The sequence below is a fragment of the Streptomyces sp. NPDC046977 genome (genome assembly GCF_040644455.1).
GTDB lineage: Bacteria > Actinomycetota > Actinomycetes > Streptomycetales > Streptomycetaceae > Actinacidiphila.
On record NZ_JBEYWO010000037.1, the window covers coordinates 1 to 57,671 of the forward strand.

Consider the following 57,671-nt stretch of genomic DNA (forward strand, 5'->3'; position numbering starts at 1 on the left):
CAGCCCGCCACCCTGCGCGTACCTCATGACCGTGGTGTACCGCGACGATCACAACCTGTCAGCACCCCACGACATCACGCATTACAAGTCAGTAGAAGCATGCCTTTTCCACACTCCATAAGTCCAAGTACTCTTTCATATCTTTCCTATAGCCTGAGCACATGGCGACACTGAGACAGCTGGAATATCTGGTGGCCATCGTGGACGAGGGATCGTTCACGCGAGCCGCGGAGAGTTTGAACGTCACCCAGCCGGGCCTCTCGCAGCAGTTCCTGGCGTTGGAGCGCGAGGTCGGAGGACCGCTGCTCGAGCGCCTGCCACGCGGTGTACGGCTCACTTTGGCGGGTCGGTCGATGCTGCCGCACGCCCGTGCGGCACTCGCGGAGGCCGGGCGGGCCACCATTTCCGCCCGTCGCGCCGCTGGCGTATCTACCGGCGAGCTGCACTTGGCCACGCTCTACTCGATCAGCTCGGGCGTGCTGCCGACGGTTCTCGGTCTGTGGCGCCGGCAGCATCCAGGGGTGCGGATCAGACTGTTTGAGCATCGCCACAGCGACGAGCTGGCCCAGGCCATGGCTGCAGGGCAGGCCGATGTCGCCGTGGGGCCTTTGCCGGAGAACTGGGAGGGCACTGCCCGGCACGTTGGCATGGAGGAGTTCGTGGTGGTCACCCACGCCGGTGACCCGGTGGCGGCCACGGACTACGCTCCGGGCGTCCGCCTGGCAGACCTGGCGGAGCGGGAGTGGGTGCACTTCACCCCGGACAGCGGCCTGTCCGACATCCTCGAACGAGCCTGCGTGGCAGCCGGTTTCCGGCCCCGGATCGCGGTCCGCACTGAACAGGCGCCGTCGGCCATCAGCTACGCGGCGGCCGGGTTGGGCCCCACGATGGTGCCCGCCAACGCCCTCCCACCGCGCTTCGGCGGTGCCGTCCTCCGCCCCGACCCGCCCCTGCGTAGACGGCTGACCGGGTATACCCGCACGGCTCCGGACCCGGTGACCGCGAGCTTCCTGGATGCCCTCGGTGAGCACGCCCCTCTGATGCCTCGGCAAGTGGCCCGAAGACTCGGCCTGGTGGACCAATCGATGCGGCGTGCCGGGATGCGGCGGGAGTGACGCCCGTCCGTCCCCGGGGATACGCGGCTCCGAAGCACCGTACTGTCCATTGGACAACGCGATGCGAGGTGTCTATTGCCCAATGGACAACAGTTCGTTCTCCCCATGTCCATGAGGCGCTCCCCGATCTGGACGTGTTCGCCGACCTGGCGGGCAGCCGGGTGGCCGTGGCCACGGCGGAAACCCTCGCTCCGATCCCCGGCCTCCGTGTGGAAGAGCGGAGCGTCCCGCACCCGGATGGGCACACGCTGCCCCCTGCGCGTCTACCTACCGGATGCCCCAGCGTCCAGCCCGCGCCCTGCAGCGATGTGGCTCCACGGTGGAACCTTCGCCATCGGCGCGCCCAACGCGGAGGAGGGCCACTGCCTGCGGCTCTGTGCGGAACTGGGCATCGTCGTGATCGCGCCCGACTATCGGCTCGCGCCGGAGCACCCCTGCCCGGCTGGCTTCGACGATTGCTACACAGCACTGCCGTGGGCGGCCGAGAACGCCACCGAACTCGGCATCGATGCCGCGCGGATCGCACTGGGCGGCCACTCGGCGGGGGCCGCACTTGCCGCCGGCGTCGCTCTGGCTTCCCGTGACCGGGGCGGCCCGGTGCCAGCCTTTCTGTACCTGGGCTATCCGGTGCTCGACGACCGCCAGAACACGCCGTCCTCCCGGATGATCACGGATACCAGGCTCTGGAACCGGTCCGGGCCTTGGACGTGTGGTCCGCATACTTCGCCGACGCCGACGCCGACGCCGACGCCGACGCCGACGCCGACGCCGACGCCGACGCCGACGCCGACGCCGACGCCGACCCGCGAAGCGGCTACGCCGTGCCGGCCCGCGCCCGAGACCTCGGTGGCTCATGATCTGCGGTGTGATCCCGGTCGTGACGAGGCCCTGGTCTTCGGCGCCGCCCTGGCCGCGGCGGAGGTCCCGGTGGAGCTGCACCTCGTCCCGGGCGTGCCGCACATGTTCGATTTCTACCTTCCCGATGCTAACGTCACACGCAGGGCGGTGACCGACTGGACCCGGGCGCTAGCAGACGGCCTACACGTCGGGAACGGCGCGGGCGAGGTGGGCTGAGCGTGAGCCACAGCGAAGACGGGTCCGGCGGGCCGGTGGTGGCCCGGTCAGAGCCCACACCGTCCGGGGGAGCAGCGACGGGCCGGCCACAACAGGCCGCGATACGTTCCGTTTCGTCGCGCATCCCGGAGGTCGCCTTCACGCCGAGGGTTTGACGAGGCGACCACAACGCCAGGTTTCCGTTCCCGTTACGGACTGACGCAGGAACGAAACGCGTTCGAGGCCGTGCTTGTGCGGGGGAAACGGTGACATCGACTCCAAGTCCGCCGACGATTCCGTTGCCCGCCACTTCTCGTTGGGGCCGTTCGGGCAGCACTTCGAACTCGAATGCAGATGGTCGTGGCCTCCGGGACCGAGACATGCAGGTATGACCGACCTACGCGGGCAGCCTCTCAGCGGTGGTCGCTGCGGCTGCCGGGCAGCGCCGCATGTTCGGTCGTCTGCGTTTCGAGTAGGAGGGCATGAATGGAGGCGGTCAGGTCCTCGGTGAAATGCTCGGCGCTCATCTGCGCCAGAGCTCCGGCGCGGATGACGTACCGGCTGAAGGTGACGCCGACGAGCAATGCGGCCAGGAACGGGACTCGGTGCTCCAGCGCGTGCTCGCCGAGCAGGCTGCGGTAGGTCGCGTCGGTGCGCTCCTGCATGGCGACGTACAGCTCGGCGGCGGCGAGTTCGTCGTCCGCCGCGCTCCGCACCAGGGCGACGAAGGTGTCGGTGCCGTCCGGGTGCTCGAGGCGGCGGACGAACTCCCGCGCGATGCGGGCGGCCAGCGGCTCGCCGGACTCCTCGGTGAGGTCTTCGATGGAGCGGGTGCCGGGGACCGCGGCGAGGAACAGGTTCTGCTTGCTGCCGAAATGGCGCAGCACCAGTCCGTGGGTCACCCCTGCACGCTGGGCGATGTCCCGCAGCGTCGCCCGGTTGTAGCCGCGCTCGGTGAAAGTGCGGGCCGCGGCGTCGACGATGGCGCGACGGTGCAACTCCGGGTCGCGGACGCGGCGCGGGCGGGCAGGCGGATTCTGTGCGGCGGGCATAACCGCACCCTACCCACCCGTGGCGTCGGTGATGGCACGACGGTGCAGCTTCGAGGCCCGGACACGGCGAGGTTGGACTGACTCCCAAGGGAGTTTGGCAAGGGAGTCGGTGGCACTTAGTGATCAGGCCATTCCGCTACGAGTTCGCGTTGGGTTGGCTCGGTTGTGAGGGTGCGGCGGTCTTGGGTGAGGGCCAAGAGCGGCGCCCGGAACGTCCTGACGGTTCAGTGCCGGCGCCTGCGGTGTCAGGACGCCGAAGACTGCTCCCGGACGATCCGGCTGACACTGGTCAAGGCGGCGTCGCGCACCTGCTGCCACCGCTCCTTCGACCAGGGCGCCCCGCTGTCGGCAAGTTGCAGTGCCAGGGGCGTCAGGACGCGCACGTGGTGAATGGCCCAGATCACGGCGTACAGGTCGGCATCGGTGATCGCCCGGTCCCCACCGCCCTCCGCCATGGCCTCGAGGGACTCGCGGTAGTGGTCGACCTCGCGCTCGACGGGAGCGGGCCGCTCAAGCTGGCGCCACAAGGTCAGGCGCATGCGGTCCGGATCCGAGGCGTAGTAGTCGAAGACGTCGACCGTGAGCTGCGGGAGGTCGTCCCACGAGGCGGACACGGCCTGCACGCTCAGCTCCAGCCGCTCCGTGACGACCTGGTCGAACAGGTCCTCCTTCTTGCCGAAGTACTCGTAGATGGCCCGCTTGTTCGCCTTGGCGTTGGCGGCGATCCGGTCGATGCGGGCTCCGGCCAAGCCGTAGGCGGCGAACTCGCGGTACGCAGCCTCGAGGATGCGCGCCCTGGTTGCATGTGAGTCGTAGGCCATGCGCGCAGTGTATCCGAATAACTGAACGAACTGGTTCTTGACCAATCGCGGGGGGTCCACGTAGCGTAGAGATCGAACTAGTTTGTTCGGTTTCTTGGCTTCAAGATTGGATTGAAAGCAGCGTGTCAGCGCCCAAATTCACCCTTACCGCCGTTCCCACGGCCACCATCGCGGGTGCCGCACACCCGGCCCATGAGAAGTTCGACGTCGTCAACCCCGCTACCGGCGAGGTGATCGCCGCCGCTCCGAACGCCTCGGCGACCGACGTCGACACTGCGGTCCGGGCCGCCTACGCCGCGTTCGCGAGTTGGCGGAAGGATTCAGCCGCCCGACGTACCGCGCTGCATGCCGCCGCCGATGCGCTCAGCGCGGCCGCGGACGAGATCGCGCCGCTCCTGACCGCCGAGCAGGGCAAGCCGTTGGCCGAGTCCCACCGGGAGGTGGCCACTGCAGTCGCCTACTTTCATTACTACGCCGACATGGAGCTCAAGCGTGAGGTCATCCGCAACGACGAGACGGCTCTGGTGGAGATCGTCCGCCGCCCTGTCGGGCCGGCCGCGATCATCACGCCCTGGAATTTCCCGCTGATCATCGCCTCGGCGAAGATCGCGCCAGCCCTCGCTGCAGGCAATACGGCGGTCGTCAAGCCTTCGCCCTTCACTCCGCTGTCCACGCTCAAGATCGGAGAGGTTCTGCGGGAAGTTTTTCCCCTCGGTGTCCTGAACGTGATCAGCGGTGGCAACGAAGCCGGGGCGACCATGACGGAACATCCCCTGATCCGCAAGATCAGCTTTACAGGCTCCATCGCTACCGGTAAGGCTATCGCTGCCGCGGCTGCCGCCGACCTGAAGCGGACCACCCTGGAACTCGGCGGCAACGACGCGGCGATCATCCTGGACGACGCCGACCCGGCCGCGGTCGCCGCGGGCATCTTCCCACGTGCCTTCCACAACACCGGTCAGGTGTGCGTGGCCCCCAAACGCATCTACGTTCCGGAGTCGATACGTCAGGCAGTCGTCGAGGCCTTCGTCGAGCGGGCCCGCAGCGCTCGATTCGGCGACGGCAGCGACCCGCGGACGCAGTATGGCCCGCTCAACAACCTCCCCCAGCGCGAGCGCGTTGCTGAACTCGTCGACGACGCGGTGCGACACGGCGCGACCGTCGCCACCGGAGGGAAGCGGATCGAGGGCAATGGCTACTTCTACCAGCCCACGATCATTACCGACGTCAGCGACGGCGTACGCATCGTCGACGAGGAGCAGTTCGGACCCGCGCTGCCGATCATCGGCTACCACGATGTGGAAGACGCGCTGAAGCGGGCGAACGCAACCCACTTCGGACTCGGCGGCTCGGTCTGGGGCGCAGACCCCGAGCGGGCCGCGGCTGTAGCCGAACAGATGGAGACGGGCATGACGTGGGTCAACACCCACACCGCCATGACCTTCGACCAGCCGTTCGCCGGTATCAAGTGGAGCGGCGTCGGCATCGAGAACGGCCCCTGGGCCATGGAGGGCTTCACCGAGATGACCATCCTCCACCGCGCCCGCTGACCGTTCCAGCTCCGTTGGCGGCGCGCGTCCGGGACATGCTGTCCCGCCGCATGGGTGAGGTGCAGGCATCCAGGCACAAGCCGTCGGCCGGGCTCTCCACAACTCCGGTGAGTCCTGCCCGGCCGCATACGGCTGGGCGGTGCGGCCCGGTGCCACCACCCCACCTATGGCAGCCTGTGCGCCCTGTCGCCCGAACCGGAAGAAACGCGATATGAACGGCCTGCAACAGGACAGGCGCCACGACGAGCTGACTTCCTGCCCGGCCGCCTGGCGGATCACGGTGGTGCTGGCGCTCGCAGGTCTGCTGACCTCGATGGCCCAGACTGCGCTCGTCCCCCTCGTTCCTCTGCTGCCGCGGCTACTGGATACCTCGCCCTCCCGGGTGGCCTGGGCGGTGACGGCCTCCCTCGTGGCCGGAGCCGTCTCCAACCCGATCACCGGCCGCCTGGGCGACATGCTGGGCAAGCGGTCCGCGTTGCTGGGGAGCTTGGTCTCGCTGTTCGTCGGCTCCGTGCTCTGCGCCGTCGGTGACTCCCTGCCGGTTGTCCTCGCCGGGCGCGCGGCGCAGGGGTGTGCCCTGGGAGCCATTCCTCTGGGCATCAGCATTGTGAAAGAAACATTGCCCGCCGCGCGGATCGGTACGGCCACCGCCGTCCTGAGTTCCATGGTCGGCGTCGGCAGCGCGCTGGCCCTTCCAGGTTCCGCCTTGCTGATCCGTTGTGCCCCCTGGCACCTGCTGTACTGGGTGTTCGCAGCGGCGAGCGTGGCAGCCTTGCTTCTAGTGGCTGCCGTGATTCCGCGCTTCCCCGTGCCGTCGCCGACCGCGCCGATGGACGCTGGCGGCGCGGTGGGCCTCGTGGTGGGGGCGACCGGCCTGCTGCTGGCGCTCTCCGAAGGCGGCGCCTGGGGGTGGACGAGTCCACGCGTCGCCGGCCTGTTCGCCCTATCGGCCGTAGTGCTGGCCTGGTGGGGCCGGTGGGAGTGGCACCGGCCCCACCCGTTGATCGACCTGCGGGCGTCCGCCGGCCGGCGGGTTCTCGTCACGAACGTCTCTGCGGTGCTGGTGGGTTTTGCCACCTACGCTCTCGTCTACTCAACCAGCCAGCTGTTGTGTCTTCCCAGAAGCACCCACTATGGCTTCGGTCTGTCCACTTTGACCGCGAGCCTGTGCCTGACGCCTTCGGGCCTCGTCATGTTGCTGTCCTCTCCGCTCGCTTCATGGCTCTCCATTCGCTTCGGAGCGCGCACCACGTTGGTAACCGGCTCCGCGATCGTGGCGACCGGCTGGCTGCTGGGCTTGCTCATCATGCACGCGGTCTGGCAGTTGGTTACCGTCAGCTGTGTCATCGGGGCGGGCGTGGGACTCGCATACGCTGCGATGCCCATGCTGGTCATGGACGGGGTTCCGGCCGCTCGGACAGCCTCTGCCATCGGGGTCAACACGCTCATGCGATCCCTGGGCACTTCGGCCTCGGGCGCTGTCCTCGGCATGATTCTGACCAGCCGGGTCACCACGTTGCACGGTACTGAGATGCCGTCACACAGTGCCTTCCGCAACGTGTTCCTCTGCGCGCTGTTCGCATCCACGTTTGCCGCAGCCACCGCTCTCCTGCTGCCCGCACGCGGTCACATGGGCACCGGTCCCGCCATCGGAACACGAACCGTCCCGGCTGCAACCTCGATGGACGCGGCCGATCCTTTCGGGAAGACGCGCGACCGGCGATCCCGAGCAGCTGATCGCGGCGAGGCCCCGCACTGCCAGGGGGCGACGTCGGATATGAAATCAACCACCGATAAGGGGAATTGCCTTGAACACGACAACCGGTAAGGCGTGGCGCGCGATCAAGTTCGGCCCGCCGGCGGAGTCGGTGGAGCTCCAGCAACTGACCTGGGAAGCACCTCCGGAGGGACATGTGCTCATCCGCGTGAGTACCGCCGGAGCGGGTTTCCCCGACGTCATGATGACGGCGGGTCAGTACCCGCTGCTCGGCGATCCGCCCTTCGGGCTGGGCGAGGAGGCAGCGGGCGAGGTCGTGGCCGTGTCGACCGGCTCACGGCTGTCCGTGGGAGACCGGGTGACGGGCATCACCGCCTTCCTGCAGGGCTGGGGCGGCTTCGCAGAGTATGCCTACCTGCGGGAGATCTCCACGATCCGCATCCCGCCCACCATGACCGACGAGGAGGCCGGCGGCTTCCCTATCGGGTTCCGCACCGCCTACGCCGCCCTGGTCGATCGCACTCCCATCGAGGCCGGGCAGACACTGCTCGTGCTGGGCGCCGCTGGCAGCACTGGCACCGCGGCAATGCAACTCGGCAAGGCCCTGGGCGCGAAGGTCATCGCAGTGGCCGGCAGCCAGGACAAGCTCGACTTCTGCTCCCGGCACGGCGCCGATCACGTCATCGGCTACCGCGACGAGAACCTGACCGCGCGCCTCACAGAGATCACGGACGGACGGGGTATCGACCTGATCTTTGACCCGGTGGGTGGGGACACCGCAGCCACGGCGCTGAAGAGCATCGCCCGCAACGGACGCATCGCATTGGTCGGTGTCGCCAGCGGAAACCCCGTTCCGCTGAACCCGATGGACATGCTGCTGCGCAACTACAGCGCGGTGGGCGTGCTGGCCACGCCCGGCGATCCCGAGGCCGAGGCGCTGGTGTGGGAACGACTGGCGGAGCTGGCTGGCGCGGGTAAGGTGACCATGCCGGTTGGCCGGGTCTACGACTTCCATGACGTGCCCCGGATGATCACCGAACAATCGACCCCCGGCCCAGGGAAGTCGGTGGTCCGGGTCGCCTCGGCGTGACGTTCCAGCCGAGATGGCCGTGGGTCCGCGAAGTCCAGGTATCGAGACCGACATCCCGACTTCGCGGACCTCACACCAGCCGAAATCCGCCGTCCACTGGCCGTTTGACGTCACCGCCATCCTGCAGGCCACGATCATGTGCCGAGCTGGTCCCGCTGGCGACGCCGCCACCAAGGTCCATACACGCATTCGGCCCTCCACCTGGTCCGGGGGGTCGGTGACGGAGCGCCTGGTGCGGCTGTCGGGCCGTCGCGGCCGCCGGCGGTTGTCAGATTCCGCAGTTGGGTGCGGACCAGTACGGCGACGGGTCGAGGGCCACGTGGGCGTGGTCGTTGTGGTCGGGGTAGCCCGGACCGAGGATGTCCGAGAAGCCGTGCACTCGCGCCTGCTTGGCGAGCGTGCACAGGCTCGGTGAGCCGGTCAGGTCGGCGGCGTCGCCGTACAGGTGGCGGCTTCCGGACGCGCCGCCTACGGCGCTGTTGCAGGCGTAGGAGCGGAAGCCGCTGGAGATGGTGATCGGCACGTCACCGAGGGCGTGCCGCATCGCTTCCAGTTTCCACATCGTCTTCAGGGCGTTCGCCTTGGCGGTGGCGGCCGAGACGGCACCGCCGGACCAGTCGGAGTTGCACTTGTTCAGCTCGGAGTAGGCGAAGTGGATCGGGGTGCAGTCCGCGTCCTGGAGCGCGTAGATCTTGTTGAAGGTCTGTGAGCCCGCCACGCCGTCGGCCGGCAGGCCGTATGCGGACTGGAACTTTTTGACCGCGGCGGTGGTCCGCGCGCCGTAGACGCCGTCGTACGACAGCCGTTCGCCCGAGGTCACCCAGCCAGCGACGCGGATCTGCAGCTGCGTCACATCGGCGCCGGAGGAGCCCTGGGAAAGGGTGCGGCTCCAGGTGTAGCACTCGTCGGCATGAGCGGTGCCCGAGGTGGCGCCCACTCCGACGATCGCACCTGCCATGAGCATGACAATCACGAAGAGCATGTGCCCTGCACGTTTGAGCATGTCGGCCTCCCGACCGTCGGACTCGAATGGTGGGCGACGCCGCCGCACGGACAGCGGGCGCACCCAGGGTGACGCCCCTGTGCTACGCGCGTCAACTGCGCCTGGGGTATGGAATGCGGCAGCCTCTCTACCACGCTGGAGCCGGGTCCCGCGTTTGCACAGATCGATTCGCGGCGCCGTTCTTGCCCAGTGGGGCGAGGATCTCGAAACCGCCTGCACCGCGGACGTCGAAGTGCGGCTGGCGACGGACGGCTGACGCTGGGGCGGACCGGTGTTCACTCTTGCCGAGGTCGGGTCCTGATGAAGCGATGGTCTCGAACCGGTGAGTTTCGTGCGCGCGGGACGTCTAAGGGGATCCTTCGTGCAGTCGCCACACGTCGGGGTGGGCATCTGCCAGGTCGCGGGCGGCGGCCCGGCATGCGGCCACGAAGTCGGCAACGCTGCCCGAGTCGTCGTCCCCGCGCCACATGACGCTCATCCGATGGAACAGTCCTGGAATCGGTATGTGGACCACCTGGGGGTGAGCGGCGAACCGGAATGACGAGGGGACCGCTGACACCCCAAGTCCGGCCGCTACAAGGTCGGCTACGGCGGAAGGCGCAGTCGGGATCACCGTGAGTTCGGTGCCCGAGGCAAGTGCGGCGACTCGCAACCGTTCCCAGCAGTGGCGGCGTTCCTGCAGCGGGAACAGGAAAGGTTCGCCGGCCAGATCGCGCACCGTGACCTCCAGAGAATCTGCCCTGGGGTGTCCCTGCGTGAGCAGCGCGCTGGTGCGTTCCTCCACCAGGATTTCGCTGGCGAAGCCGCCCACATTGGACTCGTCCCAGGTGAGCACCGCGTCGATGCGGCCCTCGGCGAGCGCCGCCGACTCGTCGCCGTCGTCGAGGCCGGTCACCGACACCCGGACGTTGGGGTGGTCCCCACGAAAACGCCGCAGAGCCTCCGCGAGCAGGCTTCCGGGCGGGCCTGGCAGCGGGGCGGAGAGGGTCAGCAACACATCACTTCCCTCGGCCGCCGACCGGGCGGCGTGCAGGATGCGCCGGTTCTGGGCCAGCGCCCGTTCGGCATGGGGGACGATCAGCCGTCCCGTCGCGGTAACGACGGCACCACGAGGCGTGCGCTCGAAGAGCACCACGCCGAGCAGGCGTTCAAGCTGCTGCACCTGTCGGCTGAGCGCGGACTGGGCAATCCGGAGACGATCCGCTGCGTGCCCGAAGTGACCCTCCTCGGCGACGGCGAGGAACGCCCTCAACAACCTGAGTTCGATATCGGGCTCCGGGTGGGCCACCTGTGGGGCTGTTTCAGGCATGTACAAGGCGGAAGCACCTTTGCGGTCGGGCTGCTGGATGCGGCGGGACGATGTCCACTCCCGTAGCGCCGCAGGCGCGACACCCCGTGATGCCGCGGCGACATCGGATGGTGCATGAACGGTCTTGGACTGTGGGGGATTCCCTCTGTTCATATGGTCGGGCGATAGATCGGAAGCGAGGAATGAAGTGACATCCCTGTCTGGCAACATCACCACCCCGGTCCTGACCGACCCCGATACGCAGAGCGTCGTGAACTTCCTGGGCGGCCTGGTGCGGATGCGGGCCCGTGCAGCGGACACCGCGGGAGCATACGCGCTGCTGGAGCACAGCGGCGAGCGGGGCTACATGTCGCCACTGCACCTGCACGAGAACGACGAGGAGACGTTTGTTGTCCTCGAGGGCACACTGCGGGTCGAGGTGGGCAATGAGGTGCGCAGCGTGGGCTCGGGCGCGCTGGCCATGCTGCCCAGGGGCCTGGCACACGGCTTCGTCGTGACCTCGCCCCAGGCACGCTTCCTGACGCTGCATACCCCCGGAGGCGGCTTCGACGAGTTCGTGGCCAAGGTAGGCGTGCCGCTCGTGAACGGTGAGCCGCCGCAGGCCGGCCCGGGTCCCGACCCCGAGGAACTCACCCGTATCGCGGCCGTTCACGGCATCCAGATCGTCGGCCCGCCACTGCTTCCCTGAGGCGCTTCCCTGCTGCGGGCCCGCGAGAGCGACAGGCCCGCCTCCAGGCGGTTCGCGCACGACCGTACGGCTTGACGCGCCCACCCCCGGCACGGCGGGTCCGGCTGGCAACGGTTCGGCGGCGTCTCGGCGAGTTCGATCGACCGGGTGTCGGGTACCGCAGCGGGGTTCTGTTTGCTGCCGAAGTGACGCGCCCGCCGCTGCCCCGGCGCGGCGGGCGATGTCCCGCAGGGCGGCCCGGTTGTCACCGTGCTCGCATGTGGGATGCGCCTGCTAATGACCATTTGGTCATTAGCCTGATCGGGGTCTAGCATCACTAATGACCAGATGGTCATTAGTAGCTTGTGCGCCCCCAACAGGAGAAACCCCATGTCCACATCGCCCCGGGCCGCCGCCCACCGGGACTCCTCCGATCAGCAGGTCGTCATCGTGGGAGCCGGCCCGGCCGGTCTCTGGCTGGCCTACGAACTCGCCGTGGCAGGCGTCACACCTCTCGTACTGGAACGCGCCGAGCGCCGCTCCCCGCACTCCAAGGCGCTGGGCATCCAGCCGCGCACCATCGAGGTGCTGGCCCTGCGCGGCCGGCACCAGGACGTGATCGCCGGCGGCCGCCCCCTGCCGAACTGGCACTTCGGCATGCTCGACTCGCGCGTGGACTTCCGCGGCCTGCCCACCCCCTTCCCCTATCTGCTGGCCCAGCCACAGACGGTCACCGAGGAGCTGCTCGAGGACTACGCCGCCCAGCGGGGCGTCCGCGTCCGCCGCGGCCACGAGGTCGTCTCGCTGACGCAGGACGACGGCCGGTCGGTGACCGTGCACGTGAAGGGCCCCGACGGCGACTACTCGATCGGCGCCGACTACGTGGTCGGTGCGGACGGCTCGCGCAGCGTCGTCCGGCGGGAAGCGGGCATCGACTTCCCGGGCTTCGAGACGTCCGTGTACGGATTCCTCGGCGAGGTGATCCTCGACCGGCCGCCGCTGACCCCCGGATTCACCGCCCTCAACGAAGCCGGTCGCCTCCTGGTCATCCCGCTGCCCGGCGGAAGGTTCCGCGTCACCGGCTACGACCCGCGGAACCAGACCCGCGAGCCGCTGACGCTGGAGGAACTGCGCGACGCCTCGCTGCGGATCGCGGGCACCGACTTCGGCATGCGCGACCCCTCCTGGCTGTCCCGCTTCGGCAATGCGACCCGGCTGGCGTCCACCTACCGCAAGGACCGCGTCCTGCTGGCCGGCGATGCCGCGCACATCCACTGGCCGGCCGGCGGGGTCGGCCTCAACGTCGGCCTCCAGGACGCCGCGAACCTCGGCTGGAAGCTGGCGGCGGTGGTCCAGGGCCGCGCCGACGAGGGATTCCTCGATACCTACCACGCCGAGCGCCACCCCGTCGGCCGGGAACTGGCCGAACACACCCTCGCCCAGACTGCACTCATCGTCGGCCTTACCCCCGAAGTCACCGCCCTGCGCGCCCTGCTGAACGAAGCGATCGCCGGCACCCCCGCCTTCACCGGCCTGCTGGCCGGAAAACTGTCCGGACTCGACACCGCCTACCCGTCCGAGGACGCCGACGCCCACCCGCTCACCGGCACCCGCGCCCACGACCCCGAGGGCGACGGCCTGTTCCCGCTCCTGCACGACGGCCGCGCCGTGCTGCTGATGATGGGGGAGGGGCCGGTGGACGCCGAAGTGACCGCGGGCGCCGCCACGGTTGGCATCGCCGTCCACCCCAGCCAGCTCGCCGAGACCGGCGGCCCCGCCTGGTCCGGCGTCACCGCGGCCCTGATCCGGCCTGACGGGCACGTGTGGTGGGCGACCGGGACGCCGCGCTCGGGCGCGGAGTTCACGGCCGAGGTGCGCAAGGCGCTCGAGTCCCTGCCTGCGGTCTTCTAGCTAGGACCAGGCCCGCCAAGAGATCCGGCACTGACGCGGTGCCGGATCTCTCCGTTGCACACGATCGAAACCCTCGATCCAGCGAAGGGCCGAACGCCTCCGACCGTCACACCGATGCGTTCGGCGGCCCCGAAATCTATCTCCGGGGCGCGTACACAAGAAGCAGGAAAGAATGAGCACACTCATCCCGTTCGCCGAGGCCAACCACGACCCGTCCGGACATCCCCTGGACAATCTTGCCTGGACCGCTCTCACTGGGCCGCACTCTCTGATGGCAGAGAGATACGGAAGGGCCGCGCGTTATCCCGTGGATGTCGCTCCGTTCGCGGCCCTGGAGGACCCGGACGACCCCGGTGCCTGGGCCGACCTGGCCAGCCTCATTGGACCCGGAGCCGTCACATTCCTACCCGGCGTCACCAGGGCTCCCGCGGGGTGGACCGTGGTGCAGGCCATCCCCGGCGTGGAGATGGTGGGTGAGAACGTGCGTGGTACGACGGACCCGGAGGCGAGTCGACTCGGACTCCAGGACACCGCCGACATGCTCGGGCTAGTGGCGCGTGCACAGCCCGGCCCCTTTAAAGAGCGAACGGTCACGCTGGGGGCATACTTCGGCATCTGGTACCAAGGAAGACTGGTCGCAATGGCCGGCGAACGGCTCCGTGGTTCGGGCTGGACCGAGATCAGCGCTGTCTGCACGGATCCGTCCCACCGGGGCCGCGGGCTCGCCGGCCGACTGGTGCGTACGGTGGCCGCGCACATACAGGAACGAGGCGACACCCCCTTCCTGCAAGCCGCTGCTGTCAACTCCGGAGCGATCCGCCTTTACTCGTCGCTGGGCTTCACTATGCGACGGCACACGCAATTCACCGCTGTCAGCACTCCCAGACGGTGAAGGCCGGATGTAAGGGGGTCCTGCGGCCTACCGCCGCGCGGGGCCAGCGTCCACGGGGACGCGGTAGAGAACGTAGGGCTTGCGTCGAAGGTCGACCCCGGAGTTGTAGGCGGGCTGACGATTGAGCTGGTTGGCCATCACGTACAGGTTCCTGTCGTAGCCGATCGAGAGGGTGTCGGGCCAGATCAGCCTGTGGTCGCGGACCAGGGTGCGATACTGCCCGTCGGGGTCACGGACAACGAGTGCGTTGCGTTCGATGTCCCCTCCGTAGACGCGGCCCGCGGCGTCGGCCTCCAGGCCGTCGGACATGCCCTTCCGGCCGAGGTCGCGCACGGTCTTCGCGATCTGGGAGTTGGGCACCCGGCGGTCGGCCAGGCCTGTGGTGGGGACGGAGTATAGGGTGCGGCTGGAGAGCGGGCAGTAGTACAGCGTCTTGCCGTCCTGACTCAGTGCGATCCCGTCCACTCCGATGTTGATGGGGCTGGTGGGGCCGTGTGCCGGGCGGTTGAGCATCCGTTTCCCCTCGATCACGGGCACGAAGTCCGGGACGGGCCGTGTCGAGGGCTGGTTGTCCAGCCGGCGCCATGACGTTCCGGAGGCCAGGTCCACGACGATGAGACCGTTGGGGCCGTCGGGCGAGGCGTCGGTGAGGTATGCGGTGCCCGCCTTTCCGCGGGTGAGGTCGAACCGTACGTCGTTCACGAAGCTGCGTGGTCCGGCCACCTCGCGTGGCAGGACGATCGTCCGGACGATCTTGTCGGTGCGCAGGTCGATCGCGACGAGTTTCGGGCCGCCCATCGGTGCGTAGCCGAATTCGATGCGGCCGGCGTGTCGCGCGTCAGACTTTGTGGCAGGGCTCGTTTCTTGCGGGTCCTGTCCCGTGAAGGAGTCTGATCGATCATGGTGAGACCGCCGGCGGTGCCGCCGGAGGAGAAGGTCCGGATCGTGCTGTCGATCCTGGCCGGTGAGATGACCGCGCCGAGGCCGCGCGGCGGGCGAAGGTGTCCGAGCAGTCGGTCGGGAACTGGCAGCGCCAGTTCCTGGAGTCCGGCCGGGCCGAGCTGGCGGCGGGGAGGTCCGGCCCGAGCAGCCGTGAACAGCAGCTCGAGGCCCAAGTCGCCGACTTGACGCAGGCGCTGGGTGAGGCCCGGGCCGATCGGTTCGGTGGCGAACGCCGCTTTGCGCCGCGCCGCGAGCTGCCGACGGTACGAACGTATCTCCAGTCCCGGATGTTCTGACCGCACGATCCTACGACGCGTCAAAGAGTGGGCTGAGCTGGGAATACCCGGGCAGGTGCACGCCCTCGCGCTGGAGGCGTACGACCGGATGATTGGCCTCGGGCTGAGCGAGATCTCCGTGGACGGCCGCATCACCGAGGCCCCGTGGCCGGGCGCGAGGCCGCTCGCCAGGCTGGTGAGGGCCCGGAGGATCTGTTCCGCCTGCCGGGTGAGGCCGTCCGGCACCGTCAGCTTTTCCTGCCGCTCCATGCCGGTGAGGGGCGCGATGGGCAGATACAGCGAGTCCACGCTGTAGCGGACCGGAAGCAGCTGGGACCGTGTCGGTTCGAAGGCCGCGGCGCGGATCACGAGGTGACGGGCCGTCGCCCCGGAATTCAAGTCGATGTCGCAGCGGAAGTATGGGTCGCTGTCTCCGGTGTAGTGGAGCACGCCCGCGCGCAGTGCGGTCCGGGTGACCGCCGCGATCCCGTGCAGTTCCTGTTCATCGAGGTCTTCCTCCGTCCAACGGAAGATCGGTGCGGCGACGTCCATGAGGTCGGGCCGGAGCATCCAGGTCGCGGCGTAGACCTCGGCGTATCCCTTGACCAGGACACGCGGGGGCTGGGCGGCGATGTAACTGGAGAGAGCGCCGGCATGCGTTGCACCCTCGGACTTGACGGGCCACAGCGCCAGGGCCGCGACGACGCCCGCCGGGATGTCCATGCGGCTGCTGCCGCAACTCCCGTACCAGGCATCGGCGATCGATTCCCCGAGGTCGGCGCCGCTGCGCCGCGTGATGTGAAAGCGGGGTGGGTTGCTGACTCCGGCATGCCGGGCGCACCCGGGATCGGCGCAGTCGGGGCTGTCGGCGGCCGGCGCCTCGTGAACGAGGGCGAGGGCGGGAGTGGGGGTGGGGGCGGACTGCCGGACGGAGGACAGGGCCTCAGTGAGACGGGCAGCGAAATCAGGCTGGGCCATGAGAGAACTGACTTTCGTGCTGTGCTGGTGAATCGCGTCGGGATCAGAGGGCGCGGCAGCTGTCTGCGGCGACCGCGATGTCAGCAGGGACCTGCTGTGATCCGTGTAGCGGGGGCGACCGTGGGCCATACGACGGTGCCGGGCGTGACGTGCGCGCGCTCCCGGCTGAAGTGCCGCCGTGCCGCGAGCTCGGCGGCATCGGCGCGGGCCCCCGTGGTCTCGTAGGACGACAGGCCGCCGGCGTACAGGGCGTTGTAGAGCGCGTCGTAGGCGGCGGCGTTCTCGTCGGGGGTGCGATAGACCGCGAGGAGAGCCATGCGGTGGCCGTGATCGACGAACGCGACGGTCCATGCGTCGAGGCCTGCCGGCGGGTATCCGGCCGCCTGTGCGTCGTCGAGAGCACGCGTGAAGGCCGTAGTGTCGACCGATGTGTACTCGTGCCAGGGCAAGGTGCCGTGTCCGAGAGCGAACTGGCCTGCTGCGTCGGGCGTGCAGCGCTCGACGACCCTCGGCGGGCGGCCGCGGTCGAGGATCTCGGCGGTCCCGTCGGCGAGCCGGATCCTGGGGTCGTCCGGTGTGACGGTTCGGGCCTCATCGGCGATCTGGCGCATCACCTGAGCCGTGAAGCGAGGCCGGACGATTCCGTCGCGCCGGTGGCCGAGGACCTCGGCGTCGTAGGGCCCGAGCTCGTTGTAGGTGACCGAGGAGGGAAACCACTCGGCCACAGGGCCGGAGGACTGGGGGTTCATTCTGGTGGGTCTCTGTCGAGGAGAATCCGCGGGCCTGGGCGCCGCGGCGTGAGGTTTGTGGACGAAAGGCGCGATCCGACGACACGTCGGCCGGAGGCTCTCGCTACAGTTCGCTAACGGTACCTATATATTTCCAATTATGCAAGCAATCTGGTGTCGCCGACCCAGAGAAGCCGGAACGCGGCCTTGAACTGCTCGTGACGGGCCGGCGCATCGGGAAGCGCACGCCGTAGCCGGACCCGGAATTCCGGCCCGTGGGACCGGCCGCGCGGACGGGTTCCGTGCACCAGCTCGTGCACCAGCACGTACTCCAGGAGGAGCGGCGGGAGCTGGAAGACGGCCCAGTGCAGGGTCAGTTCATGGGCGTGCTCCTGGTAGATGCCGCCGTGCCGGCGGCCGATGTCCCGAACCGCGAGTTGCGGCAGCGGGCGACGGGTCCGCAGGCGGGACCAGCGGGCCGGCGCCGCGGTCTCCAGCCAGGCGCGACCGGCCCGGGTGTACCAGTCGATGATCGGCCGCGCGCCCAGCCGCACGATGTCGCCGCGGTAGGCAACGAGCAGTCCTACGCCCACGCCTTGCCGGAGGTGAACTGGGACGGGGGTGTCGACCAGGTAGAGGCGGACCGCAGTGCCCAGCCAGGTGAGCTTGCAGCCGTCCGCGAGGTGCTTGTCGGGATGCAGTGGGCCGCGTTCGGCCATGCGCTGGGCGTGGAGTTCGAGGAGCGAGGCGTTCTGTCGGACGAACCGGATGATCTCACCCGGGGTCGACGTCGGCAGGACGCGGACAACGCGTCGGCCGTCCGGCCGTGTCGTGAGCGCGTGCTGGGTTCGCCGGTGCGACATCACGACATCGAAGGTGCCGGCGTTGAGGGTGCCGTCGGCCTCCAGGGCCGCAGTGATGTCACGGATGAGGGTGTTGGCCTCGGACTCGTCCGGGGCGGCGGTCGGTGTCATGGAGAGGTGTCCTCCGTCAGGCTGGGTGGTGGACGCCGGCGCCGCCGGCCCACCCCGCAGTTGTGCACCGCCGGGCAACGCGTGCGGCGGCCCCGGCGGAAGTCGAAAACTCTCGCCAGGGCCGTGCGGCTGGATGATTATCGGGGATTGGGGATGTTGCCCCAGACGTGAACGGGGCCCTTGGCGGGCCGTACGGGCATGCCCTTGGGGCCGTTGTGATGACCGGCGATGATGCGTTCGGCGTGGGTGCAGCCGTCGGGGTGGGCTCGCGTGTTCAGACACCGGTTGGGACTGCGGTAGGGAGCGACCTCCCAGCGGAAGGCCGTACTCGGCGCCATGCGCGGCTCGCTCGCCTGCTGGTCCTTCTGGGTGGCATCCGGCGAGGGTCGGTGGCGAGGCAGCAGCCGGACGACGTTGACGTCGCCCTCACTCAGTCCTTCTCGGCGGTCGCGCTTGCGCCCCGCCCGGTCGCGGTGGACCACCTCCTTCTCCGTCCACGCCTGCTTGCCTTCCTGGGCCATCAACTGCCACGCGGTGTAGACGATCTGCGCCCAGGCGCCCGTCGTGCCGAGCGGTGTACTGGAATCGGGGAAGCGATCGCCCTTGAGTAGTACCGTTTCGTTGTCCCATATGAGATCCGGCTGCTGACGGTAGAACTCGGCTATGTCGCCCGCCCGTACAGCGCTGTGCTCGTCCATAGGCAGCAGTGCGTCGGGGTCGAGCATGTCGTAGATCCGCCCGGCCGTGTAGAAGGTCAGCCAGATGCCCTGGCGGCCAGGTGGGATCAGCCGCCTGCCGTGCACTGAGTGGGCGAACCACCGAACGGCTCCCTCCAGGACCTGATCCGGGCTCCACAGGGACCAGGAGACACCGACGATCGGAGTCGGCACGCTCATCTCGCAAAGGTGCTCGGGAGCATCCGGTCCGCCGGCTTTGCGGTCGTAGGAGCCGATGGGGTCGGAGAAGACCATCAGGCCACTGGGGGACGGCAAACGGTCCGTGGTGATCTCTTCCGTTGGTGCCGTCTGCCCGACGGCGACAGCCAGCCCGGTCATGTCCTCGTCGGCGAAGTAGAGGCGGGCCTCACGGAGCCGCTGGGACTCCTGCCCACACAGCACAAGCGACGCGGCGGAGTGAGGGTCCGGGGCGCCGGGGAGGTACGGATACAGAGAGAAACTGCCTCCCCGCAGCGACTCGGCCATGTTCAGCAGCCCGAAGCGCGTGCGCTGATGCTCCTCCATGGCTTGGCGCAGCTCGGGAAGGCGCTTGGGCTCAGGGGGAGTCCAGGCGCGAACGACGGGAGAGGGCAGTGAGCCGAGGGTGCGCATGATGCCTCGTCAGTAGCGTGTGCGTGTGCGAGAGAGCGAGGGCGGATAGGCCTCGCCAGATGCACTAAGCTACAGCGATAAATCCAATTAAGCAATGCATGTGTCTGGTGTGATTCTACGGAACACGCCTCTCTGCGAGCTGCCTTGGGGCCCCGTGGATTGCCCAACACAGTGGCGAGCGCGTACATGAGCCCCCGCGGCTGGTGGCTGATGCTGTCACGGGTGATCCAGTCCCGTGCCGCATGGCATCGCTGTCGCGCTTCGGCGATCTGCAGGGCCAGATTCTGAGCGACGTACGCGAGCGCGCGGCCCGCACAGGGCGTCGACGTCCGCTGCTGCTTGCTCTTCCGGCACGCCGGCGTCGGCGCGCCTGCCGATCACCGCGCGGCGCCGGCTCATCGGTCGGTCGCGGAGGGCGCTCAGCCGCCGCGGACGGTGACAGTCATTCTGCTGGCTTTCCGGACGGCGGCGGCAGAGGCCTGTTCGGCTCTCCGCCGCCGGAGGAGCGCAGGGCGTCTGCGGCCACTCAGAACACCGGGATGACCACTCCCTGTGCCTCGTCGCCGAAGACGGCCGCGTTGACCAGCGTGGGAGCCACCCAGCGGACCTTCTTCCAGATCCGGCCGGGCCCGTGGAGGAACGTGTGCGGATGACCGCGGCGGATGTGAGGCAAGACGGAGCCGCCCCGTGCGACCGCGTGCTCACGCAGCCGAGCGACCTTGCGGTTGAACGCTGCGATGGCTGGCCCCAGCCTTCAGCCGACCTGGTAGACCGTCGCTGGGCGCCCGCCCTTGGCCCCGTGGCGTCCGCGCATCGTGGTGGCCGACGGCGTCGGCATCGCATCGGGCCGGTCGCTGCACATATAGAGCATGTGCGAGATGACGAGCACCGCCAGGCGCCGCACGTAGTCGAGGGTGGCCGTGTCCGCCGGTCGGGGCCCGCCCTCGGCCAGTTCGGTCAGACTCACGCTGTCGTCGACCATCTTGCTGACCGTCGTGGTCCCGGCGGCCGCGTTGGCGAACAGCAGCACCGAGCCGAGCCGGCCGTGGGCTGGGCGCACCAGAGCGCTCACCAGGTACATGGGGGTGTCGTCCGTGATCTCGGAGGTGCTGCATACACCGCGCAGAGCCGGGCGGCCGACGACGAGGAAGCCCAGGACTTCAGATGGCGCGCCCTCGCTGTCGGCGACCACGGCCGGTTTCCTGAGCATGAACAGCGGGTCGGGGTGGGGAAGATGCCGCAGAACCTCACCGGGGAACTCCGTGTCGACCTCCATGTCGACCAGGCTCTCCGACAGATCGGGATCAAGGTCATAGGCGACTTTCGTCCTGCGCCACTGCCGCACAGTGGCCACCATCTCGGCTCGGCCGATGAACATCTCGTCCCCGAGACCGCCGCGCGGACGCGGCATGCTGGAGGTATCGCTGTCCTCTCCGAGTGCCATCGGGACCAGGCCCAGCAGTCCGGCCGCGCGCAGCGCCTCGCGGTGGGCCGACTCGATTTGTGTCGTGATCCGGTCCGCCAGGGACGAGGCCGACCGGAAGTCGGTGCGCGTGTAGTGCGTCCGTGGGGCCTCGGGGCCACTGCGGGCGCGCGCCAGGAGCGGGATCAGTTCCGCTTTGGTGTAGTCGCTGGGTGGGGGGAGCAGCTGGGATGAGACGGCGGGGAGGGCGAAGGTCGGATCAGGAGCCGGGCCGGAGGACGAAAACGTGCCTCGGTCGAGGCGCGGGGATGGGAGAGTCACAGGACAACCTTGTCAGGATCGACGCAAAGGGGTGCTGGAGCACCCAGCGAATGCCCAAGGCTACCGCGGTATATCCAATTACGCAATTCACATTACTGTTCGACGCGCGGTCTCGGCTCTCTTCTGGGTGACGGGCGCGGTCGCCTTCGCTATGCCCACGTACGCAGGCATCTCCTCACGAATGTGGGGGCCCCCGTTGCGTCGGCCCGTGCCGGCCACCAAGCCGCACTTTCTGCGCTCGGACCCGTTGTCGAGCACCTTGAGGTAGAAGTGAACGCACTCTACGCAGCGCATCCCGGCCGCGAGCGGGCGCAGCGTCGCCGGGTGGACGCCGGTGTCCAGGACCTTGCGTATGGAGCCGCGGCCTCCGAGCCGGATCCCCGGGTGGCCTGCGTCTGAAGGTTCGAGGCAGTGGGCGTATTCGTCATGTCATTTCCTTACTTCTGCTCTGCGATGTCGTGAGCGGCCTTCCCTGCCTCTCGCCGCGGTCGCGAAGGTGAGGAGTGATGCCGTGGCGGCGATGCCGTATGCCGAATATGTGGCCACCCGGGCCAGGGAGCCGATCGCGACAGCGATGCCAGGAGCCTGCGGCACACGCTGCGAGCTGTGCGCTGGGCCCGCCTGCACCCACTGCTGAGGCGCACCTGGCGGCCCAGCACGCCGCCTGCGAGGAATGCGGGCGAAAGCTCTTCCACATCTCCTCTCGCGTGGGTGCGACAGGCGCTATGTCTGGGGTGATCCCTGGCCCGCATGACGTCTCGCGGTAGTGGAGCCAGGCCTGTTGTACGATCTGCGGCAGGCAAGTCGCGTACGCCTCCCGCCGTCACCCGCGCCCACGCCGCCAGGTGATCGACCGGCCAAGGTCCTCAGGGGCCCGTGTCCCTTCGGTACATCCTCTCGTCCGACGGGAGCGTGGGAGACCGTCAGAAACGAGTACGCGATGCCCAAGAGGCAGACCACGGCCGCGCAGATGACCCGCTTGCGCCAGGCCGAGACGGGCGAGAGATACACGGAAGCGCTGCGGGCTGTGTTATCTCCCCGGGGGTTCGAGTTCGAGCAAGAGGTTTGCTGTCTGCCGATCGAGGTTGTGATCTCGGACGTACGTGCCCAGTTCGACCAGGGCGGAGTGCCAGCACTGCTTGAACAGTTGGAGGAGCTGCGGGAGTCGATCGGGCGGCGCAGTCCCCACCACGACGTCTTCAGCGGTCACGCGGTCGTACTGGCCGTGTACCAGGTGCATGAGTCGCTGCTGTATCGAGTGTCGCAGCAGGGCGTCGCATCGGAGCCTCCGTTGCTGTCCGAGGCGGAGCGGCGGCAGATTGCGCGGGCCGTCCGCGGCTTGGAGGACGCCCTCGCGAGGATGGTCGCCGAGGAGCACCGCGACTGACGTTTCCCGCGTGCCGGCTCTCGGCACAACGGCATCACCAGGCCGGAGCAGCACCCCGCGCGGGAAACAGCCCCAGGTTGCACGCTGTCCGTATGCGCGCGATCTGGAGGCTGCCGGCGTGGGTGTGGCTCAGTCCGCGTCGGCTGCGGACCGCGCGGCCGGGTGCGCAGCGGACCGCTTGACCTGACGCATCACGCGCACGATCACAAAACGCGTCGGCAGGTGAGCTGCCGCCAGGATGAGGACGCGCGGGGGATCGATCAACCCAGCATGCGACCGGGCTAGGGTTGCGCTCGGTGACCGGTTCGAGCTCAAGGCATGGCACGTGGCGGCGCTGTCGCTGGGCCCGCTCGGCCTGAACCAGTAGCCGTCAGGTGCCGGTCAAGTCGCCTGGACCGTCCTGCGCGCTGTCAACACCGGCGTGGGCGCGGGCCTGCTGGTCCATGTCACCCACCGACGTCGCCACGGCCAGGGCAGCCTTGTGGTGGGTCAAGGCGTCGGGCGCGTTGCCGGACTGCAGCGCGGCCTCGCCAAGGCCGTTGAGCGCCAATGCCTGGCCGTGCCGGTCGCCGGACTGGCGGAACAGCTCCAGTGCGCGTTCGTGGTGCTGCACGGCCAGGTCCGAGTCGTCGGACTGGGTATGGACGATGCCGAGCCGGTCCAGGGCATAGGCCATGCCCTGCTGGTTTCCGATCTTCCGGAACAGGTCGAGGCCGTGGCGCAGGTGTTCGGCGGCCAGCCCGAGTTCGCCCAGATGTGTCTCCACGGTGCCGAGATTGGTCAGCGCGAACGCGATGCCGGACTGGTTGTCGGCCTGCCGGTGCAGCTCGAGCGCCTGTCGGATGTGGTGGGCGCAGAGGTCGTAGTCGCCGTTTTGCCGCTCCGCGACGCTGAGGCTGATCAGCGCCCGGGCCTCGCCGGTTCGGTCGCCGAGTCGTCGGAACGCTTCGAGCGCCTGCGCGTGGTTTCGCACGGAGTGGATGAGGTCGCCGAGGCGCGCCTGCGCCGCACCGAGATTGGCCAGCGCCCGGGCCTCACCGATCGAGTCGTGCACCTGCCGGAACAACTCGCAGCTGCGTTCGAAACGCGCTGCGGCCGAGGCGTACTGGGACAGTTGGATGTCCGCGCCGCCGAGACCGAGCAGTGCCTGCGCTTCGCCGGCCAGATCGCCGAGCCGGCGCGCTGCGTCGCGGGCATGCCCGTGCAGGACTGCCGCGTCGGTGGGTAAGCCGCCCGCGAGGTATCGATAGAGGATGACGGAGAGCCGCATGGTGTGTTCCGCCCAGCCGGCTGCGCCAGTTTGGCCGCTGATCGCCACCAGGTTGCACCGTTCGGCATCCAGCCAGCGGCGTGCCGCGCCTGAATCGTCGAGCGCGGGGACGGCGGCGCCGGTCTCCGGCACGGCGAGCCTGCCGTGGCTGTCGGCCGGGTACAGGCGGTTCATGGCGGCCGTGGTGGCGGCGAGGCAGTACCCGAACAGCCGCTGTTGCGCGGCCCGACGGTGAGCGCTGAGCTCGTCGGCGCCGATCAGGCTCGTCGCGTAGGCGCGCAGGAGATCGTGCATGCCGTACCGGTCGGCATCGATGCGGTGCACGAGGTGGACCTGGGCGAGCTGGTTCAAAGCCTTGCGAGCCCGCTCGGGGTCGACGTCGGCCAGCGCGGCGACGGTGTACGCGTCGGTGACCGGGCCGGGGTGCAGGCCGAGCAGGCGGAAAATGTCTGCGACATCCTCGGACAGGTGCCGCAGCGACCAACCGAAGACGGCCCCGACGGTGGTGTACGGATCATCGCCGACCTGGAGCAGACTGAGCCGGTGCTGTTGGTCGGCCAGTTCCGTGACGAGCTCGGCCAGCGTGCTGTCCGGCCGGGTGACCGCGAGCTCGGCGGCGACCCGCAGCGCCAGCGGCAGTCGGGCGCACTGCGTCGCCAGCGTGCCGGCCGCGACGGGGTCGTCGCCGACGCGGGATCCGATGAGCGTGCGCAGGAGGGTGTACGCGTCGGCGGCCGGCAGCAGATCGAGGTCCAACCGCCGAGCCCCATCCTTGACCACCAACCCGGCCAGCCGGTCCCGGCTGGTCACCACGACCGCGCACGATGGTGCTCCGGGCAGTAGCGGCCGGATCTGCTCGGCGGACGCGGCGTTGTCGATGACGATCAGCATCCGGCGGCCGACGACCTCGGTCCGGTAGCGGGCAGCTCGCGCGTCGACGTCGATCGGGATGTCCGCCTGCGCGACATCCAGAGCGAGAAGGAACTGAGCAAGGGCGTCCGCCGCGGTCATCGGCAGGTCGGGGTCGTAACCCCGGAGATCGACATACAGCTGGCCGTCAGGAAACCGGTGGGCAACCCGGTGCGCCCAGTGCAACGCCAGGGCGGTCTTGCCGACGCCCGCGGTGCCCTCGATCGCCGAGATCACCACGGCCTTCGGGGCGGATTCGGCGTCGAACACCCGTCGGTCGAGCTCAGCGAGTTCCGTCTCCCGGCCGGTGAACGCCCGGACGCCGGCAGGCAGCTGCGCCGGCACCAGCCGCCGCGGACGGGCCGGCGGTACCGAGGGCTGCTCGAGTTCGCCCCGTAACAGGGCCTCGTGCAGCCGCTGCAGCTCCTGCCCCGGGTTGATGCCCAGGCTCTCCGCAAGAAGCGTGCGGGTCAGCGCATAGCGATCCAATGCCTCGGCGGTGCGGCCGGAACCGTGTAGGGCCTGCATCAACACCGCCGCCAACGGCTCGACCAGCGGGTGCTCGGCGATGAGGTCGGTCAGCGGACCGACGACGGCTGCGGCGTTGCCTAGCCGCACCTCGGCCTGCGCCAGGCCGATCATCGCGTCGAGGCGCTTGCGGTGCCACACCCAGCGCATCCGGTCGGCCCACGCGCCTTGAAGATCGGACAGTGGCGTGCCCTGCCACAGGTCGAGCGCGTCGTGCAATAGCTGTGCCCGCTCGCCCTCGGCGAGCTCGGGTCGGTTGGCCTGGTCGACAAGGCGCTGGAACCGGTGCACGTCGACCTGTTCCGGGTCGATGTCGAGCTGGTAGCCGCCGGCCGGTCTCAGCACGGTCGGCGGTCTGTGGTCGCTGCCGCCCGCCTTGCGCAACATCCGGCGGATCCGCGAGATATGCACGTACACCGTCTGTGCGGCTGGCGCGGTGCCGTCCCACACGTCGTCGGCGATGCTCTCCAACGGCACCGGTTGGCCGGCCTCCATAGCCAGCACGGCGAGCACTGCGCGTTGCCGGGGCGATCCGGCGTCCAGCAAGCGGTCCGCCGCCCATACCTTCACCGGCCCGAGCAGGCGAATCTGCAGCACCGTTCCCCCTGGGCTACACCGATCTCCGATTCGCGTGACGTGGTTGCCTGCAAGGTTATCGCTAAGGTCAGCCAAATACGGTCACGGTTGATGCGAAAGGTACTCAGGGAGCGTCGTCGGCCGACCGTCCCGGGCGCCGAGGGACCCGGACATGGGGGAGTGTTGGTGGCACGCGGGGATCGGCAGGGACATGGGCGCGACAGCGAGGTGATGGTCGTCTTTCCCGGCCTGGTGCTCGCGATGCTCGTGGCGGCGCTGGACCAGACCGTGGTCGCGACCTCGCTGCCGTCGATCACCTCGGACCTCGGCGGCCTCACCCAACTGTCCTGGGTGGTCACCGCGTATGTGCTGGCGGTCAGCGTTTCGACGCCGCTGTACGGAAAACTGGGCGACATCTTCGGTCGCAAGCGGTTGTTCCAGGTGGCACTGCTGATCTTCCTGTTCGGCTCGATGCTGTGCGGGACGGCCCATTCGATGCTGATGCTCGTGGTCTTCCGTGCCCTGCAAGGGCTCGGCGCGGGCGGCATCGTAGTCAACACTCAGGCCATGGTCGGTGATCTGGTCCCACCGGCGGAACGAGGTCGGTACCAGGGCGTGATGCAGTCCGTCTTCGCGCTCGCCACGGTCTTCGGCCCGCTGCTGGGCGGCGTCGTGGCGCAGGGTCTGGGCTGGCGCTGGGTCTTCTACGTCAACGCGCCGGTCTGCGTGCTCGCGCTGGTGATGGTCACGGCGCGGTTCACCGCGCCGGTGCGCGAACGGCGCAGGCCGCACATCGACTGGTGGGGCGCCGCGCTGCTGTCGACCGGGGTAACCGCGCTCATTCTGGTGACGACCTTGGGCGGCAACGCCTATCGATGGTTGTCGGTGCCGGTGTTCGGCCTCGCCGCCGCAGCGGTCGTGCTCCTCGCCGCCTTCATCCTGGTGGAACGGCGAACCGTGGAGCCCATCGTGCCGTTGCGGCTGTTCCGCAACGAGGTGATCCGGCTGGTGACCCCGCTGGCTTTCCTCGTGGGGTTCACCACGCTGGGCGCCACGGTGTTTGTGCCCCTGTTCCAGCAGACGGTCGACGGTGTGTCGCCCACGATGTCGGGCCTGCGCATGGCGCCGCTGTGGTTCGCGTGGGCGCTGTCGTCGTCGCTGTCCGGGCGGTTCATCACCCGGACGGGAAAGTACCGCCGGCTGCCGATTACCGGCACCGCTCTGCTGGTTCTGGGCATGCTCACCTTGTCCCGGCTGGGCATCGCCGACACCTACGCCTTCCAGGCGATCGCGCTGGCCGCCATCGGCCTGGGCCTGGGGATGATCAGTTCGGTGATGGTGCTGGCGGCGCAGAACGCCGCGGACCCGAAGGACCTCGGTGTCGCGACCTCGACGACGACGTTCAGCCGCACGATCGGCGGTTCCATCGGGGTCTCGGTGTTCGGGGCGATCTTCGCCGCGTCGCTGCACCAGGCGCTGCCGGACGGCCAGCAACTCGACAGCCTCACCGTCAGCGCACGCTCGGCCTATCTGACCGATTTCGAGTCCGCGCTGCACCACGTCTTCCTCAGTGGCGCCGGGCTGGCCGCCGTCGCGTTCGTCATGGCGCTCAACGTGAGGGAACTCGCACTGCGGCGGCGTCGGAAGGGAACCGAGGAGCCCGGGACCGAGCCCGGTGACTCCATGACCTTCGGAGCCGAGGAGCCGGCGACGGAGTAGAACAAGTGAATCATTTGTGCAATCGGAAGGGGTGCAGCAAATGATGGAAAGTTCGGAAACGGCGGTCGCGTCCGACCTCGTCGACTCGATCGTGCTGGTGTTCAGGGCCGTCCTTGACGCGGACCTCGCCGCGGACGTCGACGCGGAAACGGATTTCTTCCTGGCCGGCGGCAATTCAATCCTGGCCGCCCGCGCAGTCGCCCGGATCGTTATCCCAGCGGAGGCTTTCCCTCCGCCTCCGACGCTCCTCGTGAGAGGCGCCGGCGGATCTCCGAATAGATCGTCTCCCGATACCACATGGGCTCGAATACCTCAGGGCGCTTCCGGTCTTTTGGAACGCGATCTGGGGCTGCAATCTGTTCGCGGAGCAGATATGCCTGCATCGTGCGCCGCTGTGCAGGTTTTCCGCTGAGCGCATTGCCGCGGATGACGCCGTATTCGCTGATTCCCAGCAGGTCCTTGGGATGCCCCTCGGGGAGGGGCTTCACGAACAGGGGTTTACTTCCGGCGTAGGCCGTCCACACCCGGGGCCTGTTCGCGCGCACCCACGTGTCCACCGCCGTCGTGTCCCAGCGCCCCTTCGACACGGGAGGAGGGAAGGCGGTCGCTACGACTTTGCCCTTCGCGTCGTGCCGCTCCCTGGCCTTGGTCCACACATCCACGGCCTGGTAGCTCATGTTGAAGCGCTTGGCCATCTCCGAACGGTTCTCGGTGGCCGGCGAAGGAAGGGCAGCTGCCGCTGGCTTGGCCGTCAGTGAGCCAGGAACCCTGGCCGATGGGACCGCTTCCGACTCGGTGGGCGGCCAGTACTGCGGCCGCATCGCCTGCACCCAGGCGTCGACACGGTCGACGTCGCGCAGCCCATCGTCGTCTGCAGTCGGAAAGTTGACCAGTTTGATCCAGGCAGCAACGTCCTTCGGTGATACGCCGTACCGAGCACTGATTCCCGCGTCGTCGATGCGGCGACTTGTCATGGACGGTCCTTGATGAGAGGGCGGGTGGTCGTCGAACTTACTGGTCGGCGCCCTGCGGGCCACCGCCGGCCGCGGCCTTCGCTGCAGCACTGCGGCGGCCGAGCGGCCGGAGCAGGTACGGCAACGCGGTCTCGGACGACCACATCGGCTCATCGACCACAGGTGACTTACCGTCGTTCGGGAGCCGATCGGGCCGCGCCAGTACGCCACGCGAGATGTACGCCCGCAGAGTGGACTCAGCGGTGGGCTTGTCTCGGCCTTGCTCGCGCGCGTCGAGTTCGGCGATCACCTTAAGGGTGAGGGGGCCTGGGTTCGTCTTGAGGTACCGCTTCAGGGACTCGCTCGGCTCGCGGAGCTCGTGTGCGGCCGGCGTAACGGGAGCCGCCTTCCCTCGCGACGCTTGCCGCGGTGTGGCGAGGAAGGGCAGGGCGGCCTCCGGGGTCCACATCTGCTCGTCGACCGCGGGCTCCTTGCCATCGCCCGGAACACGGTCGGGCCGTGCCAGCTTGCCCTGCGAGATGTAGACACGCAGGGTCGACAGCGCCGTCGCCTTCGGCCGGCCCTGTTCCCGGCCGTCGAGCTCGGCGATCTTCTCCAGGGTCAGCAGGCCCGGGTGCTCCGCGAAGTACCGCTTCAGGGACTCGCTCGGCTCCACCTCGGCAGCCTCGTCCGTGGCGGCCGGCGCCGGGCTGCGTCGACTCGCCGGTCGGCAGAGGTACGGCAGGGCGGTCTCGGGCTCCCACATCCGCTCGTCGACCGCGGGCTCCTTGCCGTCGCCCGGAACACGGTCGGGGCGCGCCAGTTTGCCCTGCGAGATGTAGATCTTGAGCGTGGTGAGCGCGGTCGGCTTACGCCCGTGCTCCTGGCCGTCGAGCTCGGCGATCTTTTCAAGGCTGAGCAGGCCCGGGTTCTTCGCGAAGTACTGCTTCAAGAGGTCGCTGGGCTCACGCTGTTCGTCGCTACCGCTCTTCCGTCGGACGTTGCGCCGACGGGTGATGTAGGCGTAGGCCGTCTCCCGGAACCACATATCCTCCTTCACTTCCGGCTTGCCCCCATCGTCGGGGCGCCGATCGGGCCGGGCGAGGTCGCCCTTGGAGATGTAGGTGCGCAGGGTCGCGATTGGCGTGGCCTCGCGAGAGAGGAAGCGGCCCTCAAGCTGTCCGATCAGCCTGAGCGGCAGGAGGTCCTTCGCATCGCCGGCAGGCAGCGCGGTGGCCTTCTCCTTCTGCCTGGGGTGAGCCGCGACCCAGGCCTCCGGCTTGTGTTCCAGGAGCCACTCGTCGACGGCTGTCTCGTCGTACAGCTGGGTCTTGCCCCAACCCTTGTCGAGGAAGTCGGGAAACGTCGGCTCGAGCGACCAGGAGGCCGCGGTGGAGCTGCCCACCTGGTATCGCTTAGCGATCCTCTCGAGTGTGGTCTGCTTGATCTTTGAGTTTGCGGGAATCATCGTCTGCTCCAGGGCCTGCGTGGCCTGATCGTCTCCTGCCGGCGGAGTGAGGTGCCGACGGGTGATGCTGCTTACGTGGCCAGCGGCCCCTTCCCACGTTCCGCCGGTAGACCGGAATGACGCAGGGAGAGACCAGGCTCACAACGTACAGCGATACATGCAATTAAGCAATTCACGGGTGTGTCGGGGTTGACCCGCCATGCGGGACGGCGTGCGAGCGGGCCCGGGAGCGCATGCTCCCGGGCCCGCCCCAGGTGTCGTGCCGACGCGGCGCGGTCCTGTGCCGGCCAGCGCGGTTCGTTTGAAGTGGAAGGTCAGGAAGCGAGGTCAAGGGCGGCTTCGGCGGCGCGCCTCCGCTTCTCCGCGAGCTTCTTGTCCAGCGCTCGCTGCAAGCTGGAGAAGGTCTCGCTGCCCTGCCGTTTGAGCAGCATCGGGATCCGGTTGGCTGGGATTCCGACCATGTGCGAGTCGCTCAGCACGGACAGAAGGTCCGATTCCGTCTGATCGAAGTAACCTGATTCCTCCAGCTCCGCGACACTGGGAAATACGTCGGCGTGGCGATCGATTTCCAGATCGAGCAGCTTGTCCTCCTTTCCGCCCAGACTGTAACACCACAGAAAATTCTTTGGCGGATTCGGCTCGACCGGCCGTCGGAATCGGGTTACAGACTTCGTGTAGCAGTAGAACCAGATGTTCTCAGGCGCATTCCGCATGATTCGCAGCCACGCCTCAAGATATTCATCGAGAAAAAATCGCCGGAATCGTGCAGCCTGATCCATTTTCCCTGGTACCGCTTGTGGCGGAGCTCCTCCGTCATCTGGGCTTCCCAGTCGGCGAGAGCGTGCTGCACCATCCACATGTTGCGCTCGTGTGCCGCCAGCACGACCGGCCACCGGTAGGTGCCAACCCGGGCATAGCACAGCTTCGCGCACGCCCCGGCCTCAGGGCAGGCGTTGTATGTCGTGCCGTCCTGGAAGCGACCTCCCCACGCCGGCAACGGCCAGTTGAAGATCCCTTCGGCTCGCAGTTGCCGGTTCTGGGTCAGGAGCCACCGGCGCGGCTTCGGCGTGTTCGCGCGGGATTCGTCGGTCGTCGTGTTGGCGCTCATGTCGTGCTTTCCGTTTGATAACAATCGCCGTCATTGGCGGGGCAGTTGGCATGGGGCGCGGCGCAGGCGTGCACCCCGAGCGTGGTGATGCCGCCCGGCGTCATCAGTGCCAGGTACGCAAGGCCGAGGTCCAGTTGGGTGCCGGTCTCGGCGGTGTGCTTCGTCTTCTGGAACTGGAGGGCGTCGCCACGGCTGCCGATGGCGGTGGCCGCTTTCGCCCGGAGCGGATCCAAGGCGTGGACCGGCATGCGGCACACCTCGAGCATGGCGATCGGTAGCGCGAACAACAGGTGCTCGGTGAGCCCGTCGTGGAAGACCTGCTCCTTCTCGGTGAGCCGGCGGGGAGCCGGCACCGGGACGACGGTGATGTGCTGTTCGGCCTGCGGGAACGGGGAGGACGAGCGGGGCATCGGTACTTCTATCTGGTTCAGTGCGCGGTGCACGGGTCCCCGTACACCGCGGGTCGGGCTGTTGTTCGTGGGCCCGGCTACTCGCGCGGGAGCGGACAGCTGCCGCGATGGGCGCGTGACGTGCGGTAGTGCGGGGATTCAGCGAGGTTCGGCGCGCTGTTGAGCCAGTCCCCGTAGTCGGCCAAGCTGCCGATGGACACCGTGGGCACGGGCGCCGCGCACTGCGGGCATGGAGCGATGACGCTCAGGGCGAACCGCCGGTCGCTGTCGTACGCCGCGAGGAACTCGCGGGGGTCCGGTCCTTCCGAAATCCGTAGCCGAACGGCCTGGCCAATGGAGCCTTCACCCAGGAGGTGGAGATCGTCCGCGCTGCTGGTGACCGCGACCCACTGTCTCAACCGGAGCGCCTGGCGCAGCATTCTCCTCGCCCGCTCGGCGGTTGCGAAGGTGGCGTAGAGAGACGACCCGCTGCCGGCATGGCCCGCTCGACCACCTCTCGACCGCTGACTGGCAGCGTGGATCGCTGCTTGGTCGAGCCGGGCGAGGCTGCGCGTGCTCATGATGAACTGCAAGGTCAACTCCGCTGGGCGTGAGGTTGGTTGAGGGGGCGGGCCCGGGCGGCTGGGGGAGGCGCGCCCGGGCCCGGAGCCTCCGCCGCGCTGGGAGGGGGAGGCGGAGGCTGAGCCGCACAGGGCGGCTCCTTCGCAGTGGTACGTGGGGCGACGGTCGAACACGATCCGCCGCGACACCTCGACTCTACAACCGTAAATCCATTTAAGCAATACGTGGTCGACGTTCGATGGCGCCGCGCACGCGATGGCGGGGCATGGATGGTCGATGTCGCTAGTTGCGTAATTGGAAATGATGCTGTAGAGTTGAGAAATCGACGCCGGGGAAGTTCACCGGCGAGCAGTACAGAAGGGTGGCGAACGCATTGTTCCCCACTGAGCAGAAGCCCGTCTTCGTCTACGGCACACTCCGTGCCGGACAGGGCAACTACCTGGGCATCCTCCAGGGGACCACGGTTCAGGAGCGCCCGGCGACCCTGAACGACTACACCCTCTTCGGTGCGGGTGTCCCCTTCGCCGTCGTGCGCGAGGGCCGCATCGTCGTCGGTGAGGTCATGGACGTGGACGCCGAGGTGTGGACCACGGTGCTCCGTCGCCTCGACCAGCTCGAAGGCTACCGGGGTGAGGGACGCGAGAACATGTACGACCGCAAGGTCCGTACCGTCACTCTCGCCGATGGCAGCACGGTCGAGGCGTATGTCTACCTCGCGGGCGAGTCGTCCCGACGCTGGTTCACCGACGCCGACGAGATCCCCGGCGGGGACTTCCTCAAGGCGGAATCCCGGCAGTCCCGGCACTACCGGTAGTCCGCATCGCCACCGGACGAACCTCTGTCCGGGGCGGCGGATGGCACAAACCACCTTGAAACACCCGTCAGGCCGCGTTTCGCGGCCTGACGGCTTAAGCAGTACGCCTCGGCCCCTTCTGGGCGCCGAGGCGAAGTAAGGAACAACCATGTGCGGTCTGTTCGGAGTTATCCGCAACCAGACCTGTGACCCCACTCGCGCGACCATTATGTGTGTTGCCCTGGGCCATCTGGCCGAGGAGCGGGGTAGGGACTCGGCGGGGCTGGCATGCGCCACCTCCGCTACCAAGAAGCTGGACCGGCGCCCGGTGACCAACCGTCGCGACGTGACGGCGGGCGGCTGGCGGATCATCAAGGGACCGGGGCGGTTCCGCGACGTGTGGAAGCCCGCCTACAGCAGCGTGCTCGACGCGGCTACGGTCGTTCTCGGGCACGCGCGCTGGGCGACCCAGGGCGGGACGACGTTGGTCAACTCCAGCCCGTTGCAGGTGGGTCAGCTCATCGGTACGCACAACGGAGACGTGGACACCTGGCCGCTCCGGTCGGTCTTCGGTCTCCCGCGTCCGACCGGGGGCACCGACACCGAGGTCCTGTACCAGGCTCTCGATCAGGCGGGCGGGGTCATCCTGCCCACCCTTGAGGTCCTGGAGTCCACTGTGGGCCGGGCTGCGCTGGTGTGGATCGACCGGCGTTGGCCTCAGCTGGTCATGCTGGCGCGCACAGCGGTGAGCCCGCTCTCCGTTGCTGTCGACACGGACGGAAACCTGTATTGGGCTTCCAATCCGGGGTGGTTCGACAAGGCCGCCCGTGCGGCGGGCGTCTCCATCGCGGAAGTCCTGATGGTTCCGGAGGGAACGCTGATGATGGTGGACTATTCCTCTGGGGCTCCGGTCCCGATCGACCAGCGGAAGTTCACGGCGACGGCCCGTGCCAAGGACGATCGTCTGGCGCACATTGTCGCCTACCGGGGCTTCAGTCTGGATGACCAGCTGGCCGACGAGGAGGTGTGTGGCCACCGGACGCTCCGGGAGCCCCAGCGGTCGCGGTCCGTGCCGCCGACGCTCTGGCTTTCGCCCAAGTAGGTCCACCGACTCGGAAAGAGGGGCTGGGGCACCGCATGTTGCGGTGCCCCAGCCCCTTTTCCCGTTGGGCGCTCAGTACTGGCCGTTGTGCCAGCGGGTGCCGGCGAACAGCGCGGCGACCTGCGCTCGGTTCTCCTCCCGGCTGAAGATCCGGTCCACCATGCTGCGGAACGACCGTGTGGTGCTGGACCACGCCTCGCCGGTGAGCCGCCCGCGGTGGCCGGCCACCGCCGCGGCCTGGCGGTGGTGCCCGACGCGTTGCCGCGGCGGCGGCGCCGTGGTCCCGGCCTCCCGGAGGGCGGCGTTCGTCAGGCCGAGCGATACGTTGACCTGTGCCTGGATGGTCCCCGGATCCAGCGATCCGTCCCACATCCGGAACTCGGCGTGGTCGCTCTCCTGCCCGTTGACGGACTGGAAGTTCAGTCCGATGTGGTGACTGTTGTTGTACCGCTGGACGGCCGCGACCGAGGTGTAGGGCCTCGACGGCTGGTTGTTGGGAGTGCACCACTCCAGGCCGCGGTGATTGTCGCTGGCCGGGTTCTGGGCGATCCGGTAGATGACGTCCTCGTACCCGGCCACGGTGTTGATCAGCTGGTTGTGGTTGGCGACGGTGTGGTCGTAGTCGGGGACTGCGACGTGGACATGGCCGCCGGTGCGGGCGCTGGCGATGCCTCCGTTGCGCCGGACGATCTCACACACCTGGGCCAGGTTGTTCCACGTCTGCGGCTCGTCGTAGAGAATCGGCGAGACGATCTCACCGGCGACGGTGGAGTCGTGCTCCAGCCGCCAGGCATTGGGGGCGTCGGTGTATCCCTCGCGCGCCGAGGCATGCCAGCCATTGACGTTCGCGTCGGGCGCGATGCCCGCCTCGTGCAGCTCGCGCGCGATCCGCTGGCTGGCTTCCTGCCGCTGGGAGTGGGACATCGACGACGGGTAGTCGAACTCGATCTCGACGCCGAAAGCACGCCCGCCTTCGCGTGCGCCGAGGCCGCCGGTGGCGTTCTCCGTCAGGTACGGCACCAGCGCCTCGCCTGCCGCCCTGCGTTCGCGGGCCTGGTTGTACGCTTCCTGGAAGGCGTCCATGTCTTCCGAGTAGGAGCGCACCGCGGGTTGGGCCGCCCGCTCGGCGCGGGCTTGGTCCTGGGCGGCGATCGAGGCGGCATGTTCGGCCGCCACCTCGTCCAGGACTTCCTGGGCGGCGACGCGGTCGATCGCCGAGCGGCCGCTTGCGCCGAATTGCTCCTGCACCAGGTTGGCCACGGCCGCCTGGTGGATGCAAGTGCCGTCCTCGTCGCCGGCGTGCATGTCGCCACCGGTACACCGCAGGCTCTCCGGGCTCACCTGGATCTGGCCGTCCGGGCCGCGGGTGACCCGGACGTCGCCCTCGATGAAGTGGCGCCCGTCCTCGTCAGCAACGCTGGCACCGAGGGTAACCAAGGCATCCTGCTCGTCGGTGACCTGTCCTTGGATGGTGTCCGGGTTGCGCGGCAGGAACAGCAGGTGGTCATCGCCGCTGACCACGTAGTTCTGCAGAATCGGAGCGTCGACGGGACTGGTGTCGAAAAAGCGCACCTCAGCGCGCTCCGGCCGCTCCTCAATGGTCAGCGGCGCGGCCTCGGCGACGAGTGTGTCCGCGCCCCGCGTCGGCGCGACACTGTGGTGCTGGTGATCTATTCGGCTTCCCGACCCCACGTTCATTCCCCCCGCACGTTCGGCGGCAGCGCGCCCTGCTCGGCCGCCAGGTGGATCACACCCGCCCGGTGCAGCGAAACGAGCAGGCTCCACTCGTCATCGGGCTCGATCCAGATCAGCGCCTCGTCCCGACCCTGGGGACGGGGCAGCCGGCCGGCGGGCTTGTAGAACGTGGTCACCAGGACCAGCGGGACGGGGGCATCCCAGCGGCTGACCACCGGGGGCGTGTCCCGTGGGGCGAGAATCGCCTGCTGCTGCTCGGGGCTGCACTGCGCGAACGCGTCCGACGCCGCGAGCGCTGCCTGCAACTGCACCTGGAGGCGCAGGGCCAGCCGGATGCGTGCGGCAGCCTTCTCCTTCGGGCTGATGAGTTCGGGGTATTCCGGGATCAGGCCTTCCATGAGCTCGGTCGGGGTGTCGGCGTAGCCGCGCCAGCTCCCACCGTCGTAGATCATCTCGAAGACGTAGTTGCCGCCGCTGTCCTTCTTCGGAGGGTCCAGCGGAGTGGCGGCGGAAGAGGCGTTGCGGGTACGGATGAAGGTCATGGCATCTCCAAGGGATTAGTGCCGCTGCCAGCGGGTTTGTTGGAACAGAGCGGTTGCCTGCGCCTTATCCTCAGGGCGCCGGAACAGCGAATCGACCATTTGTCGGAAGTTCGCGGTGGTCGTACGCCAATCGTCACCGGACAGCCGCCGGCGCTGTCCGACTCCAGCCTGGCGCCGCTGCTCGCGATGGCTGCCCAGCTGCATACGCGTGCCCGGAACGGCGGTGTCGTCCCGAACGGCTGCGGCCGCCATGCCCAGCGAGAGCTTGACCTGCGTCTGGATCACAGAAGGGTTGAGCGAGCCGTCCCACAGCCGGAACTCGCCGTGCGCGCTCTGCCCGCCGCGCCGCGCGCCACTCAGGTTCACCGCCATGCCGTGGTACGACTCGATCTGCGAGATCGCCGAATACCCCTGCGACGGAACCGGGTTGGGACGACACCAGCGTGTACCGCGGTGCCGATTACCCTCCGAAGCGGGGTTCTGGGCGAGCCGGTACAGCACGTCCTCGTGCGCGGCGTACGTCTGCATGAGCCGTGTGTGATTGGCAACGTCGTGGTCGAAGTCGTGCATGCCCACATGGACATGCCCGCCTGTGCCGAACGAGGCCCGGCCACCATTTCGCTCGATGATCTCGCAGGCAGTCGCGAGGTTCTGCCAGGACTGGGGCTCGTCGTACAGGATCGGCGAGACCAGCTCGCCGGCCACCGTGCAGTCTTGCTCCAGCCGCCATGCGTTCGGCTCGTCGGTGTACCCCGCGCTCTGCTGTGAGTGGTAGCTGTGCTGCCGGGCTGAGCGGGAAAGGCCCGCGTCTCGCAGTTCTCGGCCGATGTTTGCGATGGCCTCACGCCGGTCGACGCCGGGCTCGATGTCGAACTCGATCTCCACGCCGAACCCACGACCACCCTCACGGGCCCCAAGTCCGCCAGTGGCGTTCTCCAACATGTACGGGACGACCTGCTCCCCGCGCTCCGCTCGCTCGCGTGCGGCCTCGTAGTCTCGCTGGAAGGCGCCGAAGTCGTCGGTGTAGCTGACGGCCTCGTTCTCCGGCCATTCCTCGCGGGCCTGCTCCTGGAGGGCACTGGCCGCCTGATGCTCGGCGGCGACCTCGTCCAGGACCTGCTGGGCGGCCGCACGTTGAACGGCACGGTCGTCGGCACTGCTCCAATCCGTAGGAAGACCGCGCTGGCTGGGAACCGACACGGCGGCGTCAGACCCCCCAAGCTGTGCGACCGGGCCGTCAGGATGGTCCTCGGATCCAGGGCCGAAATCATCCTGGAGTTGCTGGCGGAGCCGATAGAACTCGGTGGCTTCCTCGTCGGTAGCGGCATTCTCGGACACTCTCGTGCCGAGCCGTAGTAGTTCGCCGATGAGCTGTTGTGCTTCCAGGCTTCCCAACGCGTCGATGGCTTCGTCGGGCGCGGTGATGGTGGTGCCCGCCGTCGTGGCGACGAGATGGTGCTGGTGGTCGATCCTGCTGCCGGACCCCATAGGTGTGGCCCCTTTCCGTACTCGGTTTCTGTCCGCCGCCCTCAGCGAGGGCGGCGGGAGTGGGCTGAGACGCTGAGTGCTACCAACCCTGGGATTCGGGCTGTTGCCAACGGGTGACGGCGTAGAGGGCGGCTGCCTGCGCTCGCTCCTGCCGGCGGTGGAAGATCTCGTCGGCGAATCGACGGAAGCTGATGCTGTTGGCCTCAAGGTCCCTGACGGTGAGCCGCTGATCGGGCCCCCACTCCTGGCGGTGTCGGCCCAGCGACATCGGCTCACGTCGCCTGGATGCCTGTGATCCCCCGCGCACTGCTGCGGCCACCATGCCGAGGGAGACGTTGACCTGCGTCTGGATGACGGCAGGATCGACCGAACCGTCCCACAGCCGGAACTCGCCATGGTCGCTGCGTTGGCCGCGTGCCGCCGAGAGATTGACGGCGAGGCCGTGACTGATGAGCTGAACATCGGCCAGGGACCGGTACCTTTCGGCGGGCACGAAATTGGGCTCACACCACTGCGTCCCCCGGTGCCGAGATTCCGGGGCGCTGCGGTTGGCGGCGAGCCGGAACAGGACGTCCTCGTAGTGGTCGTACATCTGCATCAGGCGGTGGTGGTTGGCGACGTCGTGGTCGTAGTCGTGGAGGCCGACGTGGACATGGCCGCCGGTGCGCTCGCTGGCGCCGCCGCCGTGTCGTCGGACGATCTCGCAGACAGTGGCGAGGTTCTGCCAGGTCTGCGGTTCGTCGTACAAGATCGGCGAGACGATCTCGCCCGCGACGGTGCAGTCGCTCTCAAGACGCCACGCGTTGGGGGCATCGGTGTATCCGGCGTGCTGTTGGGAGTGGTAGTCGTGCATGTACCGGTCCCGTGCCAGGCCGGCCTCGTGCAGGTCACGACCGATGGCGGCTAGCGCTTCGTCTCGGTCGTCCCAGTCGCCATCGGTGTCGAACTCGATCTCCACGCCGAAGCCGCGCCCGCCCTCGCGGGCCCCCAGACCTCCGGTGGCGTCTTCCATGAGGTAGGGCACTGCTTGCTCACCCTGGATCTCCCGGTTCCACGCCGCGTCGTGGATCTCGCGGAAGGCCTCGAAATCGTCCACAAAGCCTGCCTCAGGCTCAGCCGGCCAGCGGTCACGGGCCTGCACGGCGAGTGCGGCCGATGCCTGGTGTTCCTCAAGTACTTCGTCCAGGACCTGTTGCGCCGCGGCGCGCTGCAGGGGAATGCCCGCCGGCGGTTCGCTGGCCCGAGGAGGGAAGGCGGGGCTCTCGCCCTCGGCCTCTTCACGCTCGGCATCTTGAATGAGGCCGTGGCCGTTCCACAGGTCGTGTTCGTGTCGGAGCCGATCGCGTAGGCCCCAGTACTCCATGGCCTCCTCGAGCGTGGCTTGGCCGTTGTTCGCCTCCCAGCGGGCCTGGATCTGCAGGGCCTGGTCGATCAGGTCACGCTGCGCCCCGGGCATGAGGTCGACCTCGTTGGCCGGCGCCTCGATGGTCAGCCCCGCCGTGGTGGCGACGAGGTGGTGCTGGTGGTCGATCCGGCTGCCCGAGCCCATCGTTAGGCTCCGTTCCGTGCGCTGATCGTGCCGTCGGCGAGGCCGGCGTAGAAGCGGACGTTGGCGGTGAACAGGTCCTCGGTGCGTGCCGGGGTGTCGACGCGGCCCTCCTCCGTCATGACCGCGCCGTGACGGGCATACTGCAGCGGGTTCTGGCTGATCAGGTACAGCCGTCCGGGGAACAGCGCCTTGAGGGTGGCAATGCGGTCGGCGCGGCTCGCCCCGGTGAGGACCATGGGCAGGTCGGGCGGCAGCGTGGCGGCCAGGTAGGTCAGCCCGGGCACCGCCATTTCCTCCCAGTCGGCCTGGGTGCGGAAGGTCTGCAGGTTCATGGCGAGGGCGGGCGGGAGGGCGGGGGACTCGTCGAGCCAGTCCAGGTAGCGGTCGAGGTCCTCCAACCGCTGCCAGTAGATGTTGGGGACCGCGGTGACCCCTGCGGAGGAGAGTTCGGCGGCGAGCATCAGGTTGCGCCGCATGTTGATCAGATTCTCGGCGCGGGGCTGATTGAAGTACATCGACGCGTTCGGGGTGAGGACGAGGTCCCACTCCTGGGCGGCGAGCATGTCGGCGAAGCCGTCGGCCTTGCGCCGCGTCCAGTAGGCCTCCACGAGCGGGTCCTCCGCGTAGCCGCTGAGGATCGCCTTCTGCTCGGGGCGCAGGTCCAGGAACTGGTGGGCAGTTTTGCCCTCCCACCGCGGGAACAGCTTGTGCGTCTTGGGACTGATGACACGGCGCAGCCCGAGAGCATATGCGGGCCACCTGAGCTGGGCGTCGAGCGTACGCACGTCGTGCCCGTCGACCTGGGGGGTGAACAGGGGCAGGTCGGGAAGGGCGCCCGGCGCCCGGAGCCCGGTGAAGTGCATGGTGCCGCCGATGTCCTTCATCCAGGCTTCACGGTCAGGCCGGGTGCCGCAGCGGATGGGGCAGCGGGTGCAGGCCAGGCCCGGCTCGCTCCCGGGGACCGGGTCTTCGGCACGGGCACAGCCGCAGTACTCGCAGCTGGAGGTGCAACCGGAGCAGACGGGTTCGACCGCACGGGGGTTGTCCATGAAGAAGGGACAGTTGTTGCAGTCACAGCCGGACGCGGGAGCTGGCACCGGCTGCCCGATTCCGGGCATGGGCAGGGAGACGGTCATGCGGCAGTCCTTTCAGCGCCGGCGCTGGTGTGGCGCTGGAGGTCGGTCAGGAGCATGCGGAGCGAGCCCGCGTCGAATCGGTGCAGGGTGCGGCCCTCGGCCAGCTGAGAGTTGAGGGCCCGCAGCCCTTCGAGGGCGGAGGCGAGGATCGGCGGGTCGACGGGGTCGGCCGTGTCTTCCGGCTCGTCGCCGACCGGCGCCTCCTGGTCCAGCTCCGGTCCGGCCGGCTGCACGGAGGGATCCTGCTGGCCGGCCAGCCCGGGAGAGCCGGCATGGACCAAGGCATCGAGTGACCTGCCTGGTTCGGCCGTCATCCGTTGGCCGGCTTCCTTCGGCGCCGCGAAATTGTTCTCGTCGTCGCTGTTCTCGGGCGTCGGCCGGGTCAGCGCTGCGGCGCGCTCGGCGTTGGCCTGTTCGTACGAGGTGACCGCGGCCGTGGCAGCGGCCTCGGCCGGCATTTCCGGATTCGTGGCCTGAGTCCGGGTGGCGGCTGAAAGCAGGTCGGTGCGGCCCAGACGCTTGACGGCTTGCCACAACTCGTTGGCGGCTTCACGGCGGCCGCGGCTGAGTCGGGCCAGGTTCGTGCGCGCGGCCAGCGCGACCTGGTGCTGATCCATGTCCGCGGACAGCTCCCGCGGCAGAGTCCTGAAGGCTGCCACGACCTCGCGTGCGCGCCGCGGGGTGATCTGCAGGCCGAGCCGGCGCAGCACGAGGTTCCACGGAGCAGCGAGGTTGGCGTCACTGCCGCGCAGCTTCTCCATGGCTTCGAACCGGGCCACGGGGTCTTCCAGCCGCTGGATCTCTTCGCTCACCTCGATGCCGGCGTTGTCGAGCTGGGTACGCAGGATCGCGCTGCGTTCGAGTAGCAGGGCGCTGGCGAGCTCACCAGGCTGGAGGTCCTCACGCGCGAGGTTCTCGACCAGTTGCCAGGTGCGGCGGTCCTCGTCGCTGATGGGCCCGGGGCAGATGACTGCGGGCAGTTTCTCGAAGCGTGGGTTGTCCGGCTGGTTCACGGCGCCCCAGCGGCAGGCGCGGTAGCGGCGCTCGCCGATCACCAGGCGCCGCTGGACGCGGTCGTGGGGGCCGGGCAGCTCCTCGACCAGGACGGGATGGAGAACGCCGACGGCCGAGATCGAGGTGATCAGATCGGCGAGGCCCTCGGGGCTGGTGCTCGGGCCGGGACCACGGCCCTGCACGTCGGTGTAGACGGAGCCGTGCATCGGCAGCATCTCGAAGCGACGCTGGCGCAGTTGATCCGAGCTGTCCAGCGCCTCGGCCAGGCCCACAACGGCGGGCGTGGGGGCCGGCATTTCTTCAACGGCAGTGTTCATCGGCGGAGTCTCCTTTCACAGCTAGTCGTCAGACGGGGTGCGCCCGACCCCGAGGGATGGCGAGTGACAGGTCAGCGGGGTTCAGGCCGGGCCGGCGGATCGAGCGGGTGCCGCGGCGACCGGATGACGCAGGAGCATGTCGGTCGGGGGGTGCCGATCCTCGGGCGTGCCCCGCAGCAGCGGGGTGAAGATCCGGCCGAAGGGGCCCTGCTCACGCAGTTGCTGGAGGGTGGTGACCCCGACCGAAAGATGCCGGGCGACCCGCGCCAGGCGCGGGTCCACGCGCGTGAGCGTGTAAAGGTCCTCGGTGCGGTCGGCGAGCCGTCTGGCCAGGGTGGGGCCGGACGCGCCGTCGAGGATGATCAGCAGGCGCGGGAACGCCGGATAGGTGTGCTGCCACACCGGCCGGGTCGACGCCGCGGAGCGCCGCGCACGGTCGGGGTGCTGCGGTACGAACTCATACAGCCGTCCGTACGCGGACACCTTCTTGGCGAGGTCGGCCGCGGTCATGGTGGCCCGGTCGAGCTCGATGAACAGGTTGAGCATCGTGCGCGCCCCGCGGTGGACGTGCACGTAGTGCAGGACCGAGTCGGAGATGACGTGGTCGTCCTCGAATCGCCGCATGCCGTCACGGATGCGGTGGGCGACCTCCGGAGTCCAGGACAAGGGCGTGCAGTCATGGCCGAGCCGACGAGCGTGGGTGACGAACGCGATCCCCACCTCGTTGACCGCCAGAGTGTGGGCCTGGCGTGTGCTGGCCGCCGAGTCGGGCGTGACCCGGTAGCGGCGCGAGAACACTTCCGCGGCCTGTTCCACGGCGTCGGCGCCCTCGTCGGTCAAGAACCAGACGTACGGCTGGTTGAGACGGTTGCTGCCGTTGGACTCGCCCTGAGCACGCAGGCGGTGGACCATGCCGGCTTCTTCGAGAGTCCCGAGCTGGCGACGCAGGTAGGACGAGCCGCGGGCGCCCGGAGTGAGCAGCCGGTGCAGCTGGTCCGTGGTCATCAGGCGGTGCTGGTAGAGAAGCTCCAGAGCCGACTTGGCGAGCGCCTTGAAGGACTGGCCGCGCTGCGGCTGAGACTGGGGTTCGAGATCGGTCAGCGTGCTCATCCCACTCGTGATCCCTTGTTCTTGACGAGGAAAGTGACATTGTCGGGAACCGGCGCCTCCTGGGGCGGTGGGCCCGGGTCGTCGTCCGGCGGCTCCGGGCCGTCGTTGACCGGCGGCTCATCGGGCCCCGGGTCGTCGTCCGGCGGCGGGGGCGGCAGCGTGGCCAGGAACAGGCGCAGGCGGGTATCGAGCTTGCCGAGGTCGTCGAGGATGTCCCGTACCCGGCGACGACGCAGGTTCGCGTTGACCGCGGTGTCCAGGTGGTGCACGTCGTCCTCGCGCTGGTAGTCGCCGTACAGCTCCTCGACGCTCGCGCCACGCACCCGGAAGGGATCGGACTGCCCGCCGTCGAGCGTCACGGACATGACGTAGTGGTAGCGCTGCAGCTGGGAGATCGTGTCCGGCGCAACCTTCTTGCCCCACCTGCGCGTGACCAGCTGCGCCTCGTCGATGTCGCTGGCCGTCGTCGACAGGATTGACAGGTTCTGCAGGAGACCCTGCCGGGTCGTCGGCGAAAGTCGCTGCGACATCTGGGTCATCGCGAGGAGCTTGACCTTGTACTTACGGAGCTGTTCGGCGATCGCGGCGAGGGTGCCCTTGCTGGCGCCGTCCACCGCGGTGAGCTCGTCGATGAACGCGTAGAAGTCCTTGCGGTCGGCAACCGGCATGGTGCGCCGAGACAGGCCGGCCCGGAACAGGTCGTAGATCAGCAGACACGAGACAATGCGGTCGGTGTCGCCGGTGCCCGACGGGCACACGAACACAATCCGCCCGGTGTCCATGGCGTGCCGGATGTCGTACGTGCTCAGTGACGAGCCGAGGAAGCCCTTCAGGCTGTTGGAGCTGTCGAGTCGCTCGATGATGTTCGTGACGACAGGAGTGGCCTCGTTCGAGTACTTCGGGTAGGTCTGCACCCAGAAGTCGCGCAGCGTCCTGGGCAGGTACGGCACGATCGCGTCGCGCCACACCTCGTCATTGAGCAGGGTGCGGATCTGGAAGATCGTCGGTGCCAGATCGGGCCGGCCGGCCTGCGAGAGGATCCACGACAGGCGGGCGAGCGTCTCGACCGAACGCGTGAGGATCGTCTTGGCGCGGCCGGCGCTGTCGGACCAGTTCAGCGCACTCGCGAAGCCGGTGACGATCGCATTGACGATGTCGGGGATCTCCGACTCCCCGCGGTTCTCCATGGACAGCGGATTCCACGAACCGACCATGGCGTCCAGGTCTGGCGAGGTCAGGTCGATCTCCCACAGCCGTGGGGCGATCTGCGGATGCGCGAGGTACGGACGTGCGCGTTGCCAGCCGTCGCCGTGCGGGTCCAGGAACAGGATTCCGTGGCCGTTGTGGGCGAGTGCGATCGCCTGCACCAAGCTCATCTCGGTCTTCCCGTAACCGGCCTTTCCGAGGAAGAGCCCGAACAGGAGGTAGATCAAGGGCAGGCCGGCCAGCCGTTCTCCGCCACCCGGCTTGGCCACCCATCCCAGCGGCAGCAAGTCCGGCTGCCCAGTCCAGGTCGGCAGACTCGGGGGCGGCGGGGGGACCACGCCACCGGATCGGGCCACGTTCGCGGCCATGTTGTGCTTCGTGGCGGGCTTGAGTAGACCGGCGAGCTCCGCGCCCGTCACCCAGCTGGCTCGCCGCGGTGCGAACTCGCCCGTGGCGAAACGGCGGTCGAAGCTGCGCCGGTACAACCTCGAGTCCGCGCGAAGCCGCGTGATGAGCAGGTTCAGCCCGACCGGGCGCAGGTGGTTGTCGCCGGCCCACCCTTCGAGCGTCGCCATGATCTGCTCGAGCAGCATGCGCGGTCGGGTCGGGTCGGAGGAGCAGGTCCGGATCAGCAGCTGCAGAGCGAACACCGGATCGGCCCCGGGACCGAACTTGCCCATGGCGGCCTTGACGTCGGAGACGCTGGGCATGCGCTGCCTCTGCGCGGGCCGTTGGCCGCTGCGGCCCTGCTGGCCGCGCATTTCCGCGGCGATCTCGTTGCCCAGGGAGGCCAGGCCACCGAAGTTAGGGCCGCCCGAGGCCTGCCTCGGAAGACCGGGGATCGCCGGCATGCTGCTCGGGTTGCGGCGCACCTGCGCCAGCAGGCGGCCGCGCCGGCGACTGACCTTGGACGGTGATATCGGCACCAGATCCAGCACGATGTCCGCCCGCTCGCCCAGGTCCTCGCGCACGTCGGCGACGGCGGCCGCGAGCGCCTCCAACGGGTCGGGCTTAAGCGGCACCTCCCGCAAAGACAGGTAGTCCGGCAGAGCCAGAGACAGTTCGGCGCGGGCGACGTGCTGCGTCGGCTTGTCCTTACGGGGCTTGGGCCAGCTCGGTCCGCGGCGCTTCGAGCCGGTCGACTTCGAATTCTTGCTCACCACAGCCTCCTTCTGCTTCGGCACGTCGCCTACGTGGTCTGAGAGTTGCTGTCGAGGTCTGCGCCGAGCCGGATCTCAAGACGGTCGGCGTCTATTACGGCGGCGCCGACCGCGCGCATCTCGCACTGGCTGTAGCCCTGGTGGCGCAGGATCGCCGCCGCCCGAGCCGGACCCTCGACGCGCATCGTCAGAAGCCCGCTTTGGGACAGCAGCCGCACGCGCACCGCCGTCCCGCGTACCGGGGTAAAGGCCCAGCGCGACACGCTCCTCTGCGCCTGGGCCAGCTGCTTGGTGAAGCGCAGAACGTCCTCGAGTACGGGGTCGAAGCCGGTGGTCGGCAGGACCTCGAAGGCCTGCCGGTCCTTCAGCCGACCCCGGGCGAAGCGCCGGCGCCCCAAGGACACGGCTAGGACGAAGGGGGCGACCGCCGCGGGCGCGACGGTCAGCAGCCACACGTTGTCAGCCACCCAGGCGTAGGCGGCCTCGCCGTACGCCGGCATGTCCTGTCCGATGTCGATCAGACGGTCGATGACATCGTTCGTGGTCATCGGGTGGCACCGGGATGCGAGGCGGCGGGGAACCAGGTGAGAGACGGCATGTCGAAACTCCAGGGGCGAGGGGGAGTACGGGTGCCCATAGAGGTGTGGAAAGCGGAGACGGTGTGACATGACTTCGGGGTCTTTTTGATCGCGGAGCGGGAGTTGTTGATGTCCCTCTTTCCACTCAACGGACTTTGAGCGTTCTTACCGAACCCTGATCGGCGGGCTCTTCTCGCATCGAACGTTGAGCCAGTTAGCTCAGAGCCCGCCAGTCGTCCAGGATCTGGCCAACTTCGGGGTACCGGGTGGGCCGACCTGGCTTCATGGGTAGGGGCCTGCGTCGTGTGCTGCCGAGATGAGCAGGCTCGTAGCTATAGCCATTTACCGGAAGGGGACGCATGGGGCTGCTGGATCAACTGCCCGCACTCATAGGGGTCGTAGTCGGCTCGGTGGGGTCGTACGCGACGCAGAGCCTGACCGAGCGCCGCAAGTGGACGAGGAATCGCGAGGAGCGCTGGGACGACAAGCGCTTTGAGACGTACGGCCGCTACGCCAACGTCCTCAAAGCCCAACTCCGCGTTGCCCAACGTATCAGCGCAGGTGTCGGGTTCGCGGACGTGGCCGACCCTCTGGAGCCCGCCGAGGGGTGGCAGCTGTTGGCCGAGGCGGAATCACAGCGCGCGACCCAGTGGGAATCAGTGCTGCTGGTCGGACACGCCGAGACCATCGCGGCGGCACGCCGCTGGCACGAGACGATCTGGAACATCGAACTGCTTGTGCGGGAAGGCACGATCGACCCGGAAAAGTGGACCATGGCCCATCATCTGGCGAGCGCAGCACGCGATGACTTCTACACAAGCGCGCGCCGGGACCTCGGTATCGCTGGCCCTCCGCCGCCGTCTGGACAGTGGCCACGCACCTGGCGGGCCGAACTCTCAGGGTGAGGCCAGAGGCGTGCAGGATGAGGCAGTGACGCCACTCAGACTTCGAGGAGAATGTTCAACCTTCACTGCGAGAGAACAGCCGACGTGGCCCAGCCGGACCAGATCATCCGAGACGGGACAGCTGGCTCAGAGATGGAACTTGGTGTGCTGTGGCAAAACCTCGGCGCCCGGCGCTGGCAGCAACAGTTCGGAAGAGGTGAAGGTCCGACCCCCGACACGACCTACGAGTGAGCGGACCGGGGCTGCGCCCGAGCTCGCCGGACGCGTGAAGGCAACGGCATTCGACGCGGACACCGGCCGCCTGGACGTCCTTCCCGACGCTCCGGCCGTCGGTACGCAGCTGCACTGGAGCGCACCGAGCTGATCGAGGCGGCCAAGACGGCGGTGTCCGGTGGGAACGTCCGCGCCGTGCACGTCCTGGCGCCGCGCTAGGGGCGTGAATTGCGAAGTAGCCGGGTCAAGGGGTTCGCGTGGCCTCGGATATGTCGTCCAGGGTGTCGAGGAGCTCGCCGAAGGTGACCTTGGTGTCGTCGGACGCGAAGGCCATAGCGGCGGAGAGCGCCTCCCACCGGCCGGTGCTGCGCCCGCAGCGCTCCAGCAGAATTGTCAGTGCGATCTCGGGTTCGTTGCGGGAGAGGACCTCGTCGGCGGGAAACTGGCGCAGGTGCTCCAGGGTGCGGTGCCGGGACTTGATGAGGGCTCGGTAGACCTCGGAGCGAGAGAGGCTCTCGCCGACGTCCAGGGAGTCGAGCCATGACTGCAGGACGGCGGCGGGGGCGGGATGCTGGTCCAGCTCATCGTCGCCCAGCAGCCGCAGTACACCGTCGTCTTCGTCCTCAAGGGCCAGGACGGCGGCTGCCGCTTCCAGGAGCCAGCCCGGGCCGTCGACCTTCTCGGCGATCCAGGCCACCTCTGCGGGATGCAGCACGTTCAGTGCGGCGCTGACGGCGGCCCGCGGGGTGTGCGGGTTGGCGGCGAGCCCGGCCAGGGTCTCGGCACGGCGCTGCTGACCGTGGCGTTCCAGGACCCGGGCCGGGCGGTCGTAGTCGGCGGAGAGGCTGTCGTCGAAGACGCGGATCAGGGTCCGGCTCGGGGTCGGGGAGACGACGGCTGGTTGGTCCAGGGCGGCGAGTAGGGCGCAGGCGCCCGCGAGGTGGTCGGGGTTGGCGCTGAGGAGGGACAAGTCCTCGGCGAGGCTTCGTACCCGCCCATCGAACTCGTGGTCGGTCTCCTGTTTCTCGGGCAGGCGCGGCAGCCGGCCGCGGTTTACCGCCGTGTCGGCTGCCGCGTGCAGCTGCTCGGCGGCGAGGTGGGCCAGGCGCGGGTTGGTGTCGACGCGGCGGGCGATGTGGTGCAGGGTCCTGCGGGCGGTCACCGGCGGATTGGGCAGGTCGGCCAGCTCGGGCAGGCAGAGCGCCGGGAGGCAGGCCAACAGCAGCTCCTCGCTGAGCGCAGGGGCCGACTCGGCCGCGGGGAGCCCTTCGCTGGGGTCTTCCTCGCCGGGCGGGTAGTCGACGGTGCGGGGCCGGGCGTCTTCGGCGGCCCGGATCTCGGCCTGGTCCAGGAGCAGGTGCTGGACGGCCGGCCCGAACGTGGGATGCGCGACGAGCTCCGCCCACCGTTCGGGGCACCGGGCGAGCATCGCCCAGGCGCTGGGACCTCCCAGTTCCAGCGACCAGTCTTTCCCGTACGCGGATACGGCTTCCCAGCCCTCTTCGGGTTCCGGGTGGAGCAGGTACGCAGCAAGGGGAGTGAGGGACGCCTCGAGGACGGCGTCGAACAGGGCCTGCGGCACCGGAGGGAGCGAGGCGGCTCCCCCGGCGCGGGTGTGCCGGTCGGGGTCCCAGTCTCCCACGACCCGCTCCGCCTCGTGGTCGGCGAGGCGCGGCAGGAGTGCGACCGCAGCGTCGAGTTGGGCCGGGTGCCGGGCCAGAGCGGAGACCAGTCCGGGCCACAGGCGGCGGTGTCGCAGGATGGCGGGCACGTCGTCGGCGGTCACCGTGCCGTCGGCCGCCAGGGCGGCGAGCCGCTTCTCGTCGCCGTGGGCCAGGAGCCGGCCGCGCAGCCGCTTGGCCGACGTCCGCGCCAGCAGCGTGGGCAGCGCCGCTTTGAGGGCTTCGTCCCTCCACTGGTCGCCGCGGGCATCGAAGCCGTCCGGGCACATCGCCGGAGCGCACAGGACCTCGATCACTGTTTTGAGGGCTTCCTTGGGGAGGTCCTCGCTCATCGCGAGATCCCGCCACAGCGGGTATGTACGGGCATTGACCATCCCCGGATCCTCCCCCACACCTGACCCGGCGTCACCGCCCGGTCGCCATCGGTCCCACGACCGTACGGCGCACGTGGGGCCGAGCGGGGCACGATTCACGAAGTCGCCTCGGCTACTGGCTCGCGGTGCGGGGCCGCAGGGCGATCCCGTGGGCTGCGGCAGTGTCTCCCGGCCGCAGCGTCCGGGGCACCGACTCGTCCGTCTCGCGGAACTCCGGCTGCGCGGTGTCCTTGCCGGGGGCGGGCACGGCCTGGTCGTCGTCGACGCCCCAGAGCGCGCGGCCGAGGAAGTACAGGGCGACCGGGGCTCCCACCGGCCTTGCGCCGTCGGGCAACATGAGCCCAAGTCCAGCGGGCGTCGCGAAGCTCAACCAGGAACGACAAAGACACATGTAGGTTCCGTTTCCACGTGTCATCTCTTCGTCCTGTGACCTGCGGCTATGAGCAGGCGTCCGGGCGAGATGTCGGCGGGTTTGTCCATGTGATCTGTCGCTTTCTGGGGTGGGTGGTGCGGCGTTGGTGGGCCCGCCATGTCGGAGGCGGATGGCAGAGTGTGCCCGTGGATATCGATGCCTTCTGGGCGCGGATCGAAGAGTGTGGGCGGCAGGCTCGGGGCCGTGAGGAGCGACTTGCTTGGCTCCGTGACGAGTTGGCGCGCGAACCGCTGCGGGAAATAGTGCAGTTCCAGGTGTGTCTGGATCAGGTCACCCGGGACGCCTTCACGTGGGATCTGTGGGCTGCTGCCGAGCGGATCTTCGGTGGATGGTGTTCGGACGACAGCTTCTGTTACTTCGGTTTGTGGATGGTCGGGCTGGGGCGAGATGCCTTCGAGCGGGCGGTGGCTGACCCCGACGCTCTTGCTGGCGCGCCCGAGCTTCAACGTCTGGTCGGTCGTTCCCGCGACGAGTGGAGCGACGATGACTGGCCGGAGTGGGAGTTGCTCGACTACGTCGCGCGGGAGACGTATGAGCAGGTGGCCGGCGGTGTTGACGACTGCGGAGACGCGTTCTATGAGGCCGTTGCGGCCGAGCGGGTCGGGGGCGCGGTCGCGCGGGGGCCTGCCGGGGAGCGCTGGGACGCTCGTGGGGAAGAGGCAGCGCGCAGGCTGCCGACGCTGAGCAGTCTGTTCCCGCTTCCCGCCCGCTCGTGACTCGACCTCAGTCGACAGGGGTGTGACGAATGGCTGATCGGGTGACAGCGTCCGCGGCGATATATGGGTAGCATCGCCCTTTTGGTCCGAGGTTTCTTGCGGGGTTCCTTCACCAGCTTCGGAAGCCCGCTGTTTCGGGAGTGATCGTGTGGCCCGGGTCTCGACTTCGTGGACGGCCGCGCGTCGTCCGTCGGTCGTGAGGGTGTAGTAGGTGCGACGGCGTCCGGGGCCGCGGCCTGGGGTTCCCCGTCGTAGCCATGCTTCGTTGTCTTCGCGGTGGCCGGTGAGCCAACCGGCCTGTTCGAGCTGGCGCAGTCGCGTGGAGAGGGAGCCGTTGCCGATGCCGGTTCGGGCGCTGATCTTGGCGCCGTAGAGCTCCTGATCGGGGTTGGTGAGGAGGTCTTGCAGTAGCAGGAGGGTTTCTGCGCGGACGCGGATGCGGGGGACGGTGATTCCGTCGTAGGGGCTGAGAGGACTTGGCGGTCGCCGCGCGGTCACGGCGGTTGCTGCGCGGGTGAGCGTGGCGGTGTCGGGCATGGGGGTGAGCTCGGAGAGTGCGGCTTGCATCCGATCTTGGACGGCCGTGCTGCTCAGCCTCCGGAGCAGGGCCTGACCTCGCGAGGTGGGCCGGTGGGGCTTGCCGAAGGCGGAGCGGTGGAAGAGCGGTTCTCCGATGTCGGATTCCAGGCGCTGGAATTGTGTGACTAGGGTGTTTTGGTGGGCTCCGAGGTAGGCCGCGGCGGTTTGCAGGTTCGGGAAGATCATGGCGATCTGGAAGCGGTGCAGTCGCTGCCACCCGTCCAGGCTTCCTTGGACGGCCTTGCGGATGTCGTCGGGGAGGCGGCCGTCGACCTTGCTGAGCATGGCGGTGCTGCTGTGGACGCCGGAGGGACGCAGGGTGATCCCCAGGCGCTGGAGTCGGCGGCGGACGGTCTCGTCTTCTGCGCCTATCTCCCGTGCGATGTCCTGGGTGGTCCGCTTGCGGGTCAGGTATTGCTCGCGGAGCCATTTGGGGTCGATGGCGACGGGGCGTCGGGTGCGGTAAATGGTGATGCCGAGGGTTTTGGCGTGCTCGACAACCACGTTGCGGGGGAGGCCGACGGATCGGGCGATCTGGGTGAGGTTCCGGCCGCCTTGGGCGTATTCGCGGTCGAGGAACTCGCGTGTGAGGATGCGGCCGGCTCGTTGCCGAAGACGCCAGGCTTCCAGCGGGGAGGAGAAGTGGCCTGCGACCGGGGCGGGTTCGATGGTCTCCAGGACGAACCGGACGTGGGCCAGGGTGGTGCCCAGTTGGCGGGCGGCGTCGGTGGGGCGTTGGCCTTCGTCGATGACAAGGCGCCGGACGGCGTCCCGGTCGATGTCGGTGATCTCCGGCCCTGGAAGAAGCAGTCCGTGGGCGCAGGAGGCTGGTGGTTCCCAGACCACCGGTTCGTCGATGTGCAATTGCTGGAGGAGATCGCGGGCGTGGTCGTGCAGGGCCGCTCGCTGGGTGACGGTCAGGGAGGCAGGGAAAGCCAGGTAGCGCGACCGGTCCGCGGAACTGCGCCAGGCCAGTGGATGGTCGGGATCGGTCAAGTCGCTGCCGGTCAGCAGTTGGTGCAGGTAGCGCTGGGCGTGGACGAAGCGGGGCGCGTAGTTTTTGTCGGTGGTCTGCTCGCCGGGGTGGGAGCCGGTGCGGAAGCACAGCTGCTGCCAGGAGCGGTGTGTGATCGGCTCGGCGGGGATGACTGTGCGGCGCCGGTGATAGTCGATGGGGCTGTTGTGGCGGTCGAGGTAGTTGGCGAGGTTGCAGAGGGCGGTGAGGACATCGGGGTGTCCGGCTCGCAGGATCTGCTTGAGGGTGCCGGTCATGGAGTTGCGTAGGTAGGGGTGAAGGCGGTCGGTGATTCCCCGCGAGCTGAGGACGGGCTCTCCCGGCACCAGCAGCAGCGCGGACGCGGTAGCGCGGAAGTGGACCTCTTCGGCGCCCTGGAGGGGCATAAGACGGACTGCCCATCCGGGCCAGAGCAGTTGTGGGATGTTACGGATCCGGTGGGTGACTGCGTCGCTGCCGGGGTCGGGCAGCTCGGCGTGGGGCGTGCAGGTGCGCAGGCGGATGCGGTCCAGAGCCGCAAGTGCCGGGTCTGCTGCCCGCAAGAGCCTGCGGCGGGTGCGGGTGGACAGTTGCGGCCACTGGAGGTAGTCGATCCCGACGGGGATGATCTTGTGCTTGGTGTCGTGGCGTTGCCGCAGGACACGGGCCGCTTCGACGGCAGCGGCTTCGTCGGCGCAGTCGAGGATGGGTCGCGCGGCGTGCGCGAGGATTCCGCGGACGGCCGCGCTGAGCGGCTTGATCCGGTCGGCTCGGACGCCGACGGTGTCGGGCCGGTGGCGCCAGTAGTCGATGACGGCCGGGCCCGTGTCGTGCACGTCGGTGTCGTTGATGGTCTGCATGAGCCAGCGGGTGCAGTTGTTGAGGTCCCCGAAGAGGGAGGACGCCTGTTCGTGGTCGGGCCGGGTGAGCAGCTCGTCGATCCACTCCTGTGTGGCCAGCAGCGGATGCCCCGGTGACAGGCGCGTAGGTTCTGCGGCCGACAGGTCGGTGCCGCAGATGGCCGGGCCACTGCCGTCCTTGGCGGTGCAGGTGGCCGGCGGGCGCTGATGGGTCAGACGAGGCAGATCCAGCCGGAAGGGGGCCGTGCAGCGGGGGCAGGCGTCCTGGAGAAGGGCGTTGTGGGTGGTGCAGGCGATCGACCAGGGCATCCACCATTCCAGGCGGGTGCGGCCGTCACGATCGGCCAGGCACTGAGGGCAGAACCGGCAGCGTTGCTGACGCCGAGGCCCGAAGGGAAACCCTGCGGGGAACACGGCCCGGTCCAGCCGCCCCTCCGGGATGCCGGTGCATGTTTCCAGGGTGCGCAGGATCTCGGGGGTTGTCGCGGTGGCCAGCGTGCGGGTGAAGAACGGCTGCGGGATGCCGGCCATGTGCAGGAAGGTGGTCAGGGGCAGTCCGCTGCGGCGGGCCAGGGCTTCCAGCCAGCTGTCGAGTCCTTCGCCGGGCAGGATCGGCACTCGGATCGGCAGGATGCGCAGCCCGGTCATGACGCGTCGCCCAGCGCTGAGGGGAGGGTGCCGTGGGCGAGCGCTGCGGCCAGTTGCCGGCGGGCCTGTTCGGATGCCTCGTCCAGCCGGACGGCGTCGAGGACGTCGCGGGTGAGGGCCTCGGTGCCGGTGCGGATGGCCCGGTAGCAGCCCCTCATCAGCAGCGTGAAGTACGACCCGATGTGCCCGCTGGTGCGTTCGAAGAAGTAGTCAGCCAGCGACACCAGCATGCCGGGCCGGTGCTCGGCCAGCACCAGGCGGCGCTCGGTGGCCTTCAGCAGGCTCCTCCAGCGGCGCCGCCCCAGATCGGTGTCCAGACGGAACGGGTCCACCCCCAGGCGGGTCCAGCGGCGGGCGGTCTGGGCCAAGGCGACGTTCTTGCCGGTCAGGCCGTCGGCGAAGAACCGCCTCTCGGCCAGCCCGACTCCGACGTAGATGAACGTCACCGGCAGCTCGTTGGCCAGCCACTTCAGGTGGTTGGACACCGCCATGCCGTCACGTCGGTCGAGGTCGATGAAGTGGATGTCGTCGATGACGCCGAGCTGGGTCTCGCAGGACAGCACGCAGTCCAGCGCGTGGCTGGCCAGCGTGGCGGCGTTGGCCCGGTCGGTGGCCGGGTGACCGTAGAACTCGCAGATCATCCGGTTCAGCGTCCGCAGCGTGGTGTTCGAGGTCAGCCCGACGCGGAACACCGGGATACGCTCGTGCCCGGCCGCGGTGACGGTCGGCAGACGTCGCATCTGCTGCCGGTGGAAAGTGCGGGCGAACAGGTTGGCGATGGTGGTCTTGCCCAGCCCCGGCAGGGCGTCGATCACCGCGGCCGAGCGGATCCGGTCGCCGTCCTGCCGGTTGCTGGCAACGATCTGGTCGAGATCCTCGTGGATGGCGTCGAGCTGCGGAGTTTGCACGATGCCGAAGTTGGCGTGCCAGTCGTGCCGGCTGTCGTGGTAGTCCTCGGCAGCGTCGTCGCCAAGCGCCCGGATCTGCATCCGGGTGAGGGTCTCGGGCCGCTGCCGGGCGGGTGCGTCGGCGAAGCGGCGGAAGCCTTCCTTGCGCGAGAGGCTGAACAGGTCGGGCTGCTTCACTCCATCACCTCGAAAGCGTCGGCGTAGAAGGCGTCGCCCTCGGGCGCGTCGAACAACTCCTCGCCCTGGTCGCTGTCGCCCGCGGGAAGCTCCGGCACCAGGTGCAGGTCGGGAGCCGCCAGCGGGCCGGCCTGCTCAGGCAGGACCGGCAAGGCCAGTGCGGACCGCTCGGCCGACAGCCGCACCGCCATCCGCCGCTCGCGGCGGTCGGTGACCATGCCGGCATCCCAGCGGCCCAGCAGGTCCGTCAGGGCCTGGGCGGCGTCGATGTGCCCGGCCCTGACGGGCCGCGAGGCGGCGCGCGTAGGAGGCCGCCTCACCGCTGAACGGCATGTCCAGCACCGCAGCGTGCTCCCACTCCAGCGCGTGCCAGGACTTGTCGTGCGGGTCCTGGAAGTAGACGAACCGCACGTCGTCGGGATTGACGTGGATCGGCCACTTCCCGCCGAAGACCGCACCGTAGGGGCTGGGAGTATTGCGGTAGCCGTCCAGAGCAGGGCCGTTGTAACGCAACCCGTCGACGTCGACGCCGTAGTGCTGGATCTTGCGGGTCTCGACGGCAAGGAAGTCAAAGGTCAGCCCCGGAGATGCCGGCATGCGCAGCAGACCGGCCCGCCCCAGGCCGATACGGAGCATCTCCATCGGCGACAACGTCAGCTTTGGCCAGTGCGGGATAACCAGACCGTCGTGCTCGCGCCGGTGGTAGACCTCGCTGATCCACTCGCGGATGATCTCCTCGACCTCGTGGACGTAGAAAAACGCGGTGTCCTCCACCGCCAGTCCGCGGCTGTGGATGTCCGGCCCCTTGTAGGCCGGAAGGTGCTGGATCAGGCTCTCCCGCAGCGTCCGGAAGAACCGCTCGACCGTCGGCTTGTCCGTGGGCTTCTTCGGCTGGGCTGGCTGGATGGACATCCCCAACCGGGTGCAGACGCCGATCACATGGTTGGACAAGAACGCCCGCCCGTGATCGATGACCAGCGTCTCCGGCGGACACAAGCCCCTCCCCGGGACGAGACCTTCTTCGGTGAAGACCACCTCGTCCCACAATCCGTGGAACGGGGCCAGTGCCGGCCGGACCGCCTGGTCCACCGGCGGGCAGACCGCCTCGAAGAGCACTCCGGCGACATCGACGGCCTTGGTGGAACAGGCCGTCACCCGCAAACCCACGATGCAGCGCGTGAACAAGTCCTGCGCGACGGTGAGTTGCAGCGGAACCCAGCGGCAGGTCACCGGTTCCATGCCGAAGATGTCCAGGTCCTGGGTGTCCAGGATCACGTACTCGCCCGGGCGGCTCGCCCGCAGCCGGCCGTAAGTGCCCTGCGGACGCTCGGCGATGGACCGGCGGGCCTTCGCGCTGCCCGACACCGCGTTCGTGCCCTTGACCAGCACCGCCAGCCGGGCGTAAGCCGCGCTGCGGCCCGGGACCGGAACCGTCCCCTTCCCGTACTCGGCCACCAGCCGGTCACTCGCCCGCCGCAGGACGGCAGAACGCGTCGGAGTCGAGGCGTTCACCGACTCCGCAATGACCCGCCGCACCGCCTCTTCCCACCGAGGATCGACCCGCGGCGCGTTCGCCCGCACCACCCGCGCATCGGCCAGACCCGCCTCACCGCTCTCGCGGTAGCTATGGACCCACCGCTCAATCGTGCGGACAGAAACCCCCAGCTCAGCCGCTTTCGATGCCACCCGCTGCCGCAAGGGAAGATCAGGAGCGAACCCTGGCCGCGGCTCGCCGGGAAGAGCCCTTTCGGCATCCCCCGAGCGGTAGCCGCTGAGCACCTCACGGACGTGACCTGCCCGCTCGCAAACGGCAGTGCGCTCCAAGGACGACAAAGCCGCCAGCAGAACCCCGATTCCCTCACCGACCTCCGGCTCAGCCGGCCCCATGGCTCGTGCCCCGGCAGCAAACCGACCCAGCGCGACGGTGCTGAACTCGGCCGTCCGCTCGTTGCGCAGCGTCACCCGCAGCCCGTCAAGGTCCACTACCTCCACAACGTCGCCATCGAAGAACAGCCGAGCACCCGCGAAGACCTCCACCGCCGGCATACTCACGCCGCCACCCGAATCCCGGTCATCCCACCCAGCGGACGGCGCAAGTCGGCCACCAGAGCCCCTGACCACAGCAGGTGCAACACCACCGGCCGTACCGCCTCAGCCGGGAAACTCGGCGCCAAAGCCGCCTCCACCCCGCCGATCGACCGCTGGCCGCGAGCGGTCTCCAGCACGGCCTCGATCAAAGACTCCTCCAGCAGATGGCGCCGCCGGAAGCCAGCCAGGAAACGCACGTTCTCCAACACCGCCGGCTCGACGCCAGACCACGTCTCATACGCCCAGCCGCGGCGCGAACACACGCTGCGCGTCCAGCCGAACTGTGCGATCACCTTGGGATCCTTCATGCGCCAGGGAGCTTTGACGTCCACGACCGTCACCAGACCGTCGGCGTGGACAAGGAACAGGTCAGGGACGTGGCGACGCTGGCGGACACCGTCCCAACCGGACATCTGGAACGGCTGGGCAGCAATCCCCACGACACCCGGATCGAAGTCGGCCAGCAAAATCCGGGCCAGCTCCAGCCGGCTCTCGTAAGCCACCAAGCCACCCGTCGTCGAAGCGGCGTACCAACCCGAGTAGTGCTGGCGGCCGCGGTACCACCGGAACTCGCGTACCGGCTGCCCGCTGGCGACTTCGTCCACCAGCAGGCGGTCCCACTCGACCTTGACCAGGTCTCCACTGGCCGCTCGGTAGGTCGCCTGGACCGTCCGGCGTTCTGTCGTGTCATCTTCGTTCGGATCGACTGCCATGGCTGCCCCTTCGTGTCCGATGTCCGTGACACCAAGACACTGGCCTTCACCAGGAGTAACCTGACGAAGAAATAGGGCAAACCAAACGAAAGACTGGACCTCGAACCCCGCTGGTGACCACGGTCCCGTACGGACCGCCACCACCACGAAGACCGGCTGACCGACACATTGACGACAAGTCGCGCGGACACCGCCATCTTCAGCCGGAAACTACAACACAGGTCAGCCGACACGCTTCATGACCAGAATCTGGGGCTTCCAGTACGAGATCGGCTTCAGGCGCACCTTGAGGCCGGTCCTGGGGGCTTCGATGACCTGGCCGCTGCCCACGAACATGCCGACATGCTCGGGGCGAGAGGCGGTGCCGCGGGCGAAGAGCAGATCGCCAGGCTGGAGATCGTCAGTGGATCGCACCACGGTCCCTTGATTCACCTGGTCATACGTGGTCCGCGGCAGGTTCACACCCACGCTGGCCCACGCCATTTTCACGAGGCTTGAGCAGTCACAGCCGTGTCCCCCGGTGTACGGCGCGCGGCAGTCCCCACCGAACACGTAGTCGGTGTCCAGCGCCTTCTGCGCCGCGGCGACGACTTGTCCGGTCCGTCCGCTACCCGCAGGCACCGGGCCGCTGTGGGTCAGGGCGTCGGTCCACT

General features: G+C 68.6%; 45 protein-coding genes and 3 pseudogenes (1 of these 48 running past the window's edge). 15 read left to right on the top strand and 33 right to left on the bottom strand.

Features of this window, described 5'->3' with window-relative positions; all coding sequences use genetic code 11:
* Positions 1 to 161: 161 nt before the first annotated feature.
* A complete protein-coding gene (locus tag ABZ883_RS36890) occupies positions 162 to 1,115 on the top strand; it encodes a LysR family transcriptional regulator (protein ID WP_360914370.1) in 954 nt (317 codons plus the stop codon).
* A 306-nt stretch (positions 1,116 to 1,421) separates the two neighbouring features.
* Positions 1,422 to 2,189 (top strand): alpha/beta hydrolase fold domain-containing protein, encoded by a 768-nt coding sequence (locus ABZ883_RS36895; RefSeq protein WP_360914373.1) that lies wholly within the window; start codon positions 1,422 to 1,424, stop codon positions 2,187 to 2,189.
* A 392-nt stretch (positions 2,190 to 2,581) separates the two neighbouring features.
* Here ABZ883_RS36895 and ABZ883_RS36900 read toward each other — a convergent pair whose 3' ends face one another.
* Together ABZ883_RS36900 and ABZ883_RS36905 are read right to left on the bottom strand one after the other, a co-directional pair.
* Positions 2,582 to 3,220, bottom strand: coding sequence for a TetR family transcriptional regulator (locus ABZ883_RS36900; RefSeq protein ID WP_360914376.1), 639 nt, complete (start codon positions 3,218 to 3,220; stop codon positions 2,582 to 2,584).
* A gap of 245 nt (positions 3,221 to 3,465) precedes the next feature.
* Positions 3,466 to 4,041: a TetR family transcriptional regulator gene (locus tag ABZ883_RS36905; RefSeq protein WP_360914379.1), complete on the bottom strand. Its 576-nt coding sequence runs from the start codon at positions 4,039 to 4,041 to the stop codon at positions 3,466 to 3,468.
* A 122-nt stretch (positions 4,042 to 4,163) separates the two neighbouring features.
* On the opposite strand from ABZ883_RS36905, the gene ABZ883_RS36910 reads away from it, so the two are divergent.
* From ABZ883_RS36910 to ABZ883_RS36920, 3 genes are all read left to right on the top strand, one after another.
* Entirely contained in the window at positions 4,164 to 5,591 is a 1,428-nt protein-coding gene (locus tag ABZ883_RS36910; protein ID WP_360914382.1) for an aldehyde dehydrogenase family protein, read from the top strand.
* Positions 5,592 to 5,802: 211 nt separating this feature from the next.
* Entirely contained in the window at positions 5,803 to 7,419 is a 1,617-nt protein-coding gene (locus ABZ883_RS36915) for an MFS transporter (protein ID WP_360914385.1), read from the top strand.
* A complete protein-coding gene (locus ABZ883_RS36920) occupies positions 7,400 to 8,398 on the top strand; it encodes an NADPH:quinone oxidoreductase family protein (RefSeq protein ID WP_360914388.1) in 999 nt (332 codons plus the stop codon). Before ABZ883_RS36915 ends, ABZ883_RS36920 begins: the two co-directional genes overlap by 20 nt.
* 268 nt (positions 8,399 to 8,666) lie before the next feature.
* On the opposite strand, the gene ABZ883_RS36925 is transcribed toward ABZ883_RS36920, so the two are convergent.
* Both ABZ883_RS36925 and ABZ883_RS36930 read right to left on the bottom strand, forming a co-directional pair.
* A complete protein-coding gene (locus ABZ883_RS36925) occupies positions 8,667 to 9,401 on the bottom strand; it encodes a D-Ala-D-Ala carboxypeptidase family metallohydrolase (protein ID WP_360914392.1) in 735 nt (244 codons plus the stop codon).
* 346 nt (positions 9,402 to 9,747) lie between these two features.
* Positions 9,748 to 10,710: a LysR family transcriptional regulator gene (locus tag ABZ883_RS36930; protein ID WP_360914395.1), complete on the bottom strand. Its 963-nt coding sequence runs from the start codon at positions 10,708 to 10,710 to the stop codon at positions 9,748 to 9,750.
* A 187-nt stretch (positions 10,711 to 10,897) separates the two neighbouring features.
* Here ABZ883_RS36930 and ABZ883_RS36935 point away from each other — a divergent pair, with 187 nt between their 5' ends.
* The 3 genes from ABZ883_RS36935 (at position 10,898) to ABZ883_RS36945 (ending at position 14,180) form a co-directional block, all read left to right on the top strand.
* A complete protein-coding gene (locus ABZ883_RS36935) occupies positions 10,898 to 11,398 on the top strand; it encodes a cupin domain-containing protein (protein WP_360914398.1) in 501 nt (166 codons plus the stop codon).
* 369 nt (positions 11,399 to 11,767) lie between these two features.
* The gene (locus ABZ883_RS36940; RefSeq protein WP_360914401.1) at positions 11,768 to 13,288 is read left to right on the top strand and encodes an FAD-dependent monooxygenase; all 1,521 of its coding nucleotides are present in this window, start codon (positions 11,768 to 11,770) and stop codon (positions 13,286 to 13,288) included.
* 172 nt (positions 13,289 to 13,460) lie between these two features.
* Positions 13,461 to 14,180 (top strand): GNAT family N-acetyltransferase, encoded by a 720-nt coding sequence (locus ABZ883_RS36945; protein WP_360914404.1) that lies wholly within the window; start codon positions 13,461 to 13,463, stop codon positions 14,178 to 14,180.
* Between the two features lie 27 nt (positions 14,181 to 14,207).
* On the opposite strand, the gene ABZ883_RS36950 is transcribed toward ABZ883_RS36945, so the two are convergent.
* Entirely contained in the window at positions 14,208 to 14,978 is a 771-nt protein-coding gene (locus tag ABZ883_RS36950; RefSeq protein WP_360914407.1) for an L-dopachrome tautomerase-related protein, read from the bottom strand.
* Between the two features lie 408 nt (positions 14,979 to 15,386).
* Here ABZ883_RS36950 and ABZ883_RS36955 point away from each other — a divergent pair.
* Positions 15,387 to 15,563: pseudogene (locus ABZ883_RS36955) on the top strand (IS5/IS1182 family transposase); the annotation flags it as partial.
* Positions 15,564 to 16,455: 892 nt separating this feature from the next.
* On the opposite strand, the gene ABZ883_RS36960 reads toward ABZ883_RS36955, so the two are convergent.
* The 5 genes from ABZ883_RS36960 to ABZ883_RS36980 all read right to left on the bottom strand — a co-directional run bounded on the left by ABZ883_RS36960 (position 16,456) and on the right by ABZ883_RS36980 (position 21,149).
* On the bottom strand, positions 16,456 to 17,124 hold the full coding sequence (locus tag ABZ883_RS36960) for a hypothetical protein (protein WP_360914410.1): 669 nt from the start codon (positions 17,122 to 17,124) through the stop codon (positions 16,456 to 16,458).
* A gap of 137 nt (positions 17,125 to 17,261) precedes the next feature.
* A complete protein-coding gene (locus ABZ883_RS36965) occupies positions 17,262 to 18,077 on the bottom strand; it encodes a YgjP-like metallopeptidase domain-containing protein (protein ID WP_360914413.1) in 816 nt (271 codons plus the stop codon).
* A gap of 137 nt (positions 18,078 to 18,214) precedes the next feature.
* Positions 18,215 to 19,405 (bottom strand): hypothetical protein, encoded by a 1,191-nt coding sequence (locus tag ABZ883_RS36970; protein WP_360914416.1) that lies wholly within the window; start codon positions 19,403 to 19,405, stop codon positions 18,215 to 18,217.
* A gap of 526 nt (positions 19,406 to 19,931) precedes the next feature.
* Complete coding sequence (locus ABZ883_RS36975) at positions 19,932 to 20,078, bottom strand: hypothetical protein (RefSeq protein WP_360914419.1); 147 nt, start codon at positions 20,076 to 20,078, stop codon at positions 19,932 to 19,934.
* An 81-nt stretch (positions 20,079 to 20,159) separates the two neighbouring features.
* Entirely contained in the window at positions 20,160 to 21,149 is a 990-nt protein-coding gene (locus ABZ883_RS36980; protein ID WP_360914422.1) for a hypothetical protein, read from the bottom strand.
* Positions 21,150 to 22,089: 940 nt separating this feature from the next.
* Here ABZ883_RS36980 and ABZ883_RS36985 point away from each other — a divergent pair.
* On the top strand, positions 22,090 to 22,536 hold the full coding sequence (locus tag ABZ883_RS36985) for a hypothetical protein (protein WP_360914425.1): 447 nt from the start codon (positions 22,090 to 22,092) through the stop codon (positions 22,534 to 22,536).
* A 370-nt stretch (positions 22,537 to 22,906) separates the two neighbouring features.
* On the opposite strand, the gene ABZ883_RS36990 is transcribed toward ABZ883_RS36985, so the two are convergent.
* Positions 22,907 to 25,840: a BTAD domain-containing putative transcriptional regulator gene (locus tag ABZ883_RS36990; protein WP_360914428.1), complete on the bottom strand. Its 2,934-nt coding sequence runs from the start codon at positions 25,838 to 25,840 to the stop codon at positions 22,907 to 22,909.
* Positions 25,841 to 26,005: 165 nt separating this feature from the next.
* Between ABZ883_RS36990 and ABZ883_RS36995 the strand changes: the two genes are divergently transcribed.
* On the top strand, positions 26,006 to 27,538 hold the full coding sequence (locus tag ABZ883_RS36995) for an MDR family MFS transporter (protein ID WP_360914431.1): 1,533 nt from the start codon (positions 26,006 to 26,008) through the stop codon (positions 27,536 to 27,538).
* A 209-nt stretch (positions 27,539 to 27,747) separates the two neighbouring features.
* On the opposite strand, the gene ABZ883_RS37000 is transcribed toward ABZ883_RS36995, so the two are convergent.
* The 5 genes and pseudogenes from ABZ883_RS37000 to ABZ883_RS37020 all read right to left on the bottom strand — a co-directional run bounded on the left by ABZ883_RS37000 (position 27,748) and on the right by ABZ883_RS37020 (position 32,049).
* The gene (locus ABZ883_RS37000) at positions 27,748 to 28,512 is read right to left on the bottom strand and encodes a hypothetical protein (RefSeq protein ID WP_360914434.1); all 765 of its coding nucleotides are present in this window, start codon (positions 28,510 to 28,512) and stop codon (positions 27,748 to 27,750) included.
* 37 nt (positions 28,513 to 28,549) lie between these two features.
* Positions 28,550 to 29,959: a hypothetical protein gene (locus ABZ883_RS37005; protein ID WP_360914437.1), complete on the bottom strand. Its 1,410-nt coding sequence runs from the start codon at positions 29,957 to 29,959 to the stop codon at positions 28,550 to 28,552.
* 314 nt (positions 29,960 to 30,273) lie between these two features.
* Positions 30,274 to 31,067: pseudogene (locus tag ABZ883_RS37010) on the bottom strand (hypothetical protein).
* Complete coding sequence (locus ABZ883_RS37015) at positions 31,064 to 31,477, bottom strand: hypothetical protein (RefSeq protein WP_360914440.1); 414 nt, start codon at positions 31,475 to 31,477, stop codon at positions 31,064 to 31,066. Before ABZ883_RS37015 ends, ABZ883_RS37010 begins: the two are co-directional and overlap by 4 nt.
* Before the next feature lie 77 nt (positions 31,478 to 31,554).
* Positions 31,555 to 32,049, bottom strand: coding sequence for a hypothetical protein (locus tag ABZ883_RS37020; RefSeq protein ID WP_360914442.1), 495 nt, complete (start codon positions 32,047 to 32,049; stop codon positions 31,555 to 31,557).
* Positions 32,050 to 32,399: 350 nt separating this feature from the next.
* Between ABZ883_RS37020 and ABZ883_RS37025 the strand changes: the two genes are divergently transcribed.
* Both ABZ883_RS37025 and ABZ883_RS37030 read left to right on the top strand, forming a co-directional pair.
* Positions 32,400 to 32,852 (top strand): gamma-glutamylcyclotransferase family protein, encoded by a 453-nt coding sequence (locus ABZ883_RS37025; RefSeq protein ID WP_360914445.1) that lies wholly within the window; start codon positions 32,400 to 32,402, stop codon positions 32,850 to 32,852.
* Positions 32,853 to 33,000: 148 nt separating this feature from the next.
* Positions 33,001 to 33,933, top strand: a complete 933-nt coding sequence (locus ABZ883_RS37030) for a hypothetical protein (protein ID WP_360914448.1) — start codon at positions 33,001 to 33,003, stop codon at positions 33,931 to 33,933.
* A gap of 72 nt (positions 33,934 to 34,005) precedes the next feature.
* Here the strand turns inward: ABZ883_RS37030 and ABZ883_RS37035 are convergent, their stop codons facing one another.
* The 9 genes from ABZ883_RS37035 to ABZ883_RS37075 all read right to left on the bottom strand — a co-directional run bounded on the left by ABZ883_RS37035 (position 34,006) and on the right by ABZ883_RS37075 (position 45,698).
* Positions 34,006 to 35,625, bottom strand: a complete 1,620-nt coding sequence (locus tag ABZ883_RS37035; RefSeq protein WP_360914451.1) for an amidoligase family protein — start codon at positions 35,623 to 35,625, stop codon at positions 34,006 to 34,008.
* 2 nt (positions 35,626 to 35,627) lie between these two features.
* A complete protein-coding gene (locus ABZ883_RS37040; protein ID WP_360914454.1) occupies positions 35,628 to 36,170 on the bottom strand; it encodes a hypothetical protein in 543 nt (180 codons plus the stop codon).
* A gap of 15 nt (positions 36,171 to 36,185) precedes the next feature.
* On the bottom strand, positions 36,186 to 37,658 hold the full coding sequence (locus ABZ883_RS37045) for an amidoligase family protein (RefSeq protein WP_360914457.1): 1,473 nt from the start codon (positions 37,656 to 37,658) through the stop codon (positions 36,186 to 36,188).
* Positions 37,659 to 37,737: 79 nt separating this feature from the next.
* Positions 37,738 to 39,207: an amidoligase family protein gene (locus tag ABZ883_RS37050; protein ID WP_360914460.1), complete on the bottom strand. Its 1,470-nt coding sequence runs from the start codon at positions 39,205 to 39,207 to the stop codon at positions 37,738 to 37,740.
* A gap of 2 nt (positions 39,208 to 39,209) precedes the next feature.
* On the bottom strand, positions 39,210 to 40,091 hold the full coding sequence (locus ABZ883_RS37055) for a DUF4417 domain-containing protein (RefSeq protein ID WP_360914463.1): 882 nt from the start codon (positions 40,089 to 40,091) through the stop codon (positions 39,210 to 39,212).
* A 248-nt stretch (positions 40,092 to 40,339) separates the two neighbouring features.
* Positions 40,340 to 41,653, bottom strand: coding sequence for a ParB N-terminal domain-containing protein (locus ABZ883_RS37060; protein ID WP_360914466.1), 1,314 nt, complete (start codon positions 41,651 to 41,653; stop codon positions 40,340 to 40,342).
* Between the two features lie 102 nt (positions 41,654 to 41,755).
* Positions 41,756 to 42,784, bottom strand: a complete 1,029-nt coding sequence (locus tag ABZ883_RS37065; protein ID WP_360914469.1) for a replication-relaxation family protein — start codon at positions 42,782 to 42,784, stop codon at positions 41,756 to 41,758.
* The gene (locus tag ABZ883_RS37070) at positions 42,781 to 45,150 is read right to left on the bottom strand and encodes an ATP/GTP-binding protein (RefSeq protein ID WP_360914472.1); all 2,370 of its coding nucleotides are present in this window, start codon (positions 45,148 to 45,150) and stop codon (positions 42,781 to 42,783) included. Before ABZ883_RS37070 ends, ABZ883_RS37065 begins: the two co-directional genes overlap by 4 nt.
* A 29-nt stretch (positions 45,151 to 45,179) precedes the next feature.
* Positions 45,180 to 45,698 carry a hypothetical protein gene (locus tag ABZ883_RS37075; protein WP_360914475.1) on the bottom strand — a complete coding sequence of 173 codons (519 nt, stop codon included), beginning with the start codon at positions 45,696 to 45,698 and terminating at the stop codon, positions 45,180 to 45,182.
* A 389-nt stretch (positions 45,699 to 46,087) separates the two neighbouring features.
* Between ABZ883_RS37075 and ABZ883_RS37080 the strand changes: the two genes are divergently transcribed.
* Entirely contained in the window at positions 46,088 to 46,633 is a 546-nt protein-coding gene (locus tag ABZ883_RS37080) for a hypothetical protein (protein WP_360914477.1), read from the top strand.
* 457 nt (positions 46,634 to 47,090) lie between these two features.
* On the opposite strand, the gene ABZ883_RS37085 is transcribed toward ABZ883_RS37080, so the two are convergent.
* Positions 47,091 to 48,860 (bottom strand): hypothetical protein, encoded by a 1,770-nt coding sequence (locus tag ABZ883_RS37085; RefSeq protein WP_360914480.1) that lies wholly within the window; start codon positions 48,858 to 48,860, stop codon positions 47,091 to 47,093.
* Positions 48,861 to 49,014: 154 nt separating this feature from the next.
* Entirely contained in the window at positions 49,015 to 49,215 is a 201-nt protein-coding gene (locus ABZ883_RS37090; protein ID WP_360914483.1) for a hypothetical protein, read from the bottom strand.
* A 245-nt stretch (positions 49,216 to 49,460) separates the two neighbouring features.
* Between ABZ883_RS37090 and ABZ883_RS37095 the strand changes: the two genes are divergently transcribed.
* On the top strand, positions 49,461 to 50,051 hold the full coding sequence (locus ABZ883_RS37095) for a DUF4240 domain-containing protein (protein WP_360914559.1): 591 nt from the start codon (positions 49,461 to 49,463) through the stop codon (positions 50,049 to 50,051).
* Positions 50,052 to 52,763: 2,712 nt separating this feature from the next.
* Here the strand turns inward: ABZ883_RS37095 and ABZ883_RS37100 are convergent.
* The 6 genes and pseudogenes from ABZ883_RS37100 to ABZ883_RS37125 form a co-directional block, all read right to left on the bottom strand.
* Positions 52,764 to 53,132 (bottom strand): annotated as a pseudogene (locus ABZ883_RS37100) (TniQ family protein); the annotation flags it as partial.
* Positions 53,129 to 54,217, bottom strand: a complete 1,089-nt coding sequence (locus ABZ883_RS37105) for a TniB family NTP-binding protein (protein WP_360914485.1) — start codon at positions 54,215 to 54,217, stop codon at positions 53,129 to 53,131. The pseudogene ABZ883_RS37100 and the gene ABZ883_RS37105, both read right to left, overlap by 4 nt.
* Positions 54,214 to 54,369 (bottom strand): hypothetical protein, encoded by a 156-nt coding sequence (locus tag ABZ883_RS37110; protein ID WP_360914488.1) that lies wholly within the window; start codon positions 54,367 to 54,369, stop codon positions 54,214 to 54,216. The genes ABZ883_RS37105 and ABZ883_RS37110 overlap by 4 nt, the downstream gene beginning before the upstream one ends.
* Positions 54,353 to 56,254, bottom strand: a complete 1,902-nt coding sequence (locus tag ABZ883_RS37115; RefSeq protein ID WP_360914491.1) for a helix-turn-helix domain-containing protein — start codon at positions 56,252 to 56,254, stop codon at positions 54,353 to 54,355. The genes ABZ883_RS37110 and ABZ883_RS37115 overlap by 17 nt, the downstream gene beginning before the upstream one ends.
* An 11-nt stretch (positions 56,255 to 56,265) precedes the next feature.
* A complete protein-coding gene (locus tag ABZ883_RS37120; RefSeq protein WP_360914494.1) occupies positions 56,266 to 57,018 on the bottom strand; it encodes a TnsA-like heteromeric transposase endonuclease subunit in 753 nt (250 codons plus the stop codon).
* 222 nt (positions 57,019 to 57,240) lie between these two features.
* Positions 57,241 to 57,671 carry the 3' portion of an NlpC/P60 family protein gene (locus tag ABZ883_RS37125; RefSeq protein WP_360914497.1) on the bottom strand. 109 nt of this gene lie beyond the right edge of the window, so the window shows 431 of its 540 coding nt (coding positions 110–540); the start codon falls outside the window, past its right edge; its stop codon occupies positions 57,241 to 57,243.

What these genes read in the sequence shown, in the direction of transcription:
- ABZ883_RS36890 (WP_360914370.1), top strand. Translation starts at nt 162, where the DNA reads ATGGCGACACTGAGACAGCTGGAATATCTGGTGGCCATCGTGGACGAG.
- ABZ883_RS36895 (WP_360914373.1), top strand. Translation starts at nt 1,422, where the DNA reads ATGTGGCTCCACGGTGGAACCTTCGCCATCGGCGCGCCCAACGCGGAG.
- ABZ883_RS36900 (WP_360914376.1), bottom strand. Translation starts at nt 3,220, where the DNA reads ATGCCCGCCGCACAGAATCCGCCTGCCCGCCCGCGCCGCGTCCGCGAC.
- ABZ883_RS36905 (WP_360914379.1), bottom strand. Translation starts at nt 4,041, where the DNA reads ATGGCCTACGACTCACATGCAACCAGGGCGCGCATCCTCGAGGCTGCG.
- ABZ883_RS36915 (WP_360914385.1), top strand. Translation starts at nt 5,803, where the DNA reads ATGAACGGCCTGCAACAGGACAGGCGCCACGACGAGCTGACTTCCTGC.
- ABZ883_RS36925 (WP_360914392.1), bottom strand. Translation starts at nt 9,401, where the DNA reads ATGCTCAAACGTGCAGGGCACATGCTCTTCGTGATTGTCATGCTCATG.
- ABZ883_RS36930 (WP_360914395.1), bottom strand. Translation starts at nt 10,710, where the DNA reads ATGCCTGAAACAGCCCCACAGGTGGCCCACCCGGAGCCCGATATCGAA.
- ABZ883_RS36940 (WP_360914401.1), top strand. Translation starts at nt 11,768, where the DNA reads ATGTCCACATCGCCCCGGGCCGCCGCCCACCGGGACTCCTCCGATCAG.
- ABZ883_RS36945 (WP_360914404.1), top strand. Translation starts at nt 13,461, where the DNA reads ATGAGCACACTCATCCCGTTCGCCGAGGCCAACCACGACCCGTCCGGA.
- ABZ883_RS36950 (WP_360914407.1), bottom strand. Translation starts at nt 14,978, where the DNA reads ATGGGCGGCCCGAAACTCGTCGCGATCGACCTGCGCACCGACAAGATC.
- ABZ883_RS36960 (WP_360914410.1), bottom strand. Translation starts at nt 17,124, where the DNA reads ATGAACCCCCAGTCCTCCGGCCCTGTGGCCGAGTGGTTTCCCTCCTCG.
- ABZ883_RS36965 (WP_360914413.1), bottom strand. Translation starts at nt 18,077, where the DNA reads ATGACACCGACCGCCGCCCCGGACGAGTCCGAGGCCAACACCCTCATC.
- ABZ883_RS36970 (WP_360914416.1), bottom strand. Translation starts at nt 19,405, where the DNA reads ATGCGCACCCTCGGCTCACTGCCCTCTCCCGTCGTTCGCGCCTGGACT.
- ABZ883_RS36985 (WP_360914425.1), top strand. Translation starts at nt 22,090, where the DNA reads ATGCCCAAGAGGCAGACCACGGCCGCGCAGATGACCCGCTTGCGCCAG.
- ABZ883_RS37000 (WP_360914434.1), bottom strand. Translation starts at nt 28,512, where the DNA reads ATGACAAGTCGCCGCATCGACGACGCGGGAATCAGTGCTCGGTACGGC.
- ABZ883_RS37005 (WP_360914437.1), bottom strand. Translation starts at nt 29,959, where the DNA reads ATGATTCCCGCAAACTCAAAGATCAAGCAGACCACACTCGAGAGGATC.
- ABZ883_RS37015 (WP_360914440.1), bottom strand. Translation starts at nt 31,477, where the DNA reads ATGCCCCGCTCGTCCTCCCCGTTCCCGCAGGCCGAACAGCACATCACC.
- ABZ883_RS37030 (WP_360914448.1), top strand. Translation starts at nt 33,001, where the DNA reads ATGTGCGGTCTGTTCGGAGTTATCCGCAACCAGACCTGTGACCCCACT.
- ABZ883_RS37040 (WP_360914454.1), bottom strand. Translation starts at nt 36,170, where the DNA reads ATGACCTTCATCCGTACCCGCAACGCCTCTTCCGCCGCCACTCCGCTG.
- ABZ883_RS37045 (WP_360914457.1), bottom strand. Translation starts at nt 37,658, where the DNA reads ATGGGGTCCGGCAGCAGGATCGACCACCAGCACCATCTCGTCGCCACG.
- ABZ883_RS37050 (WP_360914460.1), bottom strand. Translation starts at nt 39,207, where the DNA reads ATGGGCTCGGGCAGCCGGATCGACCACCAGCACCACCTCGTCGCCACC.
- ABZ883_RS37055 (WP_360914463.1), bottom strand. Translation starts at nt 40,091, where the DNA reads ATGAAGGACATCGGCGGCACCATGCACTTCACCGGGCTCCGGGCGCCG.
- ABZ883_RS37060 (WP_360914466.1), bottom strand. Translation starts at nt 41,653, where the DNA reads ATGCCGGCCCCCACGCCCGCCGTTGTGGGCCTGGCCGAGGCGCTGGAC.
- ABZ883_RS37065 (WP_360914469.1), bottom strand. Translation starts at nt 42,784, where the DNA reads ATGAGCACGCTGACCGATCTCGAACCCCAGTCTCAGCCGCAGCGCGGC.
- ABZ883_RS37075 (WP_360914475.1), bottom strand. Translation starts at nt 45,698, where the DNA reads ATGACCACGAACGATGTCATCGACCGTCTGATCGACATCGGACAGGAC.
- ABZ883_RS37080 (WP_360914477.1), top strand. Translation starts at nt 46,088, where the DNA reads ATGGGGCTGCTGGATCAACTGCCCGCACTCATAGGGGTCGTAGTCGGC.
- ABZ883_RS37085 (WP_360914480.1), bottom strand. Translation starts at nt 48,860, where the DNA reads ATGAGCGAGGACCTCCCCAAGGAAGCCCTCAAAACAGTGATCGAGGTC.
- ABZ883_RS37120 (WP_360914494.1), bottom strand. Translation starts at nt 57,018, where the DNA reads ATGGCAGTCGATCCGAACGAAGATGACACGACAGAACGCCGGACGGTC.